This window comes from Corynebacterium macclintockiae (assembly GCF_027570165.1).
Classification (GTDB): Bacteria; Actinomycetota; Actinomycetes; order Mycobacteriales; family Mycobacteriaceae; genus Corynebacterium; species Corynebacterium macclintockiae.
Genome location: NZ_JAKMUV010000001.1, coordinates 57,672 through 115,342 on the forward strand (window position 1 = coordinate 57,672; position 57,671 = coordinate 115,342).

The following is a 57,671-nucleotide window of genomic DNA, read 5'->3' on the forward strand; positions in this document are numbered from 1 at the left end:
CAAGCAGGAAAAATGGCTGATCGACGGGGTGAAGAAATCCACCGCTACGTGGAAGATCATCGCCAACGACCTGCCACTGGGGATCGTGGTTCCGGACGGGGACGATCAGGAAGGTGTATCCAACGGCACGGGCGGAAAGGCCGTCGGCCGCGAGGCGGAGATCGGGCGCGTGCTCAGTGGCATCAAGGACGTGCGGAATGTGGTGTGGCTGACCGCCGATGTGCACTACACCGCCGCCCACCACTACTCGCCGGATCGTGCGGACTTCCAGGACTTCGCGCCGTTCTGGGAGTTCGTCTCTGGCCCGCTGAACGCCGGCGGCTTTGGCCCGAACAAGATGGACGGCACCTTCGGCCCGGAGGTTGTGTACGTTCACGCGCCGCCGAAGGATAAGCAAAACTCCTCGCCGTTGGATGATTTCCAACACTTCGGAGAGGTGGACATCGACGGCGGGTCGAAGGACCTGACCGTCCGGCTGTTCACCACCCGCGGCAAGGAGCTGTGGTCGAAGACGCTGCGCGCCCAGTAGCCACTAAAGGCTACTGTCGCCGGAGCGCGCAGCAGCCGGGGGCACGGCTAGTGCTGCGCAGCGGGCAGCGCGCCGTTGCGCGCTAGTTGAGGTTCGCGACCACGCGGTCGCCAACCTCCGCGGTCTTCACGGGGCCGCCATCGCGCGAGCCCGCCTCCGCCAGCACGGCGGCCTCGATCCGCTCGGCATTCGCGTCGTCGCCCAGGTGGCGCAACATCAGCGCCACCGACAGGATCGCCGCGCACGGGTCGGCGATCCCCTGGCCCGCAATATCCGGCGCGGAGCCGTGCACCGGCTCGAACATAGAGGGGTTCTTCCGCGAAGGATCAATATTGCCCGAGGCAGCCAGGCCGATGCCGCCGGTCACGGCGCCCGCCAGGTCGGTCAGGATGTCGCCGAACAGGTTGTCCGTGACGATCACGTCGTATTCGTGTGGCTTAGTGACCATGTAGATCGTCGCCGCGTCGATGTGGTTGTAATCGACCTGCACCTCGGGGTACTCCTGCCCCACCGTTTCGATGGCGCGCTGCCACAAACCACCGGCGTTGACCAGCACGTTCGTCTTGTGTACCCAGGTCAGCTTCTTACGCCTGCTCTGCGCGCGCTCGAACGCGTCTCGCACCACGCGCTCCACGCCGTAGTAGGTGTTCTGGGAAACTTCGGACGCCACCTCGTGGTCAGTTCCTTCGCGCAGTGTGCCGCCGTTGCCGCAGTAGAGGCCCTCGGTCCCCTCTCGCACGACGACGAAGTCAATGTCGCCCGGGTTGGCCAGCGGGCTGGAAGATCCGGGGTACAGCTTCGACGGACGCAGGTTCACAGCGTGGTCCAACTTGAAGCGCAGCGGCAGCAGCAAACCTCGCTCCAGCACTCCAGCGGGTACGGTGCGGGGATCCCCGATGGCCCCCAGCAGGATCGCGTCGTGTTCGCGCAGGGATTCCAGGTCTGCGTCGGTCAGGAGTTCACCATTGCGCAGGTAGCGGCGAGCACCGAGGTCGTAGTCGGTGGTCTCTACATCGTCGCGCAGGGCGTGCAGAACTTTCAGTGCTTCTGCCGTTACTTCAGTACCGATTCCATCACCGGCAATCACTGCGAGTTTCATTATATGAACTCCTTTGTCTCACTAGTTGGTCAATTATGACCATAGCACGACACCCGGACAGCACTTGCCTAACAACCTAAAAATGGATTACTTCCAAGGCGCTCACACCTCCGCGGCGACAGAAACACTTCTTTGACACCTCTAAACAGACGCCGCTGTTAGTGTGAAGAACATGACTTACGAGCCATATCCCTCACATACAACTACAAATCCGGAGGTCAGCGACGCAGCGCTGGTCATCCGCAATCTATATAAGAACTTCCCTGGCAAGGTGGCGGTAAATAATCTCAGCCTCACCGTGCCAAAGGGCAGCTTTTACGGAATTGTCGGCCCTAACGGCGCCGGTAAAACCACCGCCATCCTCGCAGCTACGGGCATAATTCGCCCCGATGGCGGTAACTCCTGGATCGCCGGCCACCCATTGTGGAGCGACCTTGAGAACACCCAACCCGAAGAAGAAGTACTGGCAGCAAAGCGTAGTTACGGTCTGCTGGTGGACGGCCTTCCCGTGTTCGAGCGCCTCAGCGGCAAGGAATACCTTGAGTATCTGGGCTACCTCCGCGACATCCCCGGCGACGAACTGCAGCAGCGCATTGCAGACCTGCTGCAGGCACTCGATCTAGAGGATGCCGGCAAGAAGTACATCGCCGACTACTCCGCGGGTATGAAGAAGAAAATCCTGCTGGCCGGTGCCCTTTTGCACAGCCCGGAGGTGCTCATCCTCGACGAGCCTTTTGAGGCCGTGGATCCCGTTTCCGGCGAAGTCATCCGCACTATCCTGCGACGCTATGTCGGCGCGGGCGGCACGGTCATCATGAGCTCGCACGTCATGGAACTGGTCGAGGGACTCTGCGACCATGTGGCAATCATCAACCAGGGCACCGTCGTTGCTGCCGGTACCACCGAGCAGGTGCGCGCGGGCAAGTCCCTCTCCGAACGCTTCGTTGAGGCCGTGGGCGGCAAGCAGCTGGATACGCAATCCTTCGGCTGGCTGCGCGGTGGACAAGCCGAACACAGCGGACGTGACCTGCCCACCCACCACCACGAAGGGTAGGACCAGTGTCGAAAACCAAGACCCTTCTCAAACTCCACTGCACACTCTGGGCACACGCCTTTACAGGCAATATCCAGATGATCATTTCGTCCGTAGCCATCACCATCTTCGCAGTGATGGGCTGCGTTGGCCTGGCCTTTACCAGCTACGGAGCCCTCCTGTCCGACGGCAACCCGGCCATGTTCGTGCTGACGATGGGGCTCGGCAGCGTGCTCTACCTCGCGCTATCAGCCATCTTTCCCAGCGAGGAACGCATGCTAGATCCACGCATGTTTAGCTCGTTGCCACTATCCGACCGTGACCTCCTGCCAGGCATGGTCACGGCAATGTTCCTCAACTCCCGCGCCGCGATCTCGCTGGTCAACACGATCATCATGTCTGTGCTCGGTTACCTTGCCTTTGCGAAGATGGCTTCCCCCGGCGCCGGTGCGCTGTGGATCCTCGGGTGCGTACTCCAACTAGTATTCACCCTCCTGGCGGGAGAAGCTCTCGCGGCTGCGCTCAGCAGCATTGCCACCAAGTTCAGCGAACTCTGGGGCAATGTCGCCGGTTTCGTCGTCACTTTCGGCTTTTTGGCGCTGTATCTCTCTCCACAGTTGCTTTCCGATGGCTCGGATCCCACCGCCGCCGTGGAGACCAGCTCCACGATCATGTCCTGGACTCCCTTCGCCGCCGCCGCTGGCGCTGCCGCTGACTTGACCGACATCGGAAATGGTGGCGTCAATACGGGCATCGCCAAGGGTGTGATCTGCCTCGTTTCAATCCTTGCAGTCACTGTTGTGCTGCGCGTGGCCGTCAAGCACGACCTGAACAATCCCCTCCCTCCTCAGCATGCCACCCGGGCAGCGAAGGGAGACAGCCTACTACTGCCGCGAGTCCCCGCATCCCCCGTTGGCGCACTGTACTCCCGCGAGATTCGCTATTGGCGCCGCGATAACCGCTTCGTGATGAGCCTGACGTTCGTGGTCGTCTTCTGCGCTTTTTACATGCTGATGGGAATGACCAATAGCGACAGTGGCTGGATGCTGTGGTTCGCGATGTTCTTTGTATCCCTTGGCCCCCAACAGGTGGCGGGCAACTCCCTGGGCATGGACGGGCCGTCCAACTGGGTGCACATGGTCGCCGGTGTGCGCGGCAAGCAGATCGTCACCAGCCGCACCCTTTCCACCGTGACGGTATTGCTCCCAATATGGCTGATTATTTGCATCGCCGCGGGAGCTTTCAAGAGCTTCAGCGCCGCCTGGCTTCTAGCCAGCGCCTTGACGCTGGGGACCGTCTTTATCGCCTCCGCCATGGCGAACTTCAGCGCCGCCTACTTCCCCTCCCAGACCACTGCACCGGGAACCAACGCCTTTAAGCAGCGTAACGGTGGTTCCAGCGCTATCATCTCCGCATTCGTGATCATGCTGACCTTGAGCCTATCCATCCTGCCGGGTGCGCTTCTAACGCTCATCCCACTGGAGACCTCCGCTGGCAACAGCGACAGCATTGCCGACATCCCACTTCTGAGCTGGGCAGGCGTACTGCTCCACGGGGTCATCATCATCGGCGTCGCCTGGATCTTAAACCGCCGCGCCTCCCGTCAGCTCGATCTACACTGGCCGGACATCGCGCAGAAGGTACAGCACTACCTGTAGCTGCGCGGCGTGGGGCGTCAATAGAAAAGGCCGGGCAGATCCTGCCCGGCCTGACACGATAACAACTATCGCTTAAACCATTAAAAATTCAGCACGAACGCGTTGGAGGCGCTCAGCTCTGCCTTGACCTCGTCGACCAGCTCTTGATCCAGATCCTGGGCGACACGCAGAACCAGCGTAGCCTGCGACTCATCGTTGGTCGGGGACAGTGCGGCGGCGTCGATGTTGATGCCCTTGCCGCCTAGCAGCGTACCGACCTTGCCCAGCGCTCCCGGCTGGTCCGGGTAAACCAGGAACAGGTTGGTGCCTGTGGCGCGCAGATCCAGGCCGCGGTCGTTGATGCGAACGATCTTCTCCACGTGCTGCAGGCCGGTCAGCGCACCTGCGACGGAGGCGGTAGCGCCATCGGTGCCGACAACCTTAACCTCCAGGACGGAGCGGTGGCTGACGGACTCGTCGTGGGTCTGTACATCCAGCTCCACGCCGCGCTCTTCGGCGATCTGCGGAGCGTTAACAAAGGTGACCTGCTCGTCGATCACGCCGGAGAACACGCCACGCAGGCCAGCCAGGCCCAGTGCGTCAACGGACTCGGTGGACAGCTCACCACGGGCAGTGACAGTCACGGTGCTCGGAGCGCCGTTCAGCAGCTCGCCGGCCACGCGACCCAGGTTGGTGGCCAGGTTCAGCCACAGGGCAACCTCTTCAGAGACCTTGCCACCGGAAACGTTCACAGCGTCAGGCACGAAGTCGCCGGACAGAGCCTTCAAGACGGATGCGGCAACGTCGGTACCAGCGCGGTCCTGAGCCTCTACAGTGGAAGCGCCCAGGTGCGGCGTAACAACGACCTCTTCCAGCTCGAACAGCGGAGAGTCCGTGCACGGCTCGGAGGCGTACACGTCGAAGCCGGCGCCGCGGATGTGGCCGGACTTGATGGCCTCCGCCAGGGCGGCCTCGTCCACCAGACCACCGCGAGCGGCGTTGATGATGATCTGCCCCTTCTTGGCCTTTGCCAGCAGGTCCGCGTTGAACATGCCCGCGGTTTCCTTGGTCTTCGGCAGGTGGATGGTCACAAAGTCGGAGCGCCCCATCAGTTCTTCCAGTTCCACCAGCTCCACGCCCAGCTGTGCGGCGCGGGCGGGGTTGGCGTACGGGTCGTAGGCGATGATGTCGGTCTCGAAGGCGGCCAGGCGCTGGGCGAACAGCTGGCCAATGTGGCCGAAGCCGACGATGCCGATGGTCTTGCCCAGGATCTCCACACCCTTGAAGGAGGAACGCTTCCACTCGCCGTCGCGCAGCGTCTTGTCGGCGGCGGGGATCTGGCGGGCGGTGGACAGCAGCAGGCTGATGGCGTGCTCGCAGGCGGAGTGGATGTTGGAGGTCGGGGCGTTGGCGACCATCACGCCGCGGGAGGTGGCGGTGTCGATGTCAACGTTGTCCAGACCCACGCCAGCGCGGCCAACGATCTGCAGCTTCGGTGCTGCCTCGAGCACCTCGGCGTCAACGGTGGTTGCAGAGCGGACCAGCAGTGCGTCTGCGTCTGCGACTGCCTTCAGCAGTTCGGGGCGGTTCGGGCCGTCGACCCAGCGAACCTCGACGGAATCGCCGAGGGCATCGACGGTGGACTGGGACAGCTTGTCGGCGATGAGGACTACCGGACGGGTGTTACTCACGAATGTTTCTCCCTAAAGTGCGACATTGCCTCGCCCACGCCGAAACGACCGCGCCGACGCGGGAAGGGACCACGCCATCCAAATGTGACGTGCGACCCTTACAGCATAACTCTTACCTCTGCGTCACTCAGCATTGCCTTAAGGAATTGTTGTACCGCTCTGTCTGCATCGAAATTGACGCCAATCAGTACCACCTCACTGGAGGGGGTTAGCCCCACCTGGCGCCACCCGCCCGCTGGCTGTATCCGCAGGTCGGGACCAGCTTGGTGCCAGACGTGGGCAAGCTCTGGACGATCGGCAATCCAGCAGTATCCCTTGGAGCGCACCAGCCCGGTCGTGGAGCGCAGAGCCTTGATCAGGCGCTCCCTGTCGAAGGGGCGGTCCCCGCGGAAGACAACGGAGCTGATGCCGTACTCTTCCGTCTCTGGGGTGTGCGGGTTTTCCAGCTCGTCGAGGTAGCCCTCGTAGGCGCGGGCCGTCGCCTCGTCGTAGAGGTGTACGCCGAGAATGTCGTCAACCGCCGACCGCCCCTCGCCGTCGGTCGCCGCACTCGGAGTCTCAGCCGCGCCAGGGCCGCCCGCGTCGGCGCCTGCGCCTGTTGGGGCATCGGACTGGTCGGCGACGATGCGGCCGTGGAGGAGTTTCTCGATGCGCGCCCGCGGGTTCATTCGGCGCAGCAGCGCAACCGTCGCGCGGTAGCGTTCCTCGCTGACGAGGTCCGCCTTGGTGACGTAGATGACGTCCGCGAACTCGACCTGGTCGACCAGCAGATCTGCGATGGTGCGTTCATCCTCTTCAGTTGCCTGCAGGTCCGCTTCTGTGAGCAGCTTCTTCTGCCCTATTTGCTGCAGGAACTGGGCGGCGTCCACAAGAGTGACCATTGTGTCGATCGGCGCAACGTCCGCGAGGCGAGTGCCGTCCTCCCAACGCCATTCGAAGGTTGCGGCGACGGGCATGGGCTCGGAGATCCCGGTGGATTCGATGACGATGTGATCAAAGTTGCCGCTGCGCGCGAGCGTGCCGACGGATTCCACCAGATCCTCGCGCAATGTGCAGCAGATGCAGCCGTTGGTGAGCTCGACGAAGCGGTCTTCGCCGCGCGTGAGGTGGCCTTCGCCGGCGATGAGGGCGGCGTCGATGTTGATTTCCGAGAAATCGTTGACGATCACCGCGATGCGGCGGCCTCCTCGGTTGGCGAGCAGGTCGTTCAGCAGTGTTGTCTTGCCCGATCCAAGGAATCCGGACAACACCGTGACAGGCGTGGCGCTCGCAGTGGTCGAGGCGGGCGCGGGCGCGGCACTGGCAGACGCAGGCGCGGCGCTGGCGACGGGCGCGGGTGCGACGCTCGGGGCGGTGGCAGACGCGGGCGCGGCATCCACAGGCACCGCGTTCGCGGACGCAGCCCCAACGCTCGCGGCGGTGGCAGTAGCGGTCCCGCTCCCCTGGCTTGGAGCATCGGCAGTGGGCGCAGTTTCAGAGGCCGTGCGGGCGGATGAATGACTATGTGCGTGTCTCATAGACCGTAACCCTACACACTATTGCAACCTGTTTTCATTACCGCTCTGTTTCCAGAAGTCTAGAGAAGTAAACCCGCAGCCCACGGCCACTTAGAATTGCACGTGCCGAACGCTGGAACCATTCAAAGCTGGCATTGCTTAGTTCTGGAACTGACGAAAGCTGAAACTACGCAAACTGGAACTACCCAAAGCTGGCGCTGTACGTAACGCCGAAACTGTGTAAAGCCGGAATTAGCAAACGTTCTGCGGACCCTCGTGGTCGGCGTGGCTAGCGCGCTCCACCTGAATGGTGGCGTGCGCGATCCCCCGCTCCTGCAGCGCGGCCTGCGCCGCGCACAGCACCGCGGCCGGGTCGCGCCCTTCCGGAACCACCAAATGCACCGATGCCAACGCGCTCGTGCCATCCAGCGACCACAGGTGGAGATCATGCACGTCCAGCACGCCGTCGACCTGCCGCAGCAAAGCATCAACCTCAGCGGGCCGGTAGCCCGGAGGCGCCTGCTCGAGCAGAATGCGCAAGGCCTGCATCATCAGCTGCCAGGCGCGCGGCAACACCAGTGCGGCAATCACCAGCGAGGCGATAACATCCGCATACTGCCAGCCGGTCAGAATGATCACGCCACCCGCCACTAGCACCGCGACGGAACCCAACATATCCGCCAGCACGTGCAGGAATGCACCCTGGACATTGACGGAATGCTCCCGCTGGCGGTTCAAGATCCACGCGGAAATGATGTTGGCTAGCAGGCCGATCACCGCGACGATCATCATCGGGCCGGCCATAATCTCCACCGGCTCGCTGAGGCGCTGGAACGCCTCGACCACGATCCAAGCGGAGATTCCCAACACGGTGACCGCATTGACGAGCGCAGCGAGCACCTCCACCCGCCGATAGCCGAAGGTCGCCTGCGCAGTTGCGGCCCTGCGACCGATGAAAATGGCGACGACCGCAATGATTAGGCCGGCGGCGTCCGAAAGCATGTGCATCGCATCGGCGAGCAACGCGACGGAGCCGGTGATCAGACCGCCGATCAGCTCTGCAAAGAAAACTGTGCCAGTGACGCCCAGCACGATGAGCAGCGCGCGCAGCGGAGCATCCGTCGGCGCGTGGGAGTGCGAATGCCCGTGCGAATGCCCGTGGCCAGAGTCGTGGGACTGTGCATGGCCGGATTCGTGCGAATGTGCATGGCCCCCCTCAGATACGCCGGCGGGCGCGGGCGCGCTGCCAGCGGTCGACGCGGGCGCGCCGCCAGCCGCAGGCGCGGACTCGCTGGAACGCGCAGAACCGTGGCGGCGCACGTCGGCACCACCACGGTCCTGTGGTTGTTGCTGAGCTGCGCTTGCGGGGTCGTTCATACCCTCACTTTAGGCAGCCACATCCCTTATTGACAACTTACTGAAAACAAAGACGGGGAGCCAGAACGGCTCGCCATTGGCGGCCGGAACATGGGCTCCCCGCTAAACAGATTCCAAATTCAGAATCCATAAACTTGGAAATCTAAAGCATTCAGTTATTCAGCCAGACCGCTTTAAGCAGGCCGCTTCAGCCGAGCAGTTTCGGCCGAGCAGTTTCGGCCGAGCAGTTTCGGCCGAGCAGTTTCGGTCGGGCAGTTTCGGCCAGGCCGTTGTGACCAGGCCGCTTTAGGCGGTCTCGGCGCGAGCGTCGACCTTGACCCAGCTCATCAGGTCGCGCAGCTTAGCGCCGGTTTTCTCGATCTGGTGATCGTTGTAGGAAGCACGCAGCTCCTCCAGCTCCTTGTTGCCACCCTCAACGTTGGCAACCAGACGCTTGGTGAAGGTGCCGTCCTGAATGTCGGTCAGAATGTCCTTCATGCGCTTCTTGGTGTCCGCGTCAATGACGCGCGGGCCGGACAGGTAGCCACCGAACTCAGCCGTGTCGGACACGGAGTAGTTCATGTTGCCAATGCCGCCCTCGAACATCAGGTCCACGATCAGCTTCAGCTCGTGCAGGCACTCGAAGTACGCCATCTCCGGCTCGTAGCCAGCTTCGACCAGCACCTCGAAGCCGGTCTTCACCAGCTCCTCGGTACCGCCACACAGAACAGCCTGCTCGCCGAACAGGTCGGTCACGGTCTCGGCCTCGAAGGTCGTCGGGATCACGCCGGCGCGCGCACCGCCGATAGCGGCTGCGTAGGACAGAGCCAGGTCACGGCCGTTGTTCTTCGGATCCTGATCCACCGCGATCAGACACGGAACGCCCTTGCCGTCGACGAACTGACGGCGAACCAGGTGGCCTGGCCCCTTCGGCGCAACCATGCCGATGATGATGTTGTCAGCCGGCTCGATCAGCTTGAAGTGGATGTTCAGGCCGTGGCCAAAGAACAGTGCGTCGCCGTCGTTCAGGTTCGGTTCGATGTCCTCGGTGAAGATCTTCGCCTGGGAGGTATCGGGAGCCAGCAGCATGATGACGTCCGCCCACTTCGCAGCCTCGGCGTTGGTCTTCACGGTAAAGCCAGCTTCTTCAGCCTTGGCGCGGGACTTGGAGCCCTCGCGCAGGCCGATAACAACCTCTACGCCGGACTCGCGCAGGTTCTGCGCGTGAGCGTGACCCTGGGAGCCGTAGCCGATGATGGCTACCTTGCGTCCCTGGATGATCGACAGATCAGCGTCGTTGTCGTACAGAACTTCAATTGCCATGGGGAGCATCCTTTCGTTGACTGTCTACATTTATAGCAGAGTTTATTTCATTTGGTGAGATTTTTGTGTCCACATAGTGAACTTTAGGGGGTGCCTGCCCTCTTTCGTAGGTAGTGACGCCCTCACGGCCGCACGCTGGGGGCGTCACCAAAAGAGCTACAGATTCGCCGGGTACATGGCGCGCGGACCGCGGCTGATCGCAGTCGGCGACGCCTCGACGAGCTCTCGGATACCGAACGGCTCCAGGACGTCCAACAGAGCCTGCAGCTTCGACGGCGTGCCGGTGCACTCGATGATCACCGACTCCGGGCCGACGTCAACAACGTGGGCGCGGAACAGCTTCGCGGACTCCACCACCTGCGTGCGATTGGAGTTATCCGCCGAGACCTTCACCATCATCAGTCCGCGGGAGACGATAGCCTCCGGGTCGTGGCGCGTGACCTTGATGACGGGGATCAGCTTGTTCAGCTGCTTTGTGATCTGCTCGACCACATGATCCTCACCTTCGACAATGATGGTGATGCGGTTGATGCCCTCGACCTCCGTGCGACCGGAGCTGATCGAGATGATGCTGAACGCGCGGCGAGTGAACATGCCGGAGATGCGCGAAATGATGCCGTCGACGTCTTCACACAGGACGGACAGGGTGTGGACCTGCGACTTATTCGTGTTCATTACTCTTGCTCACCTTCCAGGGTGACCTCGTGGATCTCCGCGGGATCTTCCGCCGCCGAGGATTCCTCGTCGAACAGCGGCCGCAGGTTGCGTGCGTACTGGATTTCTTCGTTGGACGTGCCGGCGGCGACCATCGGCCAGACCTGCGCATCCTCGCCGACGATGAAGTCGATCACGACGGGTCTGTCGTTGATCGCTTCGGCCTTGCGGATCGTCGGCTCTACATCTTCTGGCTTTGTGACGCGGAACGCCGCGCAGCCCATGGACTCAGCCAACATGAGGAAGTCCGGCAGGTAGGTCTCCCCCGGCTTCAGGTTGGTGTGGGAGTAGTGCTGGTCGTAGAACAGCGTCTGCCACTGGCGGACCATTCCCAAGTTTCCGTTGTTGATGAGGGCGACCTTGATGGGCAGCTTCTCCACCGCGCAGGTGACGAGCTCCTGGTTGGTCATCTGGAAGCAGCCGTCGCCGTCGATAGCCCAGACGGAAGTGCCCGGCTTGCCAGCCTTCGCGCCCATGGCCGCGGGCACGGAGTATCCCATCGTGCCGAGGCCACCGGAGTTCAGCCAGGTGCGGGGGTTTTCGTAGTCCACGAACTGGGCTGCCCACATCTGGTGCTGGCCCACGCCTGCAACGTAAATTGCGTCCGGGCCGATGGTCTTGGACAGTGTCTCGATCACGAACTGCGGGGCGAGCTTGCCATTCGGCTGCTCGTCGTAGCCGCGAGGGAAGTCCTGCTTCAGCTTGTTCAGGTAGTTCAGCCAGCCGGCGGTGGTGGGCTTCTTCAGGTCTAGATTCTGCATCGCCTTTTGGAGTGCTGCCAGAACCTCACGCGCGTCACCAACGATCGGCACGTTGGCTTCACGGATCTTGCCGATCTCCGCCGGGTCGATATCCGCGTGGATGACCTTCGCGTCCGGGGCGAAGCTTTCCACATGTCCGGTCACGCGGTCGTCGAAGCGGGTGCCGATGGCGATCAGCAGGTCAGAGCGCTGCAGAGCCGCCACCGCCGGAACACTTCCGTGCATGCCGGGCATGCCCATGTACAGCGGGTGCGAGGCCGGGAACCCGCCCAGCGCCATCAACGTCGTGACGACCGGGATGTCGTTGGATTCCGCGAACGCCAGCAGCTCGGCGTGCGCCTCCGCCTTGATCGCGCCGCCGCCGACGTACAGCGTCGGGCGCTTCGCCGCACTGATCATCCGCACAGCTTCCTCGATCTGGCGCGGGTGCGGGTTGGTGACCGGACGGTAGCCGGGCAGCTCGTAGCTCGGCGGCCAGTTGAATTCCAACTCCGCGTTCTGAACGTCCTTCGGGATGTCCACCAGCACCGCGCCGGGGCGGCCGGTGCTGGCCACGTGGAAAGCCTCCGCGATGGCGCCGGGGATGTCCTCCGGGCGGGTAACCATGAAGTTGTGCTTGGTGATCGGCATGGTTACGCCGCGAATGTCCGCCTCCTGGAAGGCGTCAGTACCCAAAAGACCTTTACCGACCTGCCCGGTGATAGCGACCAGAGGCACCGAGTCCATGTTCGCATCAGCGATGGGGGTCACCAGGTTCGTCGCACCCGGACCGGACGTTGCGATGCACACGCCCACGCGGCCGGTCGCCTGCGCGTAGCCGGTGGCGGCGTGGCCTGCGCCCTGCTCGTGGCGGACGAGGATGTGGTTCAGCTTCTCGGAGTCGTACAGCGCCTCGTAGAGCGGCAGCACAGCGCCTCCGGGCAGGCCGAATACTACGTCGGTGCCTAGCTCTTCTAGGGAGCGGACCACGGCCTGGGCGCCGTTAATTCGCTCTGGCCGCTTGCCGCGGGAGTTCTTCGCCAAGCTGGCGGGGCTGGGTTGCGAGCGTGATGTGTGTGTCACGTTGTCCTTCGCTCCTTGAATCCGTCCTGCCTTCAATTCTTCGCCCCGCTCCCCGGCCGCCAGCCGCGCTACGCGCTGCGTCGCAGCGTTCGCCGTGCCGCGGCGTGCGCCGTGCCGCAGCGTTCGCGCCGTGCCGCAGCGTTCGCGCCGTGCCGCAGCGTGCGCCGTGACTCAGCGTTCGCGCCGTATCGAAGCGCACACACTTCCGCGCATTGGCGACACCGGGAAGCGAAAGGCCGAAAATCTTCGGTATGGAATCGCTTTTTCGGTTTGGGTGCATGTCCTCCACACAACAAAAGCCCCCAAGCACCCGACGTTGCCGTCGGTTGTTGGGGGCGCCGTATCGAGCTCGACGAGGTGGCTAGTGGCGCCCCTCGGTAATGAGTACTCGTACTAGTTCCGTGGATTTCATAGCTCTAAATGTAGCTACTTTCCCTCGATACGTCAAGCGTTTGACCAGATGTTTCCCAAACTGTGGCGGGGGATTCTCACCTAATGGACACCCAAAACTCCCCGCGACCTGTACTTCCCCTTGCCCTCCACCCCGTGCCACGCCCCACGCTTTCCACCCCGCGCCCGCGCCTGCGCTCTGTGCTCGCGCCCGCGTCTCGCGCCCGCGCCCGCGTCTCGCGCCCGCGCCTGCGCTCTGCGCTCGCGTCCGCGCCCGCGCCCGCAAACCTGAACACAGCATTCGAACTCCAACAGAATCCAGACAGAGCGCCGCTAAACCCCGGCGAACTTTCGCCGAATCCGGCTGAACTCGGCTGAATTCGGCTGAATTCTATCCGCAGCTTCCGAACTGGCAGCTAACAAACAGCTTCCGTGACTACGGTGGGAAAGCATGTTGAAGTTCTATGCATTTCAACTCTGGGAATGGCTGGTCGCCCACGGCATTCCCTTGAGTGCACTGATCATTATCGCAATTCTGATCCCCCGTGTCGGGCGTTTGGCGATTCGCATCGTCAGTGGTCGATTCGATCGTGGAGAAGAGGCAACAAAGTCCCGCCTCGCACTGGTCGGCGCGTTGGTGTACGTGGTGCAGGCGATTGCCTACTTCGCGATCATCATGCTGGGGCTGACGAACCTGGGCGTGCCCGCGATGGGGGCGGCGTTGCCGGCGACGGTTGTCTCGGCGGCTATTGGTTTCGGCGCGCAGAACGTGATTGGGGATTTCCTGGCGGGGTTCTTCATCATTTCGGAGCGCCAGTTCGGCGTGGGAGATTTCGTCGCTTTCGACGGCACGTCGAGCAACATTTCCGGCACCGTCGTCGCACTGACGTTGCGCGCAACGAAGATTCGTACTGCGTCGGGAGAGGTCGTGATGATCCCGAATGGTTCCGCGGGCGTGATTACAAACTATTCGCAGGATTGGTCTCGTGCGGTGGTGGATTTGGCTGTGCCGTTGCAGCCGGGCGAGTCGATGGCTCAGTTGACCGACCGCGTGGAGGCTACGGCTGCGGAAGCGCTCCGGGATCCGACGATCGCGGACGACGTGACTGGCGAGCTGGAAGTTCTGCCTGCAACGGACATTGTCGCTCCTACGGCGGCGGGTCAGTCGTGGCAGGTGAATTTCCGAGTGATGGTCGTGGTGAACCCGGCGCGCCAGTGGGCGGTGGAGCGCGTATTGCGCTCGGCTCTGGTGAATGTTTTCTGGGATCGTTACGACATGCCGCGGGTCTTTCGCGCTGGTACGGACGCCTCCGCCCACGCCTCCTCTTCACGCAGTCCCATCAAGGCGATGGCCGCGGAGTCCGCGCTGGCGCCTACGGAGGTCATGCCCGCCCAGCACCCCCGCCCGACGTCTGGGCACGCGCCACATGGCGGGCACACCGCCGCGGCCAACGCCGAGCCAGCGGCCGCGGCCAGTGACGCAGCCCCTGCACCCGCGACTGGCTCCGCGCCAGCGGCCGCGGCCAGTGACGCGGCGGCCGCCGCCGCGGGGAAAACCGCTGCCGGCGGAGAGAACGCGAACTCCCAGAGCGACTCCACTGCCAGCTCTGCGGAAGCGTACAGTCCGACCCACCCGGCGTCGAAAGACGATGGTCCGGGAACGGCTCCGTTGGACAGCGACGGAACCATCCGCCGCCGATCCGCCGCCGCCCCCACCAGCGCCAACGCCACCGCCACCGCAGTCGCCACCGCTCCGGACGCGGATGCGAACGCTACTGACAGCGTCGACTCTGCTTCTGCTGCCACCGGCGCCGCCAATGCCACTGGCACTGGCACGGACACTGGCACAGGCACAGGCGCAGGCACAGGCACAGGCACAGGCACAGGCGCGGACACTGACACAGAAAAGAACGCAGACGATTCAGAGCAAAACCACAGCCGGGGATTCTGGCGCGACGAAGAGCACTCCTCCCGGTTCAAGAGGATCATGAGCGTCGGCGGACGCACCCGCCCGTCGACGACCGGCCTGATCATTGCACTGATGGTGGTCGGTGGCCTGGCGTTGGCGTCATCGAACCCGGATGGACGCGACGCCGGCTGGCTCTCCCCTGACTACTGGCGCGACCGCCCGGCCAACAGTGCAACCACCAACAAGAAGGAATCCGACGAGAATCAGCCGACGGGAACCAACGGGACATCAGAGCAGCAATCCTCCGACAAGCAGCAGCCGACCGACGGCGAACAGTCTCCTTCCAACGGGGAACAGTCCCCCACTGGCAGCGAGCAGTCCCCCGCTCAGGGCAGCGATTCTTCTCTGAACGACCAGGGCGGCCAAAGCAATCAGAACCCGTCCGGCGGAGACAGCAACTCCCCTAGCAACAACCCCAGCGACGGATCCGGCAACGGTGGCGCCGGCGGCAATGGTAGCTCCGGCGGGAACGGTGGCGTCAGTGGCAACGGAGGCGCAAATTCCAACGGCGCTGCGGGTGGCGCTGCAAACGGCGGCGCGGGCGGAAATGCAGGCGCTGCAGGCGGGAACAGTGGCGCGGGCGGCGGCGCTCAGAATAATGTTTCGAACGAGCCGAAGGATTCCGAATTCGACGCTTTTGACTCCCCCGCGTCTATTACCCATCTACACGCCCTGGGCGCGCCCAATGCAACCAATGCAACGCGCGACTGATTAAATGACAGACATGAGCTCGAAGGTTTTCCACCCCAGCCGCGAACACATCCTCGGCGGGATCATCATGTTCCTGATCTGCCTGCTTTTCACCGGCTATAAGGTCGCCTGGTTTTTCTGGGTTCCGCTGCTGCCGCTAGTGTTTATTTTGTGGACTTTGCGAGTACGCACCACCGTGACGACCAAAGCCATCACCACGCGCTACCTCTTCCGCGCAGGCAAAACCATGCAGTGGGAAGACTTCCGCGCACTCCGCTTCAACCGAGCCGGACGCGCCTACGCAGTGGATAACCAGGAAAACAGCTTCTGGCTGCCGGGCGTGACCTTCAATTCCCTGGCGAGCTTGAGCTCCGCAAGTGGCGGTCGTATCCCCGATCCGGTGACCCCGGCACGCACAGCCACCGATGACAAGGTGCAGGTCGTGAACAAGGACGGCTACGCCGTACTCATGGACAAGGACGAGTACAAGGACTACGAAAAGCAGCGCCGCCGCGAAGCGGGAGTCGACGCTGGTGCCGAAAGTAGCCACGCGGAGCCAGGAGCAGCCAACGGGAAAGACAGCGCCCCCGACGCACAGAACTAACCGGGCGACGCAGCCAACCGAGCGGCACGCGCCAACCGGGCAGCGCAGCCAACCGGGCGACGCAGCCAACCGGGCGGCACGCGCCAACCGGGCGGCGCAGCAAATGCACGGCCACGAAAGCTAGATAGCAACCTCCACGAACAAAGACTCCACACAAAAACCCCACACTCAGAGATCCCACACTCCGAGACCCCACATTCAAAGACGACGAGAAGAGAACCGAGAACAGCATGAACGCCATCCCCTTGCGATCCAGTGTCACCACCCAAGGCCGCAACGCCGCCGGCGCCCGCGCCCTGTGGCGTGCGACAGGCATGACGGACAAGGACTTCGAAAAGCCCATCATCGCTATCGCGAACTCCTACACGCAGTTTGTACCGGGCCACGTGCACCTCAAGGACGTCGGAGACATCGTCGCCGACGCCGTCCGCGAAGCCGGCGGCGTTCCCCGCGAGTTCAACACCATTGCCGTTGACGATGGCATTGCTATGGGGCACGCGGGCATGCTCTACTCGCTGCCCAGCCGCGAAGTTATTTCTGACGCCGTCGAGTACATGGTCAACGGCCACGCAGCCGATGCGCTGGTGTGTATCTCCAACTGTGACAAGATCACGCCCGGCATGCTGAATGCCGCCATGCGTCTGAACATTCCGGTGGTGTTCGTATCCGGCGGGCCGATGGAAGCTGGCAAGTCGGTGGCAGTCGACGGTGTCGTGCAGGCTCCGACGGACCTCATTACCGCTATCTCCGCCTCCGCGTCGGACAAGGTCGACGCACAGTCGCTGTTGGAAGTTGAGTCCGCCGCCTGCCCGACATGCGGCTCCTGCTCCGGCATGTTCACCGCCAACTCGATGAACTGCCTGACCGAGGCGCTGGGCCTGTCGCTGCCGGGCAATGGTTCCACCTTGGCGACTCACGCCAAACGACGCGACCTGTTCACCAAGGCTGGCACCACCATCGTCGAACTGTGCCGCCGCTACTACGGCGAGGGGGATGCCTCCGTCCTGCCGCGCAACATCGCCACCCGCGAGGCCTTTGAAAACGCCATGGCGCTGGACATGGCAATGGGTGGATCCTCCAACACCGTGCTGCACATCCTCGCAGCTGCCCAGGAGGGCGAAGTCGACTTCGACCTCCACTCCATCGACCAGCTGTCACGGGAAGTTCCGTGCCTGTCGAAGGTCTCCCCGAACTCCGACTACCACATGGAAGACGTCCACCGCGGAGGCGGCATTCCCGCCATCCTCGGCGAGCTCTACCGCGCAGGCAAGCTGAACGAAGGCGTACACTCCGTTCACTCCGCCACGCTGAAGGAATGGCTGCTGGCCTGGGATATCCGCTCCGGCGCTGCCACGGAGGAGGCCATCGAGTTGTTCCACGCTGCCCCCGGTGGAGTCCGCACGACCGAGCCGTTCAGCACTGAGAACCGCTGGTCCAGCCTTGATACCGACGCGGAAGGTGGCGTCATCCGCGATGTAGAGCACGCGTACACCGCCGACGGCGGCCTGGTTATCCTCCGCGGCAACCTCGCTGAGGACGGTGCCGTGATCAAGTCCGCTGGCGTTGATCCGTCGATCTGGCACTTCGAAGGCACTGCACTGGTCGTCGAATCCCAAGAGGAAGCCGTGCGCGTGATCCTGGACAAGAAGGTCAAGCCGGGTCACGTTGTAGTCGTACGCTACGAAGGCCCCGCGGGCGGGCCGGGAATGCAGGAAATGCTGCACCCGACCGCGTTCCTCAAGGGCGCCGGGCTGGGCAAGGAGTGTGCTCTGATCACCGACGGGCGATTCTCCGGCGGTACGTCCGGCCTGTCCGTCGGCCACATCTCCCCCGAAGCCGCGCACGGCGGCCTGATCGGCCTGGTTCGCGACGGTGACCCGATCACTATCGACGTGCACGAGCGGCTCCTCCAGCTGAACGTCTCCGACGAGGAGATCGCGCGCCGCCGCACCGAGATGGAGGCCTCCGACAACCCTTGGACTCCCACCACCCGCCAGCGCAAGGTCACCAAGGCGCTGCGTGCATATGCCGCGATGGCAACCTCCGCCGACCGCGGAGCCGTCCGCGAAGTGAAGTAGCTCAGCCTCCTCGATCCTTTCCGCCTCGCCCCTTCCGCCTCGACCGCATCGAGTCGCGGCATCGTGGACAAACTGGCGTCTCGGTATTCCTTTTCCGAGGCGCCAGTTTCGCCTGTATGCAAGGGGTAGCTGGCCTTTCTTCCAATAAGGTTTTTGGCAATTGCGGGACGCGTCGATGAAGTGCTCAGTGATGACCATGCGGATGGCTTCGCCGGTGTATTTTCGCCCGATGCCGAGTTGGTAGAGCCTGCTTGCGCAGCGGACGGTTGCCTCTTGCCGTTTGGGGTAACGGAATCATTGCGGACACGCCATTGCTCTTCCGGTTGGCCGTTAGGGTCGGTGGTTTAGACCTCATGCGGTGTCCGTATTCCGTGGGCTAGGTGGGCGGTGAATACGAGTCCGTTGTCGGTGACGAGTTCGCCTTATTCGCGGACAACCCCCGCCGCGCCAACGCTGAAGTGTCGAACTCGGCGCCCGCCGCGCCGTCCGTAGGGTGGAGGACATGCGCGATTCAAATTCTCAGGCCCAGGTGACCCGTCAGTCGGTATCCGCGGCGGGTGGCGTCCATAGCAATAACCGCGACCGCGAAAGGGCTGATACGCATGGCGCTGACGTGCGTGGCGCTGGCGCTGGGATGATCCGCGTTCGCGACGCCCACCTTCGCAACCTCAAACACCAGGACGTCGAACTCCCCCGCAACGCGCTAGTAGCAGTGACAGGTGTGTCGGGATCAGGGAAATCGTCGCTGGCGTTCGGCACTTTGCACGGAGAGGCTCAGCGGCGGTACCTGGAATCCGTCGCGCCTTTTGCCCGCCGCCTGATCGGCGGAGCAGTGGACCCGCGCGTGGGATCCGTCGACGGGTTGCCGCCGACGGTAGCTCTGGAACAAGGCGCGCGGGCGGGCGGAGCTCGGTCGACGGTGGGGACGGTGTCGAACCTGTCGAACACCGTCCGCCTGTTGTTTTCCCGCTGCGGCGAATACCCGGCGGAGGTTCGAAAACGACACGGAGGCCGCTTGGCCTCGGACTGCTTCTCCCCTAATACGACCGCGGGAATGTGCCCAGAGTGCCAAGGCACGGGAGTCGTCCATGAGCCGACGGAAGAGACCATGGTTCCGGATCCGTCGCTATCCATCGACGAGGGTGCCATTGCCGCGTGGCCCGGTGCGTGGCTGGGGAAGAATTTCCACGACATTGTCGCGGAGCTCGGTTTCCCTATGGATGTTGCGTGGAAGGATATCCCCCAGGCCGACCGGGAGTGGATCCTCTTTACAGACGAGCGTCCGGTGGTGACTATTCACCCTCACCGGGGTGCGGATCAGATCCAGCGGACATATGAGGGCACCTGGCGTTCGGTGGCCTCTTATTTGCGGAAGACTCTGGCGGAGACCGGATCCGATTCCACGCGGAAGCGTGTGTTGTCGTTTATGAGGTCGTCCCGCTGTGGGGTGTGCGCCGGCCGTCGACTGATTGTCGACGCCCTCTCCGTGGAATACCTCGGCCTTCCCATCGATAGCCTTGGGGCGCTTCCCCTGGAGGACGTTCTCAAGCGTTTCGCTGCCCGCCGCGCCTCAACAGCACTGACCGCCGCTGAAACTTCCGCCACCGCGGAGGCGGAGCGGGCCAGCGCCGCGGCGGAGGCGGAGCGGATTCTGCTGGACCAGGCGATTCCGACTCTGGAATCGGTGGTGGATCTGGGCCTGGGGCATCTGAGCCTGGACCGCGCAGCCGCTACCCTGTCGGCGGGTGAGATGCAGCGGCTGCGGTTGGCGTCTCAGCTGCGGTCGGGGCTTTTCGGCGTGGCATACGTTTTGGACGAGCCGTCCGCGGGTCTGCATCCCGAGGAGCGCCGCGCGGTGATGAAGCTGATCCGGGGGTTCCTGGACGCGGGCAATAGCGTCCTGCTGGTCGAGCACGACATGCACCTGGTGGCGGAGGCCGACTGGATTGTCGACGTCGGCCCGGGAGCAGGCGAACTCGGCGGCGAGATCCTCTACTCCGGCCCGGCTGAAGAGTCCCGCGGCGCCGGCGGAAGCGCCGGGCTAGCGGAGCTGGATTCCCCGACCGGGCGGGCACTCGCCGCCGGGCCGCTGAAACTGGTCAGCGACGCGGACGCCCGCATCCCCTCCGGCAAACTCCGCCTCACTGACATCAACGAACGCACCCTGAACAGCCTCAACGTAGACTTCGGCCTCGGCGCATTCACCGCTATTACGGGCGTCTCCGGCTCCGGCAAGTCCACCCTTCTGCACGTGCTGGCCGACACACTAAGCGAACAGGTGAAGACGGCGGTTAACGATGGAGACGTGGCGTCCAAAGGTAAGAATCCGGTGACGAACCCTGCACAAACCGAAATCGCAAGCCCAAACCCCAGCGCCACACTCAGCGCCACACTCAGCGCAGACAAAACCATCGACCGGCTGGTGCAGATCTCGCAGAAGCCCATCGGACGGACTCCTAGGTCCTGCCTGGCGACGTACACCGGGCTGTTCGACAAGGTGCGCAAAATCTTCGCCCAAACCGACGCCGCCAAGCAGCGCGGGTGGACCGTGTCGCGATTCTCGTACAACGTCACCCAAGGACGCTGCCCAACCTGCAGCGGCGAAGGACAAATCGAAGTCGAGCTGGTATTCCTGCCCGGCAGCTACACTCCCTGCCCAGACTGTCACGGAGCACGCTACAACGCTGAAACGCTGGCCGTGACGTGGAACGGCCGGACGATCGCGGACGTGCTGGGATTAACCGTTGCCGAAGCGCGGGAAGTCTTCGCCGACGAAGCAGCCATCGCACGGGCGCTGCAGGCACTGTCGGCCGTGGGGTTGGATTATTTGCGACTCGGCCAGCCGGCGACGGAACTGTCCGGCGGAGAAGCTCAACGCATCAAGCTGGCCACTGAGCTGCAGCGCGCGCAGCGTGGTCACACTGTGTACCTCATGGACGAGCCAACCACCGGGCTGCACCCCGCGGACGTTGATCTGTTGGTCACAGAGCTCCAGCGGCTGGTCGACAGTGGAAACACGGTGGTGGTTGTCGAGCACGACATGCGAGTGGTCGCGCAGGCCGACCGGGTCATTGAGATGGGCCCAGGCGCTGGTGCGCGCGGTGGCCGGGTCGTAGCAGACGGAAGCCCCGCCGCAGTGGCCGAAACGGACACCGCAACAGGGCGGGTTCTAGCGGAGCGCAGCTAGCTAACTTCAGCTAGTTGAACGGGTTGCCTCCGCCGACGCCGAGCCACAGGCCGGCTGTCGCCGCTGCTGCGACGACGAAGAAGATCCACGCCGAGGCCAACGGGCGGGTTGCCCAGCCTCTGCTGCGATCGAGGCTGATCCGGCCGGGGCCGACGAAAATGATACTTATCGACGCCACCGTCAGCGCCGCCCACAATTGGACGTAAGGGTTCAGGCCGTATGGCCAGAGGGATCCTTGGAATCCATTGAGGTTATGGAACGTCATAAAGCCAGCGACGACCGTAGCGACTGCCGCGCCGAATGGCGTGAGCAGGCCGAGTAGCAGCAAGCCACCGGCGACGATTTCCGCCACCGGAATGCCGATCGCGAGGATGTCGGTGAAGTTGTAGCTTTCCAGCTGGCCTTGGAATACCTCCAGGCCGGGGTCTCCGCCGAAGGCGAACAGAGTCTGCAGTCCGCGTACCAGGAGGTACGCGCCCAGCACGACGCGCAGCAGGAAGAGTCCGAAGCTTGTGGTTCCACGCTTCGCAACGGATTGGGAGTCCTCCGCGCCCGCGCCGCCTGCCCCGCCTGCCGCGTTGGCGGGGATCTCCCGCTCGCCGACGTTCGCGCCCGCGCCGGTCGTCTCATCGCCGCCTGGGTTCCTCGTAACATCCGCACCTTGAGCGTCACCAGGCACACCCGCCCCAGTAACGCCAGCGCCCGCCGCGCTAGCCGCGCCCGCGCCGCCTACCGCGCCGCCTGCCGCGTTGGCGGGGATCTCCCGCTCGCCAACGTCCGCGCCCGCGCCCCTAAACTCCGAGGTTTCAGCGTCGTCGACCTTGCCCCAGCGGTCTTCGTCTCCCTTGGCCGAGGAGCTTCCGCCCGCAGTGGTCGCGCCCAGGCCAGCCCCAGCTGCGGCGCCGGCGGCAGCTGCCGTGCCGGAGCCGGACGAGGCCTCGGAGCCGTCCAGCTTGGTCAGATCGACATCCGAAGCGCTGTCGGTTTCCGGGTGATCCGTGTTGGCGTCATCAGTTCGAGTCGGCGCAGCATCGGGCGAACGGCTCTCGATGCGCTGAGGGCGAGCCCTCCCCAACATCGCATATACATCTCGCTTAGCCGGCTTCTCCGTGGCTTCGTCAGAATTTCCCACGTTGGCGTTCGCCTCCGGAGCGGACGCGTCCGCGGGCGCAGTCGCCTCAGCCTCGGCGGAATTCTCAGCGGAATTCTCGGCGGGCTTAGGGGCGTCCACGTCGGCGGGCTTAGCGATCTTCGTCGCCCCCGTCGAGGCCTCCTTGGGCTGGGGCTTTTCGTCGGCGTCGGCGCGCGCGTCGCGGCGGTAGACCGGTACGTCGATGTCATTGTTCATGTCATCGGCCAGCTCGTCCGCCGAGTTGTCGAACAAAGCGTCGTCTGGGCTAGGTCTACGGATTCGATCGGGCCTAGGGCTGTTGGGCTTTGCGTTGTTACTCACGCAACCCAGACTATTCTGACCAGCACGATTTGCGCGGGAGGTCGCTCGGCATGTCACAGATGGCGTACTCCATCGACTATGCCCCGGCCAGAGCGGCCTCCGACGGCACCCTGGCCGCCGACGCGCCGCTAGCTGAGCTTCTTAGCGATCAGCTGGTTAACCTGCGCGGGGTCTGCTTTGCCCTTCGTGGCCTTCATGACGGCGCCGACAATTGCGCCGGTTACCTTCTTGTTTCCTGCACGGTACTTTTCGACGATGTCCGGGTTTGCAGCCAGGGCTTCGTCGACGGCTGCTTCGATGGCACTGTCATCGCGTACAACTTCCAGGCCTCGGGCGGCGACGACATCGTCGACGTCGCCTTCCCCGGCCAGCACTCCGTCGACGGCCTGACGCGCAAGCTTGGTGGTTAGCTTGCCGTCGTTTACTAGTGACGCCACCCGCGCCACCTGAGCCGGCGTGATGTCGAGCCCGGTAAGTTCCACGCCTTGTTCGTTTGCCTTGCCAGCGAGGTAGGAAACCCACCAGGAGCGAGCCTCATCGGGCTTGGCGCCTGCTTCGACGGTGTCGATGACGAGGTCGAGGGCACCGGCGTTGACGAGATCGCGCATTTCCTCGTCCTTCAGTCCCCACTCCTTCTGGATGCGGGCGCGGCGGATCCATGGCATTTCCGGCAGGGTGGCGCGGATTTCTTCGACCCACTCGGCGGGTGCCAGCACGGGTGGCAGATCCGGGTCGTTGAAGTAGCGGTAGTCCGCCATGGTTTCCTTGGGTCGCCCCTTGGAGGTGGTGCCGTCGGTTTCCTGGTAGTGGCGGGTTTCCTGAACGATCTCCACGTCGTTGACGAGGCACGCTGCCTGGCGCTGCATTTCAAAGCGCACGGCTTGCTCGACGGACTTCAGGGAGTTGATGTTCTTCGTTTCGGTGCGCGTGCCGTATTCGGTGGTGCCGACGGGGCGCAGCGACAGGTTGGAGTCCACGCGCATGGAGCCTTGGTCCATGCGCGCGTCGGATACGCCAAGCGCCTTGACGAGGTCGCGCAGTGCGGAGACGTATGCCTTCGCAACTTCCGGAGCGCGTTCGCCGGCGCCTTCGATCGGTTTGGTCACGATTTCGATCAGTGGCACGCCTGCGCGGTTGCAGTCCACGAGGGATGCGGTGGCGCCGTGGATGCGGCCGTCTGCGCCGCCGAGGTGGGTCAGCTTGCCGGTGTCTTCTTCCATGTGCGCGCGCTCAATTTCCACGCGCCATTCGGTGCCGTCTTCCAGGACGACGTCCAGGTATCCGTCGTAGGCGATGGGCTCGTCGTACTGGGAGATCTGGTAGTTCTTCGGCTGGTCCGGGTAGAAGTAGTTCTTGCGCGCGAAGCGGGACTTCGGAGCAATCTCGCAGTTCAGCGCCAGGCCGATCTTGATGGCCCATTCCACGCCCAGCTTGTTTACGACGGGCAGCGCGCCCGGCAGGCCAAGGCTGCATGGGTCGACGTTGCTGTTTGGTGCGTCGCCGAATTCCGCGGAGGACGTGGAGAACATCTTCGTCTTCGTGGCGAGTTCGACGTGAACTTCCATGCCCATCACTGGGTCGAAGCGCTCCAGCACTTCGTCGAAGTCCATCACATCATCGGAGTAATCGTAGACAGGCGCAGTCATGCCAGCCATCTTAATACGTCCCCGCCACCTTGTGTCGTTAGGGTCACCCCGGTGGCAGCCACGTGACGCGCCCGCTGACGCGCGCCATCCGCCCGCGTCCGTGTTGCCCGTTTACTCCGTTGTGGTACGCGCATAGTAGTGCCATGTTTTCGGGGTTCGTTTCCCCTCCTTTGGCAAATTCCTGCAGGTGGTGGACTTGGCATTCATTCGCCGGACGCCCGCACCCTGGCCAGCTGCAGCGCGTCGTCTCGGCTTCGAGCATGCGGCGTTGTTTTCTGGACGCCAACCGCCTCACCCTGTACAAGTTCACCGGCCCTTGCTCTGGAGATATCAGGGTGATGTAGTCTCCATCTTTCAGCCCTGTGCCGCCCACGCCCGCGGCTACCACATCTGCCCCGGAAACCTCAGACCCCGCGACAGTTTCTGAAGCCGCACCGTCGGCGCGGGCGCCGGCTACGCCCGTGCCGGTCGGACCTGCAGTGCTGGCTGCACCAGAAGGAGGCTGAGCGGCGCGGGCACGGTCGGCGCTGGCACGGTCGGCGCGGGCACTGTCGGCGCAGGCACTGTCAGCGCGGGCAACTTGGATGCCAGCTTCCTCGAGCCGGCGGGCGACATACTCCGCACCCGTGAGGACGGCGCCGTTGGTAGCTTGCAGTTCAATCTCGTCCCCGTGGCCACCGAGCACCCGCATGTAGTCATCCAAACTGACGACAACGTTGGTGGTCAGCGTGCTGCGTTGGATAGTGCGATTCTCTGTCAGCCATGCAAGTGGATCGGTGCGCGCGGATTCCCAAATTTCCGACATGCGGTGCGACGGGCCGGTGAACTGAATGGTCGCTTTCTTCCCGTGCATGATCCGACGTCCCCCGTCGGCGGGAATCCGGGGGCCTTGCATTTCACGCCGCAGTTGCGTTGCCCGGCGGGAGATCGCCGCGTAGTCACCCGCTGTGTTGCAGAGCGCTTCGGTGAATACGTAGCGCTGTTTGATCCCCAGCATCCGCGCCCGCTCAGCGATGAGTATCAGCACGTCCAGCCCGTGTCCGTTTCGCCGCGCGGCCTCCAGGGCTCGCTTCTTGTACCTCGAGTACGCCGCCCCGGAAAAGTGTTCGGCAGCCCGCGCCACGCTCCGGGCAAGTTCCCGGTCCAGTGGCAGCTGCTCGGCGGGGGTTCCGAATGCTTCGGTCAGCAGCTCCACGCCGTGGCGCTGCGCGTCGGCCACTTGGCGCTGAAGCTCCGCGAGCTGCTGTAGTTTTTCCATGCCTCGGACGCTAGACCATCGGCAAGAATCCCGCCTCGCCCCGTACGACTGCCTGTGGATAACTCGCCCTCCCCGAGGGCGTTTTCCACAGGCAAATCATTTCCCCCTTGACAGCCTCTCCCCAGTGTGCAGTTCCAGCGCGCCGTCATACCGCACACGGCTCGATATACCGCGCACGGCTCGACATACGCAACTGCATCTGAGCCACATCGGGGCTACATCCGAACCGCCGGCTCGACTCGCGACTGCGCGCCGACGCCGCGCCATCGCGCCGCACCTGGCCGGTCGCGCACCCCACCACTGCGGCGTCTGCCGGCGTCCGCTAGCCGAAGAGCGAGCGCGCGGTGGCGTAGCGCTTCTCTGGTACTTCCTTCAGAGTACCGACGGCCTCTTCAAAGTCGATCAGTTCGATGCTGCCACCCTTGAGCGCAACGACCTTGCCGAATTCTCCCCTGATCGCGGCTTTGGTGGCGTTCACGGCAAACCGGGTGGCCAGCACTCGGTCGAACGCCGTGGGGGTTCCGCCGCGCTGGATGTGTCCCAGAACGGTCGACCGAACGTCGGTATCCAGTCGGTTTTCAATCTCCTTGGCGATCAGCGCGGACATGTTCTGGAACTTCTCGTGGCCGAACTGGTCCACTTCGCGTTCGGCGACGTCGAGGGTGCCTTCCTTTGGCAACGCCCCCTCGGCCACGACAATGATGCCGTACTTCTCCCCCAGCTGGAATCGACGAGCCATGCGGCGGCAGACGTCATCGATGTCGAAGGGGAATTCCGGAATCAGGATCTCGTGCGCACCTCCGGCCATGCCCGCGTGCAGCGCAATCCAGCCGACGTGGCGGCCCATGACTTCCACGATCATCACGCGGTCGTGTGATTCGGCGGTGGTGTGCAGGCGGTCGATGGCGTCGGTGGCTACGGCGACGGCGGTGTCAAAGCCGAAGGTGTAGTCGGTGCCGTTGACGTCGTTGTCAATGGTTTTCGGCACGCCGATGACCGGCACGCCGTTGTCGTGCAGGAAGCGTGCGCCTTTCAGGGTGCCTTCGCCGCCGATGGGGATCAGGGCGTCGATGCCCGCGTCCGCGAGGTTGGCTTTCACGCGATCGATGCCGGCCATGAAGTCGTTGGGGTGTAGGCGTCCGGTACCGAGGATCGTGCCGCCGCGTCGCAGGATCCGGTCGATGAAGTCGTCATCGTACAGTTGCACGCGACGGTCTTCCAGTAGTCCCTGCCAGCCGTCTTCAAATCCGACGACGGTATGGCCTTGTTCGGCCGCTGTCCGCACGATGCCTCGGATGACGGCGTTCAATCCTGGGCAGTCTCCACCACTGGTCAAGGTCGCAATACGCATGCTTTAAAGTGTAGCGACACGCTGCCGGATCTGCCGGGCGGAACTGGAGGCCTTTTTTATTGACGCCTACTCGCCTCCCCGACTGACTCCTGACCGAGCCATGCCGGAGGCCACCGCGCCGAGAATCAGCATGACTACCGCGGGCAGCAGGGAGTCCCCGAAGGCCTGGGGGCCGACCACGCCGACGCGGGCTTGCACGACGGCGGCGATGACGGCGGCTCCGGTGACGGCGCCGAGTTGCCGGGTGGCGTTGTACATTCCAGAGCCCGCACCGGCGAACTGGGGCGGCAGGTCCCGAAGGGTGGTGGTGGAGTTCGGAGCCCAGACGAAGGAGTTTCCGAACCCGAGGATCACGAACGCGCCGATCATCATCCATAGAGGCCGTTCGGGTCGCATGGAGAACACCAACGCGGCCACGCCCGTGGCCATCAGGCAGAACCCCAGTACTGCGAAGCGTCGGGGCTCATATCGGTCGACCAGCCTGCCGACGAAGGGCGCCATGAGGCCAGCGATGATGGCCATGGGCGTCACGACGAAAGAGGCTTTCATTGGACTGAAGCGGTGAACTTCCTGCAGGAACATCATCACTGGCACCATCATGCCGGCGATGGTGAAGCCCATGGTGAAGATGGATGCGTTGCCGAAGGCGAAATGGCGGCGTGCGAACAGGGCGATCGGAACTAGCGCACTGCCTGCGGACAGGCGCGACTGCAGCCAGACGAATGCCACCATCAGCGCCGCGCCTCCGAGCAGCAGCGCCCAGATCCACGGCGCCCAGCCGGCGGGGTCGCCTTCCTGGATGCCGTAGATGACCATGGTCATCGCCACCATGGACAGGACGATCGACGGCAGGTTGATGCGTTCTTCCGTCGGCTGGAACCGCGGTACCCAGCGGGCGACCATCACGACGGACAGCACGCCGATGGGCACGTTGATGAAGAACACCCACTGCCAGGTTGCGTATTGGGTGATGAAGCCTCCGAGCAGTGGTCCGGCGAGCGTGGAGATTCCCGCCGTGGCTCCCCAGATGCCCAGTGCTGCCCCGCGCTTGTCGCGCGGGAAGATGCGGTTGATCACGCTCATGGTCTGGGGCGTCAATAAAGATCCGCCAATACCCTGCACGGCACGGGCGGCGATCAGCGTTTCGATGCTGCCGGCCAGTCCGCAGGCCAGCGACGAGAGCGTGAAGATCGTCATGCCCGCGATGTACAGGTTTTTCGGCCCGAAGCGGTCGCCCAGTCGGCCGGTGACCATCAGAGGTACCGCGAATGCCAGCAGGTACGCACTGGTGACCCACAGCACCTGCCCGTAGTCGGCCTGCAGGTCGGCCTGGAACGCGGGCGTGGCGACGGCCACGATCGTCTGATCCAGCAGGATCATGAAGAAGCCGATGCACAGCGCCACCAGGGCGCGCCATGCTTGTGGGAGCGGAAGCGGCAGGGCGGGGTATTTCACTAGAGGGAGTCTACTGCCGCCCGCAGGGTCGGCAAACTGGCTTTGAACTCCGGCATCAGTGGCAGTTCTTCCAGCCGCTCGATGGGCTGCCACAGTAGTTCCAGCGATTCGGCGGTGGGGTGTAGTTCCAGGTGTTCGGTACAGGTGGCCAGGACGGTGGTGTACGTCCACTCGGTGATCTCCGGGTTTTCGTATTCCCACCAGAACGTTCCGCCGAGCCCGAAGATTCCGTGCGCATCCAGCGAGGCATCCAGGTTGGGGTGCCGGACGGGGAATTCTCGCAGGGCTTGGCGGGGATCCCCGTTGCGCTCGACGATCTTTTCAATGCCGGCAAACAGGTGCCGTTCGTCGTCACGGACGGGCAGGCGGCAGTAGGCGGTCTTGACGGGCACGGTGGAGGTCACGATTTCTCTGTGTACCTTTACTGAGGACGCCCCCACGCCCGTCTCCTCCCACGTCTCCCGCAGGGCACCGTCGGTGGGTGATTCGCCGACGTCGATCGCTCCCCCGGGCAGAGCCCAGGTGCCGCCGCGGTTGGTCCACTTGGCGCGGTGCTGCATCAGGACGTGCTGGTCGTCGGTGACGAGGAACAGCCCCGCCGCGCCGAGCACCCCCCAGCGCCGGGACCCGTCGGGGTCTTCGACTAAGCCGTCGCCTGTGTAAAGTTCGGGAATCCTACCCATGTCCCCCACCATACGCGGATCCGCGAACCGCAACCTCCCCCCGCAGATCTTGGGGCCGCCAGACCAGCCACGGGTGTGCTCGCCAAGGTCTCCGTCTCGGGCTGGCTAGACCCGGGCGGTTAGGCGCGGCCGGCCTCGAAGGCAGCGCCGACGCGGTACAGGCGGTCGTCGCCGTGCGCCGGGCCCATGATCTGCAGGCCGGTCGGCAGGCCGGTGTCGCTGGCGAAGCCGCCGGGCACGGACATGCCACATACGCCCGCCAGGTTCAGCGGCAGGGTGAACAGGTCGAACATGTACATTGCCAACGGGTCGTCGGTCTTCTCGCCCAGCTTGAAGGCGGTGGACGGCGTCACGGGAGCGACGATCGCGTCGACCTGCTCGTAGGCCTTGGCGAAGTCCTGGGAGATCAGGTTGCGGACGCGCTGGGCCTGCAAGTAGTACGCGTCGTAGTAGCCGACGGACAGAGCGTAGGTGCCCAGCATGATGCGGCGCTTGACCTCCGAGCCGAAGCCTTCGGCGCGGGTCAGGCTCATCACCTGGTCGGCGGAGCGGCTGCCGTCGTCGCCGCGGCGCTGGCCGTAGCGCATGCCGTCAAAGCGGGCCAGGTTGGAGCTGACCTCACACGGCAGGATCAGGTAGTACGCGTTCAGTGCGTGGTCGAGGTTCGGGCAATCGACCTCCACCAGTTCTGCGCCCTGGGACTTCAGCTGCTCCAGGTTCGCGTTGTACGCCTCCAGCACGCCGGGCTGGAAGGCCTCAGCGCGCTGGAACTGCTTGACCACACCCAACTTCACGCCGCTCAGGTCCCCGGAAGCTCCCTGCTTCGCGGCCTCGACGACCGGCGCGACTGCGTGGGAGGAGGAGGTCGAATCGTTGGCGTCATGCCCCGCAATAACCTCGTGCAGCAGCGCGGTATCCAGAACCGTGCGCGCCGTCGGCCCGCCCTGATCCAGGGAGGAAGCACAAGCCACCAGGCCGTAGCGGGAAACGGTGCCGTAGGTCGGCTTCACGCCGACGGTGTTGGTCAGCGCGGCGGGCTGGCGGATGGAGCCACCCGTGTCCGTGCCGATGGCCAGCGGAGCCATGCCCGCGGCCAGGGCTGCCGACGAGCCGCCGCCAGAGCCACCCGGGGTGCGCTCTAGGTCGTAGGGGTTCTTCGTCGGGCCGTAGGCGGAGTTCTCCGTAGAGGAGCCCATGGCGAACTCGTCCATGTTCGTCTTACCCAGGATCGGGATGCCGGCGGCGCGCAGTCGCATGGTGACGGTCGCGTCGTAGGGGCTCATGTAGCCTTCCAGCATCTTGGAGGCACACGTGGTCGGCGCGTCGGTGGTGGTGAACACGTCCTTCAGCGCCAGCGGCACGCCGGCCAGCTTGCTGGTCGGCTGGTCACCGGCGGCCAGCGCGTCGTCAACGTTGGAGGCCGCCGCCAGCGCCTCGTCGGCGCCAACGTGGAGGAATGCGTGGATGTCGCCGTCGATCTCGCCGATGCGATCCAGGTGGGCCTGGGTTACTTCCTGGGAGCTGATCTCGCGCGCGTGGATCTTCTCCGCCAATTCCGCGGCGGTCCAGGTGGTGAAGTCCGAGTCGTCCCGGGAACCGACGATGTACTTATTCTCAGCCATGAGTGTTCCTGAAGTTCCTTCTTCTAACGATTGATTGTTTGGCGTGCGTGTTTTGTTCGGCGCTGTTGCCTTTTATGACGCCAGCCGCCCCAGCCGGTCTAGTCCGCCAGGATCTGTGGCACTTCGAAGCGCTGCTCGCTTTGCTTCGGCGCCTGGTCCAGTGCCTGCTCCGCCGTCAGGCTCGGCACGACTACGTCTTCCCGCATGACGGCGACGTCTCCGTCAACGTTTTGGGTGGGGTGGCTCAGCGGCTCAATACCTTCGGTGTCGACCTTCCTGATCGCGGCCACGTGATCGACAATCCCGTCGATCTGAGCTGCGTATTCATCCAACTCCTGCTCCCCCAGGTCCAGGCGGGCCAGGCGGGCCAGGTGGGCAACATCTTCGCGCGAAATCTCAGACATGGGTTCCACTCTAGTCAAGCCAACCAGCCCCCGTGGACTTCAGGTGGCGCTAATATCGGTTCTATGTCTTTCCTCATGCGTGTCCGTATGCCCGATACCCCTGGCTCCCTCGGCCTGCTGGCCATGGCGCTGGGAACCGTCGGCGGGGACATCCGGGGCGTCGATATCGTTGGTCAGGCTGAACTCGAAGAGCCAAACACAGTGGTCGACGACATTGTCGTGTCCCTCCCCACCGGGCATTTGCCCGACAGTCTGATCACGGCCACGCAGGAACTCGATGGTTTCTTTGTCGATTCGATCCGCCCCTTTTCAGGCACAGTCGACCGACGCGGCCAGATTCAGATGCTGTCCGGGGTGGCGGAGCAGCGGCGTCATATAGAAAAAGCGCTAGAGATCCTCATGCAGGATCTGCCCCGCACCATGACGGCAGGCTGGGCGGTCGTGCTGGAAACGTCTCCGCGGACACACCGGGTGGCGGCTTCGTCTGCCGCGCCGGAGGACAATGGCCAGGAGCTCGACCAGCCCCCGCTGACCGAAGCGCGCGTGCTGAACCCCGAACGCGAGGACTGGATCCCCGAGAACTGGGCCGTTATGGATTCCGCACTGGCGGGCACTCCGATCGCCGGGACGGATCTGCTTTTGATCGTCGGCAGGCCGGGTGGGCCGGACTTCCTGGTCAGCGAGGTGGAGCATTTGCGCCAGCTCGGCTCGATTTTCGGCGCGCTGTTCAGCTAGCGCCAGCGGGCGGCGCGCTCTACTCGGCGCTGATGAAGAAGTCGTACGCAGGACTGTCCGTCACGTCCGTGGCGTGGTAGCCCAGCTGCTGCAGGTGGGCCTGGAATTCCGGGTCGCCGGAAACGTCTTCGAACGCCGCCAGCACGCGACCGTGGTCCATGCCGAAGCTGCGGTAGTGGAAGCCGGTGATGTTCCAGCGGGTGCCCAGCACTTCCAGGAAGTGCTGCAACGCGCCCGGGTTTTCGGGGAATTCAAAGCTGTAGGCGGTCTCGTCGACGTGCTGGCCGGGCGTTCCGCCGATCATGTAGCGGACGTGTTCCTTCGCAACGTCGTCGTCTGACAGGTCGACCACGCCGTAGCCTGCTTCGCGGAGGTCTGCGGCGATGGCTTTGCGCTCGTCCTCGCCGTTTTTTAGCTTGACGCCCACAAAGATGCGGGCGGGCTTTTCACCGTCGCGTTGGCCGACTCGGTAGCTGAATTCTGTGACGGCACGGTGGCCAAGCAGTTTGCAGAACTCGAGGAAGGCTCCCTCGCGTTCGGGGATGGTCACGCCGAAGATGCCTTCACCGCCCTCGCCGATTTCCGCGCGCTCGGAGACGTAGCGCAGGGAGTGGAAGTTGACGTTCGCGCCGGAGAGGACGTGCGCCAGAGTTTCCCCTTCGAGTTGGTGGGTGGCAGCGTAGCGCTTCAGGCCTGCGAGGGCGACGGCGCCGGCGGGCTCGGCGATGGCTCGCGTGTCGTCGAAGATGTCCTTGATGGCGGCGCTGATCTCGTCGGAGCTGACGGTGATGACGTCGTCGAGGTATTCGCGGCAGAGCCGGAATGTTTCGGCGCCAATCTGCTTGACGGCCACGCCTTCGGCAAAGAGGCTCACGTGGTCGAGGGCTACGGGCTTTCCGGCGGCGAGCGCGTGCGTGAGGCAGGCGGATTCCACCGGCTCCACGCCAATGACCTTGATGTTCGGATCCAGTTCCTTGAGCAGCACGGAGATTCCAGCGGCCAGTCCACCGCCGCCGACCTGGACGAAGACGCGGTCGACGTCCGGGCGGGCTTGGAAGATTTCCAGCCCGGCGGTGCCTTGGCCGGCGATTACCGCTTCGTCGTCGAAGGGGGCTACCCAGACCATGCCCTCAACCTCGGAAAGCTCCATGGCCTTAGCCTTGGCCTCGTCGAAGTTGGCGCCGTGCAGCAACACTTCCCCGCCGAAGCTACAAACCGCATCGATTTTGATGCTGGGGGTGACTTCCGGCATCACGATCACGGTGCGGATGCCTAGCTCAGTGCCGGACAGCGCTACGCCCTGGGCGTGGTTTCCAGCGGATGCGGCGACGACTCCGCGGGCGCGCTCTTCTTCCGTGAGCTGGGCCATGCGGTTGAATGCGCCGCGGATTTTGAAGCTGTGGACGGGCTGCAGGTCTTCGCGCTTGACCAGAATCTCGTTGCCGATGCGCTTCGACAGCGTTTCCATGTACTCGAGTGGCGTGTTCGTTGCGACTCGGTAGACGGGCGCGGAAACGATCTTCTTTAGGTATTCCGCGCCGTTTCCCGCGCTGACAGGATGCGAAGCTTCATGTGACATGCGCTTCAGTATAGCCCCGCCGGTGATCCCCCTTACCCGGCGGTCCCCGCACCCCCACAGTCGCGAGCCCCGGCGTTACTGCCCCGCCCCAGCCGCCACTGCGACTGCTAAGGCTGCGGCCGCGCTACCAGCTCTGCGCCAACGCCCCTGCGCCAACTTCCCTGAGGTAACACCTCTGCGCGGTTTAACACCAATGGCGCTGGCGCTTACTGCTGGCGGTAGTCGTCCAGGTTGACCTGCGGGGTGGGCTGCAGGTGCTCCGTGGCGGGGTTCTTCACCGACGGGTATTTGAGGTCGACATCATGGTCATCTGCGGTTCCAACGTACGGATCCTGGCCATTGAGCACCCGCTTGACCTGTTCCTTGTCCACTGTGTTCGTCCACTTGCCAACCAGCAGAGTGGCCACTGCGTTACCGGAGAAGTTGGTCAGGGCGCGGGCCTCAGACATGAAGCGGTCGATGCCAGCGATGATGTCCACGCCGTCCAGCAGCTCCGGACGGTGCGATTGCAGACCGACAGCCAGGGTTGCGATACCCGCGCCGGACACACCCGCGGCACCCTTGGAGGCGATAATCATGAAGATCAGCAAGCTGATCTGATCCCCCATGCTCAGGTGCACGTTCATGGCGTCCGAAATAAAGATGGCTGACATGGTCAGGTAAATCGCGGTGCCGTCCAGGTTGAAGGAATAGCCCGTCGGCACGACGATTCCGACCGTGGACTTGTCCACGCCGACGTGTTCCATCTTGCGCATCAGGTTCGGCAGCGCGGACTCAGAGGAGCTGGTAGCGAAGATAAGCAGGTACTCGCGCCCCAGGTACTTCACCAGCTTGAAAATATTGAAGCCAGTGAAGACTCGCAAGATGGTTCCCAGAATCACGAAGATGAAGATGATGCAGGTGATGTAGAAGCCTAGGATCAAGATGCCGAGCTGCAGCACTGCCTTAATACCAGTGCCGCCGACTACGCCAGCCATCGCACCAAACGCGCCGATCGGGGCCAGCCACAGGATCCAGGACAGGATCTTGAAGACCAGCTTCTGCAGAGCGGCCACGAAGCCCAGGATCGGCTCGCCGGCCTTGCCCATGGATTGCGTTGCGAAGCCGACCAACAGGGCGATTAGCAGTACCTGCAGAATCTTGCCTGAGGTGAAGGCGCTGAAGAAGGTTTCAGGAATGATGCTTTGTACGAACCCGGTCTCTTGCCCTTTATTGGCGTCGAAGCCGCCGGTTTTTCCAATGTTCAGCCCATCGCCTGGCTGCAGCAGGTTTCCCACGACTAGGCCTACTGCGAGGGCGAAGGTGGACATCGTGATGAAGTAGGCCAGTGCCATGCTTCCTGCTTTGCCTACTGACGCCGCAGACCTCACCGAGCCAATTCCCAGCACGATCGTGCAGAAAATCACCGGTGGGATGATCATTTTGATCAGCGTGACGTAGGTGGTTCCGAGCTCTTTGAACCCCTTTGCGACATCGGGTGCCACGAGGCCGAAAATGATGCCGGCGATCACTGCGACGATCACGCCGATGTATAGCCAGTGGGTGTTGTCCTTCTTCTCCCGCTTCGACTCAGCGATCTGCGGAGAGGTGGCAACCGCGGCTCCGGCGGCGACGGGCTGGGTGCCGTCGAGCCCGGAACCATTGAGCTCTGCGCCATAAGCGCCATTGGGTTCTGCGCCATTGGGTTCTGCGCCCTGGGGATTGTTCTTGTCATCCATGGATCCCTGGTGCTCCATTTCACTATCTTTAATAGGTTCACTTGAAAGCGCCGGCCTTCTCCCCCGTGCGCGACCACGCCGTCCATTGGCTCTGGCGGGAGCGGTTGGGGGCGTCACAAAGATCGCGAAGGAATAGACCTCAACACTTTCATTGTGCTACTTCGAGAAGATAAGTAACAAATGACCAGTGCCATAGGATCGGGCTGGGTCGTCGCGTAGCAGCCCAAGCGCCGTTGACCTGCGAGACCATGCGGAGTCCGTGCCAGTTACACCGTGGCCAAAAAACGCCCTTTTCATGCGGAAACCCGCTTCTTTTCCTAGACTCTCTATCCGCAACGGAAAATATTTTCGTATCGGGAACATTGCGCCGATGTAACGCATCCCACACTTGAAAACTCGTATATACCTATGTCTAAAGGAAGGCGTTGATTCCCTTTGTTGTCCGCTGAATCGGCTCAGCACATCAGCCAGAGACAAAAGCCGCAGGCCATACAGCCACAAAATCCACCCGCCACCACCTGGCGCCTGGCCACCGCCCTGCTGGCATTCCTCACCATCCTGGCACTACTGCCCATCCTGGCTGTCAACGCCAACGCAGAGGACAACAACACCGGCGGCGACGGCACCGGTGGCGCCGCAGGTGCCGGAGGCGACGGCAAAGTCGCCATCGTCCTCGACGCCTCAGACTCCATGGCCGAAAAGGACACCAACGACGGCGGCACCCGCATGGACGCAGCCAAAAAAGCCGCCACCGACACCATCAACACCCTCGCCGACAAAACCCAAACCGCCATCATCGCCTACGGATCCAAAGAATCCAACGCCCCCGACAACCGCGCCAAAGGCTGCCAAGACATCACCACCCTCGCACCCCTAGGCAACAACAAGGCCGAAGACCTCAACAACAGAATCAACGGCCTCCAGCCCAAGGGCTACACCCCCATCGGCAACGCCATCAAGAAAGCCGCCGAAGAACTCGGCGACTCCGGCAAACGCAACATCATCCTCGTCTCCGACGGCATCGATACCTGCGCCCCACCACCAGTCTGCGACGTAGCCAAAGACATCGCCGGCGACGGCATCGACCTCGCCATCCACACCGTCGGATTCAAAGTCGACAACAAAGCCCAAAAAGAACTCCAATGCATCTCCGAAGTCTCCGGCGGCACTTACTCCTCCGCCGATGACACCGACGCACTTTCCAAAGCCCTCGCCGACGCCGCCCAACGCGTCGCCGGCGACTACGAATCCGCAGGCACACCCGTCCAACTAGCGGACAACGCCACCGACGGGTTCTACCTCGGCGAAGGCCTCTACCAAAGCTCCCTACCCGGTCCGCGCGATAACTCCAATGGAGGAGAAGGCGACGAGAAGTGGTTCAGCATCAGCATCCCAGAAGGCAAGAAAGCTCAGGTCTCGGCGAACCTGGTGCCGGTTGGCTTCGAGGGCGGCGACCACATCTACTACAACGTTGACGTCGAGTATAAGAACGATACCTGTGACCACAGTGGATCCGGTTACTACAGCGGTTCCAATTGGCCCGGGCCGCCGGAGGCGGAAACTGTAACGATCGATCCAGAAGAGGACTGTGATCCGACGAAGTACCGCGTGAAGTTGAACCACTCCGGCACCGAAATTGACCACGACCTGCCGGTGGAGATCGTCATCGGTTTCGAGCCCCAGGTCGACGGCTCCGAAACCGGACCGAAGAACGATCGTGAAGTCCCGGAAGGCGAAGACAGGGATAAGGTCAAGGTTCCCAGCTCTAAGCCGACGCCAACCCCTGGCGGCACGTCGTACAACAAGGCAACCGAAATCACCCCGGGCACGGTGTCCGACACCCTAGTTCCCGGGGAGACGAAGTTCTACCGTATGAACGTCGACTGGGGCCAGCGCCCCCTCGCGGAAGTGGAATTCGACAAGAAGCACTCGAACGATTCCCGAAATGGGGATATTTACGTCGCATCTCCCCGTCGCACAATTACTTCTAAGGAGACTGTTAAGTCCCTCGATAAGGATGTTCCCGTCACTGCACGAGCTGTGAGTACGCCGTACGTCTTCTACCGCAACAAGGAAGGAAACGTATCCCAAGACAAAGCTTCGGATGCCGGTCAGTGGTACATCATGGTCACTCTCGAGGGCTACAGCGACAACGGAAAGCAGGATAAAGACATCGAGTTCCGCCTGTCGACCGCCTTGGAGGGCAATAAGGTCGATGGACCGGAGTGGCGTCAAACCCTAGAGCCCGGACCGGCACCATCCCAAGACCCGCCCGGCAGCAGCAACGACGACGGCAGTGGCAACAGTGATGGCGCAGAAAGCGGCGACGGCAACAACGGCGACGAGGCCGCCGCGCAGGCCAAGGACATCGACAACGCGTCCCAGAGCAACACCATCCTCTACATCGGCCTGGGAATCCTAGCCGTGATCCTGGCTGCAGCCGTGGCGGTGTACTTCACCGCCGTGCGCCGCAAGTAGCGGCCGCGCGGCGCGGGCTCAGCTCGCCGTCGCCTCCCCTTCTCGCGGCCTAGTGTTCCCACCGGCTAGGGGTTCCCGCGGGCTGAGGGTTCCCGCGGGCTGGGGTCACTCCGCTAGTGGCCACGCGGTGTTGACCGGCACGTCCTTGCCTTTCTTCTGGAACCATTCCTGCAGAGATTTCTGCGATTCGTAGAACCACGTGGCCTGGGCAAGCATCAATTCATCCGTCGACATTTGCACAATTTCGGGGTACTTGCGCGCCAGCATCCATGCCACACGAGCGGCAGCCACCGCATCTGCCGTCGCCTCGTGGGCATTGTCCAGAACCACACCGTAGTGCTCGCACACACTTTCCAACGTGCGCTTGCCTTTGCGGTACTGATCTTTCGCCCGATCTACGACAAAGGGATCGAACACCGGGCCGTCGACGGTGAAGCTCGGCTCCAACGCTCGCAGCACGCTGAGGTCGTAAGCAGCGTTATACACGATCAGCGTGGCACCAGCGCGCCATGCCTCGCGTATGCCTTCGATGGTTTTGGCCAGCACTTCGTCGTGATCCTGGCCGTGTTCGCGGGCGTACTCGGTGGTGATGCCGTGGACGTCAGAGGCCTGCTGCGGAATCTCCACGCCAGGGTCGGCGAGCATTTCAATGTCGTTTCTTTCCCGTCCCTTGATCGTCACCAGTGCGCTGGTGACGATGTGGGCGGTCTTTGGGTCTACGCCGGTGGTTTCCAGGTCGAAGCTCAGCATGTGTGCCGGGTCAAAATGCGGTGCAGTCATGCTGACCACTCTATAACTGTCCCCGGACACCCCCTCGCGGTGTTCGACAAGAAAATGGTTTTTCTTCACCACACTTTCATCTCTCCGGGAACTTTTCCTTCGCCAGGAACATTGTGCGGTTGCTCTGCGTCTCACTTCTGAAGTTGTCCGTTGGCTCCGTGAATCGCACCTCAGGCAAATTGAACAAGACTCGCGATCCAGCGGACTGAACAAGGCCAGCAATCCCAGCACAGCAAACTAGCTAAACGTACCGAAACAGAAACCAGAAAGGCGCTGATTCTCTTGTCTTCTGTTAGTTCGGATCCCACGTCAGACAGGACAGGGCTACAAAGCGCTGGGCCACAAAGCGCTGGGCCGCACAGGGCAAGTGCACCTCGCACCTGGCGGCTGGCCACCGCGCTGCTGGTTTTTCTCACCATCATGACGCTCCTGCCGATCCTGGCAATCAACGCCAACGCCGAAATCAACGCCAGCGCCGATATCCCCGACAACTCTCAGGCCCTCATCCCCGCAAACCTCGTTGCCCCGCACCTCAGGAATGATGAATCACGTACTTACAGCGCCAGACTGAATTACAGAAACGACGATTGCAACGATAGCGGGCAGGGGTTCTTGGACAACCAAACTTGGCCGTCACCGGTCTCGGCCGGCACCCTCATTATCAAGCCCAAAGAAGGCTGCGATCCGTCGCAGTACCGAGTGCGAGTCAGCAACCTCCGAAATCCATCCACCGACACCTTGCCGGTCGAGATTGTCGTTGGGTTTGAACCTCTAGACGCCAGTAACGAAAATATTCCAACGAGCGGTCAAAGGCACCCGGATTATGATGATCTGAAAAAGGTCAAGGTGCCTCACACAACTCCGACGCCGACTCCCGGTGGTCCGTCCTACAGCCAAGCGCCGGAAATCACCGCAGGAACAGTCTCCGATATTCTTGTACCTGGTGAAACGAAGTACTACCGCGTGAACGTCGACTGGGGTCAACGTCCGATCGCGGAGGTGGAGTTCGATAAGAACAACACAGGTTCTTACCGTTCTGGACAGATCTCCATCGCCTCTCCACGACGCGAGCGTACATCCGCAACCGCCTTTGCACTCCTAGAGCAGGATCGTCCCCACACTGCACAACACTTGGATACTCCCCGCGTTTTCTACGACAACCGGAATAAGAACCTGGGACTAAGCCAAGCCTCCAATGCCGGCCAGTGGCACGCCATGGTTACCCTCGATGCTGGCTATGAACACCGCAAGCCAAACGATGGCACCAAGTTCCGCCTGTCAACTGCCGTGGACGGCGACAAGGTCGATGGACCCAAGTGGCGTCAAACCTTAGAGCCCGGACCAGCACCATCCGCGGCGACACCCAGCGACAACAACGGCGACGGAGGTTCCAGCATCAAGGCCTCCCCGAACCACAGGTTCCTATTCATCGGCCTGGGGCTCCTGGCTACCGCCCTGATTACTACCGGGGCGTTCTACCTCACCACCGTGCGTCGCAAGTAGCAGGCCTAATAACAGTGCAGGACCTCGCCAGCCACAAGAAAGCGTTTTCCTGCGGATAGGCGCCTTGTTCCCTAGTATTTCCTTCACCACAGATTCTTATGACCGGGAACCTTTATTGCGTTGGGAACATTGTGTGATCGCTTTGCGTCCAACATCTATAAACGCGCGTGGGTTCCGTAGGGCGCAGCCCGAACGAAGTGAACGCACCAAGGCAGAAACAAAGACAAAGTAGAGATAGAAAAAGGAAGGCGTTGATTCCCTTTGTTGTCCGCTGAATCGGCTCAGCACATCAGCCAGAGACAAAAGCCACAGGCCATACAGCCACAAAGCCCACCCGCCACTACCTGGCGCCTGACCACCGCCCTGCTGGCATTCCTCACCATCCTGGCACTACTGCCCACCCTGGCCGTCAACGCCAACGCAGAGGACAACAAAGACAACAACGACAGCGCCGACCAACGCGTCGCCGGCGACTACGATTCCGCAGGCACCCCCGTCCAACTAGCCGACAACGCCGCCGACGGGTTCTACCTCGGCGAAGGCCTCTACCAAAGCTTCCTGCCCAGCCCGCGCGACAGCGTAAAAGACGGCGATGACAAATGGTTCAACATCAGCATTCCGGAAGGCAAGAAAGCTCGAATCTCCGTGAATGCGGCTCCGCGTGGATTCGAGGATGAAGACACGCACTACTACGGCACCCGGGTGGAGTACACGAACGACTCTTGCAGTGACGAGGGCGGTGGCTCTTCCTCCACTACAAGTTGGCCAGATCCGCCCGAAGGAGAGTCTGTGACCATCGACCCCGAAGATGGCTGCGACCCGACGAAGTACCGCGTAAAGATCAACGGCGCTGGCACCCAATTTGATAGCGAACTGCCGGTGGAGATCGTCATCGGTTTCGAGCCCCAGGTCGACGGTTCCGAAGCTGGCCCGAAGAACGATCGTGAAGTCCCAGAGGGCGAAGACAGGGACAAGGTCAAGGTTCCCAGCTCCGAGCCGAAGCCGACCCCTGGCGGCACGTCGTACAACAAGGCAACCGAAATCACCCCGGGCACGGTGTCCGACACTCTGGTGCCCGGCGAAACGAAGTTCTACCGCATGAACGTCGACTGGGGCCAGCGCCCCCTCGCGGAAGTAGAATTCGACAAGAAGCAGACTGATTCCTACCGCTCCGGCCAAGTATTCGTCGCCTCGCCACGACGCACCCACACGTCTTATTCGAATGCGGAATCCTTGGACGATGATATTCCCGTCACTGCACGCGCTGTGAGTACACCGTACGTCTTCTACCGCAACCGCGAAGGATCCACGTCGCAGGATGAAGCCACAGATGCCGGTCAGTGGTACGTCATGGTCACCCTTGATGGAGGTGATGAGAACGGAAAGCAGGATAAGGACATCGAGTTCCGCCTGTCGACTGCCTTGGACGGCGACAAGGTCGATGGACCGGAGTGGCGTCAAACCCTCGAACCCGGACTGGCACCCTCTGCCGAGCCATCCAGCGACAACGACGGGGGCGCCGGCAATTCCAACGCCAACCCCGACGTGCGCGCCGAGAACATCGACAACGCACCCCAGAACAACACGATCCTGTTAATCGGCCTGGGACTCCTGGCTATCGTCCTAATCATCGTCGTGGCGGTCTTCGTCGCCGCGCGCCGCAATTAACTAGCACGTCAGTAGACTGGCGGGGGTGAGTACTCATTCCCGCTGGCAAGAACTCGCTGACCAGGTGCGTCACCACCGGCAGCTCTACTACTACGGCGACCCGGAGATCTCGGACGCGGACTTCGACGCACTATTGCAGGAGCTCAAAGACCTGGAGCAAGCCCACCCCGAAGTTGTCACCGGCCCATCCCCCACCACAGAAGTCGCCCCGGCCCCGCCCACCAGCAGCCCGTTCCGCAACGTCGACCACCGCGAACAAATGCTCAGTCTGGATAACGTCTTCGATACAGAGCAACTCGCCGGCTGGCTGGACCGCACCCCCGCGAAGACATATCTGACGGAGCTGAAGATCGACGGGGCGTCCATAAACCTCCTTTACATCGACGGAAAGCTGGAACTCGCGCTGACACGCGGCGACGGTACAACGGGCGAGGACATCACGCACAACGCGCGCACGCTCGACGACATCCCGGATACCCTCCACGGCACCGACGAGTTCCCCGTACCCGCCCTGGTGGAAATCCGCGGCGAGGTGTTCATCGACGTCGAGGACTTCGCCACCATGAATGCCCAGCGCCAGGCCGAGGGGCTGAAGATGTTCGCCAACCCTCGTAACGCTGCGGCTGGCGCGATGCGGCAGAAGAACTCCGCGGATACGGCGAAGCGTCCGCTGAAGTTGATTTGCCACGGTATCGGCGCGCGCGAGGGCTTCTCCCCCGCTTCCCAGCACGATGCGTATCGCGCGATTGCCGCGTGGGGGCTGCCGGTCAGCCCGTACACAAAGCAGGTGCACTCCGCCAAGGAGGTTCAGCAGCAGGTCGAGTACTGGGGCAACCACCGCCACGACGCGGCGCATGAGATGGACGGCCTGGTCGTTAAGGTCGATTCCCTGGAAGAGCAGCTGGAGCTCGGCCACACCAGCCGCGCCCCGCGCTGGGCGATCGCGTACAAGTACCCGCCGGAAGAGGCGATGACCACGCTGCACAACATCCGCGTCGGCATTGGCCGCACGGGCCGTGCTACGCCGTATGCCGTCATGGCGCCGAAGTACGTCGCGGGCTCCACGGTTTCGATGGCCACGCTGCACAATCCCACGGAGGCGCACCGCAAGGGCGTGATGCTGGGCGATACGATCACTATCCGCAAGGCAGGCGAGGTTATCCCGGAGGTACTGGGCCCGGTCGAGGACAAGCGCACGGGTGCGGAGCGGCCTTTCCTGTTCTCGACGTTCTGCCCCGAGTGCGGCACCCGGTTGGCTCCTTCGAAGGTTGGGGACGCCGACTGGCGCTGCCCCAACACTCAATACTGTCCTGGCCAGTTGCATACCCGCTTGACGTACCTGGCTTCCCGCAAGGCGTTTGATATCGACGCGTTAGGGGAAAAGGGTGCTTATGATCTGATCCATTCCGGGGTGCTGGCCGACGAGTCGGAGCTGTTCGACCTCAGCGCGGAGGACCTGGAAAAGACCAGTTCGTATGCGACGAAAGCCGGGAAGTTGAATAAGTCCGGCGAGACGTTGCTGGAGAAGTTGCAGTCCGCGAAGGAGGCGGACCTGTGGCGGGTGCTGGTTGCGCTGTCGATCCGGCACGTTGGGCCGACTGCAGCGAAGGCGCTGGCGAAGCACTTCGAGTCGGTAGAGGACATCGCTTCTGCCACGGTGGAGGACATGGCCGGCATCGACGGTGTGGGTGAGACGATCGCGGAGTCGATCTCCGCGTGGTTCGCGGTGGATTGGCATCGCCGGATCGTAGACCGCTGGACGGCTGCTGGCGTGCGGATGCGCCAGGAGGCCGGAGACGCTTCCGGCGCAGAGGACGGTGTGGATTCCACACTGTTGGAGGGCCTGACGATCGTGGTCACCGGCTCGTTGGAGGATTTCGATCGGACGGCGGCGAAGGAAGCCATCGAGGCTCGCGGCGGCAAGGCTGCGGGCAGCGTGTCGAAGAAGACGGACTTCCTGGTGGCGGGCGAAAAGGCTGGCTCCAAGCTGAAGAAGGCCGAGGACCTGGGCGTGCCGGTGCTGGACGAGGCAAGCTTTAAGGAACTGCTAGAAAACGGCGCAAACCAAACGCCGCAAAACCGAACTGAGTAGAGAGGCAGGATCGAATGACTCAGACCACAGCACTTTCCCTCCCGGAGATCGGGCTCGGCACGTACAAGATGCAAGGCCAGGCGGGCGCAAACTCCGTGGCCGCGGGCATCCGCGCGGGCTACCGACTGATTGACACGGCCTACAACTACGAAAATGAGGGCGCGGTGGGCGCGGGCGTCCGCGCGGCGACCGGTGCCGCGGCGACCGGTGCCGCCGGCGCGCCTGACATGGCGGACCCTGCCGGCGCGATCCGCCGCGACGAGGTGATCGTCACCTCCAAACTGCCCGGCCGCTACCAGCGCCACGATGACGCTGTCGCCGCAGTCGAAGAATCCCTTTTCCGCCTGGGCCTGGACCGCATCGACCTGCACCTCATCCACTGGCCGAATCCCCAGCAGGGCCTCTACGTGGAGGCCTTTGAAACGCTGCTGGAGCTGCGAGAACGCGGGCTGATCCGCCACGTGGGCGTGTGCAATTTTCTCCCCGAGCACCTGGAGGCCGTCCACACCGCCACCGGCGAGTACCCGGTCGTCAACCAGATTGAGCTGCACCCGCACTTCCCGCAGGCCGAGGCCGTCGCGGCCCACCGCGAACTGGGCATCGTGACGCAAGCCTGGTCGCCCCTGTTGCGTGGCGCGGTTCTGGAAGAGCCGGTCATTCCTGAAATTGCGGACGCCCACTCCGCAACTCCTGGCCAGGTCGTTCTAGCGTGGCACCGCGGCCGCGGGGTGTTGGCGATCCCGAAGGCTTCCTCGGCGGACCGGCAGCGCGAGAACCTGGAGTCGTTGGATATCACCCTGAGTGACGCGGAGATCGAGGCGATCACCGCGCTGGGCCGCCCGGACGGGCGCCGGAAGAACCAGGACCCGGCGGTCTACGAGGAGTTCTAGCGGGATTGGCCTGCGCCGCGCTCAGCCGCGCTTAGTCGCTGCCGGCGTGCGCTCGCAAAGTATCAATTGCTCCACAGTAAGGCCGCCGCGTGGCGGGCACGAGCTGCAGCCACGGAGGACTGCGCCGCGGTGCGCTTGCCCTCGGGCACCACGACGTCCACCATTCCCGGCAGCTCGTCGGCGGGCAGGGTCCACTGCGTCCACTGGCGCAGAACGGCGCGGGCGATCTCGCCCGCGGCGGACTCCACGTTGGCATTCCCCTGGTCAGTATTCACCGCCCAGCCGATTCCCTGTCCGCGTCCGATCATCCCGCCGACCAGGTCTTTTCCGCTGACTGTCCGCAACTGATCCGCGGGCACCACGATGCGGTGGAAGCCGGGCGCGTGCGAGAGGGCGTCATCGATAGAAGACCCCGTGTCCAGCACCACCGGGCGCGCGACCTGCTGCTGGAAGCGCTGCCACACCCCGTAGATGTACTCGCGGTCGACGGCGGGGACCGTGTCGAAGCGGGTGGCGCCGGGCAGGCCGCCCATGACCTCGCGGACGCGCGGCTCGTGGAGTGCAATGATGACCTCGCAGCCGAGAGCCGCCGACAACGCGCCGGCGATCTGCTCCACGCCAAAGCCCAGGTGCAGCGCGCAGTCCTTGAACGCCGGGCGGTCGCGCAGCACGGGGTGGCCGCGGAACTCCACCTCCGCGCCAAAGGTCCAGGGTCCGGTGACGTGCAACATCAGGCGCTCGACTTTGCCCGCCAGCAGCTCCTCGGCGGCATCCGTGGCCTCGCGAACCCAACCATCCATGCGGCGGGATTCCAGGCTCGGGTGGGCCGTCAGCTCCCACCCTCGCGGATTAGCGCGGATCGGCAGTTGCGCGAAGCTGGCCGTCAGCGCCGTGAGATCCCCCGCCCGTCCGCAACGCGGGAATGATAATACCGGCGGCGCGCCCGTGTCCTCGTCCACGTCGCACGTGCGGGTCAGTGCCGACTGGATCGCGGCGCGCACCTCCGTGTGGTCCGTGACGGTGTTCTCCCACCAGCCCAGGCGCCCGATCGGCTGCGGCTGTGCGGTGTCTCTTACCATCCCCGTGCTACGCCTCTGCCGGCGCTGCGCTTGCTCCGACTGCGCCTGAGCCGTTCCACGGCGCGGTAGCGCGGATGGTTCCGCTGCCCAGCAGGATGTCACCGTCGGCGTCCGGCTGGTACACCACAGCGGCCTGCCCGCGCGCCACGCCTTGCAGCGGCTCGTGCAGGTCTAGCTCTAGGCGCCACGGGCTCTCGCCCTCCTTCTTGACGCGCCCCGCCGGCGTAGTCCCCTCCGGGTCGTCCACCAGTCGCGCGGTGGCGGGCACTACCCCACCGTGGGCGCGCACCTGGACCTCGCACTCAAATTCGCGGCCGTGTACGGCAGGGTCCAGGCGCTTCAGCCGGTCGGCCGTGATCCCGCCGACGCGTAGATCGGTGCGCTGACCGATAGTCACGGTGCCCGTGGCGGCGTCAATATCCGTCACATAGCGCGGCTTGCCGTCCAGGCCTTCACGCGGCAACCCCAACCCCTTGCGCTGGCCGATGGTGAAACCGTATACCCCGTCGTGCTCCGCGACGGTCGACCCGTCCTGGTCCTTCATCAGCCCCGGCCGCAGGCCGATCTTTTTGCCCAGGAACGCCTGCGTCTGCCCGTCGGGGATGAAGCAGATGTCGTGGGAATCCGGCTTGGAGGCCACGCCGAATCCGCGATCCTTCGCCTCTTCGCGGATCTCCGGCTTGATTGTGTCTCCAACCGGGAACATGCAATGCGCTAATTGCTCGTCGGTCAGCACGCCCAGCACATACGACTGGTCCTTGTTCGCATCCACACCGCGGCGCATCACTCCATCGTGCAGGCGAGCGTAGTGCCCGGTCACCACTGCGTCGAATCCCAGCGCGATGGAACGGTCCAGCAGCGCCTCGAACTTGATCTTCTCGTTGCACCGCAGGCACGGGTTCGGAGTCTCACCGATGGCGTAGGAATCCACGAAATCGTCGATCACGTCGGCCTTGAAGCGGTCAGAAAAATCCCACACGTAGAAAGGAATCCCCAGCTTGTCGGCCACGCGGCGTGCGTCCGCGGAGTCCTCCAGGGAGCAGCACCCGCGCGAACCCGCCCGCACGGCCTCGGGAGACTGGGATAGCGCCAGGTGTACGCCGATCACTTCGTGCCCGGCCTCGAGCGCTCGAGAGGCCGCCACGGCGGAATCCACACCGCCACTCATTGCTGCTACTACTCGCATGTTTGGCACCCTACTCGGGTACCCGCCAGTTAGGCCATTCCGGCGGCGCGGGCCTGTTCGACCACGCGCGGGAGGATGCCCGCCAGATACCCGACTTCTTCGTCGGTGATGTCCGCGCCCAGGGTTATCCGCAGCGCACCGCGGGCAACATCCACTGGTACGCCCATGGCAGTGAGCACGTGGCTGGCGCGGTTCACCCCGGCGCTGCAGGCAGAGCCCGTCGATGCGTCCACCCCGGCGGCGTCCAAAAGCATGATCAGCGAATCTCCCTCGGCGCCGGGGAAGCTCATGTGTAGGTGCCCGGGCAGCGCGCCAACCTCGGGAGTCCAGATCCGCACACCGTCGATGCCTTGCGCCGCCGTCCGTAGCGTCTCGCGCGCCACGCGCATTCTGGCGGTTGCTTGTTCTAGTTCTTTTATTGATGACGCCAACGCCGCCGCACATCCCACCGCGCCCTGCACGTTAACGGTGCCGGAGCGGAGCTTTCGCTCCTGGCCGCCTCCGCGCACGGGGCTTAAGATGTCCGCGTCTCGGCGGGCGAGCAGCAGGCCCGTGTTCTTCGGGCCGCCGAACTTGTGGGCGCTGGCGGCCAGTGTGGTGGCGCCAAGGGCGTGGAAGTCGACGGGGATGTGGCCGACGGCTTGCACTGCGTCGGTGTGGAAGGGCACGCCATTGTCGCGGGCGAAGCTGGCGAGAGTCTCCACCGGCTGTATCGCGCCGGTTTCGTTGTTGGCCCACATGCAGGTCATTAGCGCCAGGTCGCTGGGCGAGCCCGCGCCGCTTTCTAGACCGGCAATCCAGTCTTCGGCACGGATGCGACCGGCGGCGTCCACAGGAAGGACCGCGCGTTCAAACCCCAGGTGGAGCGGCCCCGCGGTGAGCCAATCGACGGACTCGACCACGGCGGGGTGCTCAATGTCGGAGCTGGCGATCATGTGCGCGCCCCGGTGGGCCTTCGATCCAAACGCGAGCCCCTGGATGGCGATGTTGTCGGCTTCCGTGCCGGAGCCGGTGAAGATCACCTCAGCTGCATCCGCGCCGAGGAGTTCGGCGATCTGCTCGCGGGCGTCCTCGAGGCTGCGACGGGCATCGCGGCCGGTCTTGTACTGGCCTGCGGGGTTCAGCAGCCCCACAGCGCGATCCATCGCTTCCTGTGCTTCGGGCCGCAACGCCTGGGACGCCGCGTTGTCCACGTACAGGCGCCCCTGCGAGCCCACGGCGCCGATAGTTTCCGCACCGCCAGTTGTCGCGCTGCCATTAACCCCGCCGATAGTTTCCGCACCGTCCGTTACGTCATCCGGCGTGCCGGGCGTCGGCCCCTTCGCTGCGTGGTTTTCCATGTTCACGCCCCCTACCCTACTTCCCTCGACGCAAAGACAAGGGGACATCCGGATCGAGCAATCCCGGATCTAACACTTCTAACAACCCTACCGAGATCTAACGGATCTAACAAAATCTACCAGGACGCCACTATGCTGGAGGTATGTCCGAGTCCCCACACCAGACCGCCGCACCCAGCCAGCGCAACCCTTTCCGCCCCAGCTTCGGCACGTCCCCCTATTACCTGGCGGGCAGAGCGGAGCTGCTGCAGGATTTCGAGCTCAGCCTCGCCGAGGGCCCCGGCTCCCCGCACCGCACGATCTTGGCCAGTGGTCTACGTGGTGTGGGTAAAACGGTACTGCTCAACGAGATCGAGGACAAGGCCCGCACCCAGGGCTGGATCGTCCTGCGCGCCTACCCGAATAGCGACATGATCTCCGAGCTGGTCGAAACGACTATCCCCACCGCCATTATAAGTATCGAGCAGCCCCCGGAGCGCAAACTCTCCGGGGCCTCCATCACCGGCGTGGGCAGCTTCCGCACGGAAGCACACTCGCGGGCCGAGGAACTCCGCAGTGTGCCGACGCTCATCACCCGTCTGCGCGAACTGTCTGATGCAATCACGGGCGCCGGCATCCTCATCACCCTCGACGAGCTGCAATCCGCTGACCTCGACCAGCTCCACCGCCTGGCCACCGCGGTCCAGGACCTCATGCGCGACGAGCGCGACATTGCCCTGGTCTGCGCGGGCCTGCCTCACGGCGTGGACACGCTACTGCAGCACGAGGGCACCACGTTCCTCCGCCGCGCTTTCCGCGTAGACCTCCACGCGGTGCCCACCGAGGAAGTCTCGAAGACCCTCGCCATCACCGCCGCGGATTCTGGTCGCCCTTTTACTGATGACGCCCTAGCCCGCGCCACCGACATGTGCCGCGGATACCCTTACCTCATCCAAGTGGTTGGCGCACTGTCCTGGGCGGCTGCCGGGATCGACAGTTCGGGCACCATCGAGGCCGCACACGTGGAGACTGCCTCCCAGCGGGCTATCGACCGCATGACTAGCCACGTTCACCGGCCCGCACTCAGCCGCCTGCCGGAGGGGGAAATGAACTTCCTCCGTGCGATGGCTGCGATTATTGCCGACGAGGGGGCGCGCGAACCAGAATCGGTAACGACCACGAACCCTGAGACAAGATCTGCCAAAACCGGAGACATCGCCGCTCACCTGGGCGTGGAGCCGAGGGGCCTGTCCACCTGGCGTAGCCGCCTGATCACGCGCGACCTGATCGAGCCGGCGGGATTCGGCAGGGTGCGTTTCACGCTGCCGTACATGGACGACTACATCCGGCAGCAGGACGCGTAGCGCCGAACGGGGCGAAAGAAAAACCGGCGCCCTCCCGCCTGCGTAAAGCTAAGCGAAAGGGCGCCGGTTGAAGCCTAGGGCGAAGAACTACTTGCGGTTCTTCAGCTCCTCGGTAGCCTGCGGTGCAACGTTGAACAGGTCGCCAACAACACCGAAGTCTGCGATCTCGAAGATGGAAGCCTCTTCGTCCTTGTTCACAGCGACGATGGTCTTGGAGGTCTGCATACCAGCCTTGTGCTGGATAGCGCCGGAGATGCCCAGTGCGATGTACAGGTTCGGGGAGACCGTAACACCGGTCTGACCGACCTGGAACTTGCCCGGGTAGTAGTCGGCGTCCACAGCCGCACGGGAAGCACCAACAGCAGCGCCCATGACGTCGGCCAGCGGCTCGACAACGTCGGTGAAGCCCTCCGGGCCGCCCACGCCACGACCACCGGAGACCACAATGCTGGCCTCGGTCAGGTCCGGACGGTCGCCGGCCTCAGCCGGTGCAAAGGAGGTGATGGTAACGGCGGTCGGACCAGCGGCCGGCAGCTCAACCTGCTGGACGTTGCCAGCAGCAGCCTGCGGCTCCGGATCCAGGGAGCCCGGTGCCAGGGTGAAGACCGGAGAAGCGCCAGCGGCGGAAGCGGTAACGGTGTAAGCGCCACCGAAGATGCTGATCTCAGCGGTCTTCTCAGCGGTGATGTTGTTGGTGTTGTACAGAACACCGGAAGCAACGCGGGCGCCAACACGGCCGGCAACCTCGTTGCCCGTTGCGGTAGCGGAGACGACAACCGGAACCTGCAGCTGTGCTGCCAGGCCGGACAGTGCGTCGACCTCCGGGGTGATCAGCAGGGACTCTGCCTGATCGGACTCTGCGGCGTAGATGGTCTCTGCGCCAGCCTCGGCCAGGGCGCCCTGCAGCTTCTCGGTGGTGCCGGGAGCGCCAACAACAACGGCGCCGACGGTGCCGAACACGCGTGCAGCGGTGATCAGCTCGACGGTGGAGTTCTTCAGCTGACCCTCACCGTGCTCAACCAGTACTAGTACGTTGGTCATGTCCTTAAATCCCTACTTCCCTTAAACCAGCTTTTCCTTGACCAGGAACTCGACCAGCTTCTTGCCGCCCTCGCCCTCGTCGTTGATGATCTCACCAGCCGACTTCGGCGGCTTCGGGGTGGAAGCGGAAACGGAGGTGGTGGCGTTTGCCAGGCCAACGTTTGCAGCGTCCACGCCGATCTCGCCCAGAGACAGCTCTTCGATGGTCTTCTTCTTGGCAGCCATGATGCCCTTGAAGGCAGCGAAGCGCGGGGTGTTGGACTTCTCAGTCACAGAGACGATGGCCGGGGTCGGAGCCTCCAGGCCGAACACGCCCTCTTCGGTGACGCGCTTACCGGTGACCTTGCCACCTTCAACGTTCAGCTCTTCCATGTGGGTCAGAGCCGGGATCTGGCGGTACTCAGCCAGCAGACCCGGAACGGAGCCAGCGCCACCGTCGGTGGAGGCGTTACCGGCGATAATCAGCTCGATGTCCTCGATCTGGTTCAGAGCGTTGGACAGGGTCCATGCCGTGCCCAGTGCGTCGGAGCCAGCCAGATTCTCGTCGACAACCAGCTTGGCCTCGTCGCAGCCCAGGGACAGTGCCTTGCGAAGCGCCTCGGTTGCGCGCTCCGGGCCGACGGACAGGACGATGACGTTACGGGAGCTGTCAGCTTCCTTCAGCTGCAGTGCAGCCTCCACAGCGTTTTCGTTGATTTCGTCCAGGACAGCGTCTGCGCTGTCGCGGTCGAGGGTGAAGTCATCGTCGGTGAGCTTGCGCTCGGAGTAGGTGTCCGGCACCTGCTTAACCAGAACAACGATGTTCGACATTCGTTGACCTTCCTGCTTGGGTATTGTGATTTGGCACCATAGTACCTACCACCGGGTGATCATCGCCACAACTTTCCTATATTGTTTTAGAACTACCCCCGCGAGCTGCGGCGCGCTCGGCAAATGTAGGCCACAGCCTTCGCCGCGCCGCCCTCACCGACGCGAGTAACCACCACAGAGAACCCGGAATCCGCCGCGCTGGCGCCACTGTGAGTAGCGCCCGCACTGCCCGCGCCCTTCTTCAACTTCCACTTCTTCCGCAGCTCGTCCGGATCCACGTCCACGCCCCGCACGAGGATCTCCACGCTCTTCGCGCCCAGCCCCACCAACGCGGGTCGCGCCTTCTTCAGCGGCACCGCTTCTAGAACCTCAAACCCACGCACGCCCGCGGGCAGCTCGTCGCCGGTCAGATATGCGATGTGCGGGTCCAGCTGCCACAGCCCATGCCGCGCCGCGTATTGGCGCACCAGCCCGGCGCGAACGATGGCACCGTCGGGGTCCACGATGTAACGCCCTACCCCGCCCACACGGTCGGTCTCGGGTTCGTCGCTGCTCACTGTTTCTTTAACTGATGACGCCCCCATCACCACCGCCTGGCGCCCCCGCCCAAGGATGCCGGGTGAGTACAGGCAGGTCTCCTTAACTCCCCCATCGACGGACACGACCTCCACATGTCCGTCGAACTCTGAGTAATCGATCCCCGGGGCACACTTGACCACCAAGTTGTCGTAGCAGTCCATGAGCTCCGGTAGTGGCGGCTGCAGATCCTCCAGTTTGGCGATGCGCCCCGAGGAGTTTCGCCGTGCCGGATCCGCCACGACCACACCGGATTTCTGGGCACCCGCGAACGCGAACGCCGGACGCAGCGCATCCATGCGCACCACCGGAACCTCCGGCACATTGAAACGCGCCATGCGCAGGCGCTGCTGGTCCAGGTCCCCGCCCAGCACGCGCAGCCCCGCTTCAGCCAGCGCATGCAACTCGGTGCCGATGCTGCAAGTGACGTCCACGGCCACTTCCACCCCGGCACCCTTCAGCGCTTCAGCGCGCCAGGCCGCCACGACCGGCGGGGTGGCCTGTTGAGTGGATTCGCTATCCATCAGCCAGTCCTCTGGCAGCTTTCCCGCCCGGCGGGCCTGTACTAGCTCCACCAGGGCGCGGGCGTGATCGCCGTGAGCTTTGCGCAGTTGGGAAAGATCCTGCACCAGTGACTTCTTGGTCAGCTGGTACGTGGTGGCGTCATTAATAAGGGGCGAGCCAGCGGCGCAATCGGCGAGCAGAAAAGACAGCTCGGCAGAAGAAAAGGCCATGTCCTATGCGCACCTACTGCTCGTAGGAATGGGGGCGGCTGGCGAAGGGGTTAGCGGGAAGGTCAGCTGGGTCGACCGCGAACTTCATGCCCGGCGCGAACTGGCGGGCGGGCGCGCCGTACATCTGCTGTTCCATCAGGTAGTACTCGGCCATGTACGGCTCGTCGACGGGTTCGGCCAACACCGGGTCGACGGAGAGGTTGGAAGAAAAATCCAGGACCTCCTCGACCGTGCGGAAGGTATCCAACAGCTTCAGCTGCGCCCACGTCGGCGGCATCAGGGAGATCTTGCGGGAGCGCCAACCATCCAACAGTGTGGAGGGGCGGAACCAACCCGTCGACGTCGCCTCGGGGGTGCCGGCGCTCGTCTGCTGGCCTTCCGGCATGGCGGCGACGAAGAAGGCCGTATCGTAGCGAATCGGCTGTTCCACCGGGGTGACCCAGTTGGCCCAGGGGCGCAGCAGATCGGAGCGCAGGACCAGGTCGTTGTTGCTCATGAAGTCGGAGAAGCTCAGCTGGTGGTTTTCCAGCAACTTGCGCTCTTCCTGGTAGGGGGTCGTGTCCTCCACCGGCGAGCCATCGCGGTGGGTGGCCAGCAACGTGCCGCTTTCCTCGAAGGTCTCACGCACCGCCGCACAAACCAGGGCGCGGGTCATGGATTCCGGCTTCTGCAGGCGCTTGGCCCACCACTTGACCTCCGCGCCCTGCCAGTTGATGGCCGGGGACATGTGGCCATCGCCGTCCACGTCACCCGGCATATCGCGGGAATCCACCCCGCCGCCTGGGAAAACCGTCATTTCTGCGCAGAACTTCATGGTCGAGGCGCGCTCCTGGACGTACACCTCGATCCCCGACAACGTATCGCGCAACAGAATCACCGTTGACGCGTGGCGTGGCTGCACTGGGCCCAAACGGTTTTCCTTCATGGGGCAGAGTCTACCGATCTTCCCGCTATTGATCTCCGCGCAAACGGTGGCTGCCCCGGCGGGTTCGGCTGCGGCGGGCGAACCAGCGGCCGTCCTCGTGCTTAACTTCGATTGGCTGGTGGAAGGTACGGGTCAGGTTCTCGCTGGTCATTACGTCTTCCAGGATTCCCTGGGCGACGACTTCCCCTTCGTCCAGCAGCAGCGCGTGGGTGAATCCCGGTGGGATTTCCTCTACGTGGTGGGTGATCATCACGATCGTCGGGGAGTCCGCGTCCGCCGCTAGATCGGACAGCAGCGCCACCAAGTCCTCGCGACTGCCGAGGTCCAGCCCCGCACCTGGCTCGTCCAGCAGCAGCAGTTCGGGGTCGTTCATCAAGGCGCGGGCGATCAGCACCCGCTTGCGTTCGCCCTCGCTGAGGGTCCGCCAGGTCTGTTCGGCCAGGTGGTAGGCGCCGACGCTTTCCAGGATTTCGATGGCGCGCTCGTAGTCCATCTCGTCGTAGTCTTCGCGCCAGCGGCCCATCACGTCGTAGCCGGCAGAGATGACGATGTCCGCGACCTTCTCCTCCCCCGGCACGCGCTGCGCCAGCGCGGAGGAACTCATGCCAATCGCGGTGCGCAACTCACGCAGATCCACCTTGCCCACTTGTTCGCCCACCAGCTTCACCGTGCCAGTGGTCGGGAACATCTGTGCCGAGGCCAGGCGCATGAGGGTGGTTTTGCCTGCACCGTTCGGGCCGACGATGATCCAGCGCTCGTCCAGCTCTACCTGCCAGTCCATCGGCGCCAGGATCGCCCGCCCGTCGCGTACGACGGATACGCCGCGCATGTTGATGATCAGGTCGTCTTCGTCGACCTGGGCGGTTGCCGGGGTGGAAATCAGGTTCGTCACATTGTCGCTCACTCCCCCATGGTGCCTCATAATCCGCGCGAAGTGTGCCAACAACATAGGCTTGCTGTGTAAGCACCAACACCAACTGCCTACGGATTCACCAACTGCCATTTGAAGGAGCTTCCCCCATGACCGGCCGCCTCGGCATCGACCACATCTCCCCCGTTATCTCCCACGGAGCTACCCCCGCCAAGGCCATCGTCGGCCAGGTCTTTCCGGTCAGCGCCAGCGTCTGGCGCGAGGGGCACGATGCTATATCTGCCACCCTTGTCGTCCGCCGCCCCGCCGGCGCCGAGGGCGGTCGCGCGAAGATCACCATGTCGCCCGACCCTGATGACGTCGACCGTCGCCATGCCGTGTTCGTTCCTGATGTGCCGGGTATGTGGACCTTTCGTGTTGACGCCTGGTCGGATCCAGCCGCCACATGGTTCAACGCAATCACCAAGAAGGTAGCCGCGGGCCAGGATGCACAAGCCCTGGCGAACGATTTTGAGGTCGGCGCGCGGCTGTTCGAGCGGGCGTCGGAAAAAGCTTCCCGTAAGCACCGCGAGCTGGTGGCCTCCGTTCCGGGACAGCTGCGTGATGAGTCCTTGAGTGTCGACGAACGCCTTGCTACCGCCCTGTCCGCGGAGGTGCGCGAAGCATTGGAGAAGCGCCCGCTACGCGACCTGCTGACCCGTGGCCTGGAGTTCCACGTGCTGGTGGAGGAAAAGACCGCTGGTGTGGGCGCGTGGTATGAGATGTTCCCCCGTTCCACCGGCGGTTGGGATGCCGAGGGCAACCCGGTGCACGGCACTTTCGCCACCGCAGCTGCCGACCTGCCGCGCATCGCGGGCATGGGCTTCGACGTGGTGTACCTGCCGCCGATCCACCCGATCGGCGAGATCAACCGTAAGGGCAAGAACAACACTCTGACCCCCACCCCGGAAGACGTCGGCTCTCCGTGGGCTATCGGCTCCAAGGATGGCGGACACGAGGCCGTCCACCCGCGCCTGGGCACTGTCGCGGACTTCGAGGACTTCGTCGCGGCGGCCAACGACCAGGGGCTGAAGGTGGCCCTGGATCTAGCGCTGCAGTGCGCCCCCGACCACCCGTGGGCGCAGCAGCACCCGGAGTGGTTCACCGTACTGCCGGACGGCACCATCGCCTACGCGGAGAACCCGCCGAAGAAGTACCAGGACATCTACCCGCTGAACTTCGACAACGACCCCGAGGGGCTGTACCACGCAGTGCTGAAGGTCGTGCGCCTGTGGATCGGCCGCGGCGTGCGAATTTTCCGCGTGGATAATCCGCACACCAAGCCCGCGAATTTCTGGCAGTGGCTGATCGCCGAGATCCACGCCACCGACCCGGACGTGGTCTTCCTCTCCGAGGCCTTCACTCGCCCGGCGCGCCTGTACGGCCTGGCCAAGGCCGGTTTCACGCAGTCCTACAGCTACTTCACGTGGAAGACCACCAAGGCAGAACTGGAAGAGTTCGCCGGGGACATCGCCAACTACGCCGACGTATTCCGCCCGAACTTGTTCGTCAACACCCCGGACATTCTGCACGAATCCCTGCAGACCGGTGGCCGGGCGATGTTCGCCATCCGTGCTGCCCTGGCCTCCACCATGTCCCCACTGTGGGGCGTGTACTCCGGCTTTGAGATCTACGAATCCACGCCGGTCCACGCAGGTTCGGAAGAGTACCTGGACTCCGAGAAGTACGAGCTGCGCCCGCGCGACTACTCCGTCGACAACTGCGCTGAATGGATCAGGGATCTGAACCTATGGCGTCAAGAAAACCCGGCACTACAGCAACAGCGCACCCTGCGCTTGCACGAAACGACGAGCGACGACCTCATCGCGTATTCGAAGGTCGACGGTGTGACCGGCAATGCGGTCCTGGTTGTGGTGAACCTGAACCCGAACGCGATCGTCGAGGGATCCGTGAACCTGGATACCGAGGCTCTTGGCCTGGGCAAGCCGGAAGACGCGCACTTCGAGGTCACCGACCTACCGACCAACCAAACCTACACCTGGGGCGCCAACAACTACGTGCGACTGGACCCGGATTTCCAGGTGGCGCACATCTTCCGCCTGCCCACCCTTGGTGAGGGTGAGCGCGAGCGCGTTTGCATGCGAGCCCAGGAAGAATACGATCCCCGCAGGTAGAATCGTCGAGTATGAACCACGATTACCACCGGCTCGCAGAACGTAGGCACCACGCTCCACACGATGTACTAGGAGCACACGACGACGGCGACGGAACCACCACCATCCGTACCGTGCAGTGCGGGGCGGAATCCGTGGCCGTACGCATCAACGGTGGCGAGCCTCTGCCGATGGCGCCGGCGGAGGAATACCCGGCGCTGTTCAGCGTGAACGTGGACTACTTCGTGGACACCTACACCTTCGAAGTCACCTGGGCCGGTGGCAACACCTCCACCCTGGAGGATCCCTACCGCCACCTGCCTACGGTTGGCGACCTGGATCGTTACCTCATCGGTGAGGGTCGCCACGAAGAGCTGTGGAAGGTCCTCGGCGCGCACCCCGTGGACGGCGGCGTGGCGTTTTCCGTATGGGCACCGCACGCCGCGGGCGTGTCCGTGATCGGCGACTTCAACGGGTGGAACGCCAACCAACACCCCATGCGTGCGTTGGGCAGCAGCGGCATCTGGGAGCTGTGGCTTCCGGGGGTAGGCGCCGGCGCCCGCTACAAGTTCTCCATCACCACCGGTGACGGCGTGCGCCTAGATAAGGCCGATCCGATGGCGCGCCTGGCCGAGCCCGCCCCCGCTACCGCCTCCATCGTGGTGGCTGACAGCGAGTT

At 63.6% G+C, this 57,671-nt stretch carries 42 protein-coding genes and 1 pseudogene (2 of these 43 cut by a window edge); 16 read left to right on the forward strand and 27 right to left on the reverse strand.

All coding sequences use genetic code 11. From position 1 onward, the window contains the following. Window positions 1-529 carry the 3' end of an alkaline phosphatase D family protein gene (locus L8U58_RS00250; RefSeq protein WP_269954422.1) on the forward strand. 1,202 nt of this gene lie to the left of the window's left edge, so the window shows 529 of its 1,731 coding nt (coding positions 1,203-1,731); the start codon falls outside the window, past its left edge; its stop codon occupies window positions 527-529. Window positions 530-611: 82 nt separating this feature from the next. Here L8U58_RS00250 and L8U58_RS00255 read toward each other — a convergent pair whose 3' ends face one another. Beyond that, window positions 612-1,628 (reverse strand): 3-isopropylmalate dehydrogenase, encoded by a 1,017-nt coding sequence (locus L8U58_RS00255; RefSeq protein ID WP_269954423.1) that lies wholly within the window; start codon window positions 1,626-1,628, stop codon window positions 612-614. A gap of 172 nt (window positions 1,629-1,800) precedes the next feature. On the opposite strand from L8U58_RS00255, the gene L8U58_RS00260 reads away from it, so the two are divergent. Both L8U58_RS00260 and L8U58_RS00265 read left to right on the forward strand, forming a co-directional pair. Further along, entirely contained in the window at window positions 1,801-2,682 is an 882-nt protein-coding gene (locus L8U58_RS00260) for an ABC transporter ATP-binding protein (protein ID WP_274706393.1), read from the forward strand. Window positions 2,683-2,759: 77 nt separating this feature from the next. Further along, the gene (locus L8U58_RS00265; RefSeq protein ID WP_269954425.1) at window positions 2,760-4,319 is read left to right on the forward strand and encodes an ABC transporter permease; all 1,560 of its coding nucleotides are present in this window, start codon (window positions 2,760-2,762) and stop codon (window positions 4,317-4,319) included. Window positions 4,320-4,399: 80 nt separating this feature from the next. Here L8U58_RS00265 and serA read toward each other — a convergent pair whose 3' ends face one another. The 6 genes from serA to L8U58_RS00295 form a co-directional block, all read right to left on the reverse strand. Continuing rightward, window positions 4,400-5,989: a phosphoglycerate dehydrogenase gene (gene serA / locus L8U58_RS00270; RefSeq protein ID WP_269954426.1), complete on the reverse strand. Its 1,590-nt coding sequence runs from the start codon at window positions 5,987-5,989 to the stop codon at window positions 4,400-4,402. 98 nt (window positions 5,990-6,087) lie between these two features. Next, window positions 6,088-7,506: a GTP-binding protein gene (locus L8U58_RS00275; protein WP_274706394.1), complete on the reverse strand. Its 1,419-nt coding sequence runs from the start codon at window positions 7,504-7,506 to the stop codon at window positions 6,088-6,090. A gap of 231 nt (window positions 7,507-7,737) precedes the next feature. Continuing rightward, window positions 7,738-8,862 (reverse strand): cation diffusion facilitator family transporter, encoded by a 1,125-nt coding sequence (locus L8U58_RS00280; protein WP_034975190.1) that lies wholly within the window; start codon window positions 8,860-8,862, stop codon window positions 7,738-7,740. A gap of 285 nt (window positions 8,863-9,147) precedes the next feature. Next, a complete protein-coding gene (gene ilvC / locus L8U58_RS00285) occupies window positions 9,148-10,164 on the reverse strand; it encodes a ketol-acid reductoisomerase (RefSeq protein WP_269954427.1) in 1,017 nt (338 codons plus the stop codon). A gap of 156 nt (window positions 10,165-10,320) precedes the next feature. Further along, a complete protein-coding gene (gene ilvN / locus L8U58_RS00290; protein WP_034991476.1) occupies window positions 10,321-10,839 on the reverse strand; it encodes an acetolactate synthase small subunit in 519 nt (172 codons plus the stop codon). Then, entirely contained in the window at window positions 10,839-12,701 is a 1,863-nt protein-coding gene (locus tag L8U58_RS00295) for an acetolactate synthase large subunit (protein ID WP_269954428.1), read from the reverse strand. The genes ilvN and L8U58_RS00295 overlap by 1 nt, the downstream gene beginning before the upstream one ends. A gap of 841 nt (window positions 12,702-13,542) precedes the next feature. Between L8U58_RS00295 and L8U58_RS00300 the strand changes: the two genes are divergently transcribed. From L8U58_RS00300 to ilvD, 3 genes are all read left to right on the forward strand, one after another. Then, entirely contained in the window at window positions 13,543-15,771 is a 2,229-nt protein-coding gene (locus L8U58_RS00300; RefSeq protein ID WP_269954429.1) for a mechanosensitive ion channel family protein, read from the forward strand. Window positions 15,772-15,784: 13 nt separating this feature from the next. Further along, window positions 15,785-16,354 (forward strand): PH domain-containing protein, encoded by a 570-nt coding sequence (locus L8U58_RS00305; RefSeq protein ID WP_237744254.1) that lies wholly within the window; start codon window positions 15,785-15,787, stop codon window positions 16,352-16,354. 230 nt (window positions 16,355-16,584) lie between these two features. After that, window positions 16,585-18,432 (forward strand): dihydroxy-acid dehydratase, encoded by a 1,848-nt coding sequence (ilvD, locus tag L8U58_RS00310; RefSeq protein WP_269954430.1) that lies wholly within the window; start codon window positions 16,585-16,587, stop codon window positions 18,430-18,432. Window positions 18,433-18,552: 120 nt separating this feature from the next. Here ilvD and L8U58_RS00315 read toward each other — a convergent pair. Next, window positions 18,553-18,815 (reverse strand): annotated as a pseudogene (locus L8U58_RS00315) (IS481 family transposase); the annotation flags it as partial. A 251-nt stretch (window positions 18,816-19,066) separates the two neighbouring features. Here L8U58_RS00315 and L8U58_RS00320 point away from each other — a divergent pair. Further along, the gene (locus tag L8U58_RS00320) at window positions 19,067-21,619 is read left to right on the forward strand and encodes an excinuclease ABC subunit UvrA (protein WP_269954546.1); all 2,553 of its coding nucleotides are present in this window, start codon (window positions 19,067-19,069) and stop codon (window positions 21,617-21,619) included. Window positions 21,620-21,629: 10 nt separating this feature from the next. Here L8U58_RS00320 and L8U58_RS00325 read toward each other — a convergent pair whose 3' ends face one another. From L8U58_RS00325 to gatC, 8 genes are all read right to left on the reverse strand, one after another. Further along, window positions 21,630-23,072, reverse strand: coding sequence for a DoxX family membrane protein (locus tag L8U58_RS00325; protein ID WP_269954431.1), 1,443 nt, complete (start codon window positions 23,070-23,072; stop codon window positions 21,630-21,632). Between the two features lie 128 nt (window positions 23,073-23,200). After that, a complete protein-coding gene (gene gatB / locus L8U58_RS00330; protein ID WP_192817062.1) occupies window positions 23,201-24,718 on the reverse strand; it encodes an Asp-tRNA(Asn)/Glu-tRNA(Gln) amidotransferase subunit GatB in 1,518 nt (505 codons plus the stop codon). A gap of 43 nt (window positions 24,719-24,761) precedes the next feature. Next, window positions 24,762-25,976: an HNH endonuclease signature motif containing protein gene (locus L8U58_RS00335; RefSeq protein WP_269954432.1), complete on the reverse strand. Its 1,215-nt coding sequence runs from the start codon at window positions 25,974-25,976 to the stop codon at window positions 24,762-24,764. A gap of 322 nt (window positions 25,977-26,298) precedes the next feature. Continuing rightward, window positions 26,299-27,327 carry an ATP-dependent 6-phosphofructokinase gene (locus tag L8U58_RS00340; protein WP_034979155.1) on the reverse strand — a complete coding sequence of 343 codons (1,029 nt, stop codon included), beginning with the start codon at window positions 27,325-27,327 and terminating at the stop codon, window positions 26,299-26,301. Window positions 27,328-27,393: 66 nt separating this feature from the next. Continuing rightward, window positions 27,394-28,782: a DHA2 family efflux MFS transporter permease subunit gene (locus L8U58_RS00345; RefSeq protein ID WP_269954433.1), complete on the reverse strand. Its 1,389-nt coding sequence runs from the start codon at window positions 28,780-28,782 to the stop codon at window positions 27,394-27,396. Next, window positions 28,782-29,465 carry an NUDIX hydrolase gene (locus L8U58_RS00350; RefSeq protein ID WP_269954434.1) on the reverse strand — a complete coding sequence of 228 codons (684 nt, stop codon included), beginning with the start codon at window positions 29,463-29,465 and terminating at the stop codon, window positions 28,782-28,784. The genes L8U58_RS00345 and L8U58_RS00350 overlap by 1 nt, the downstream gene beginning before the upstream one ends. 119 nt (window positions 29,466-29,584) lie before the next feature. Next, a complete protein-coding gene (gene gatA, locus L8U58_RS00355; protein WP_269954435.1) occupies window positions 29,585-31,087 on the reverse strand; it encodes an Asp-tRNA(Asn)/Glu-tRNA(Gln) amidotransferase subunit GatA in 1,503 nt (500 codons plus the stop codon). Window positions 31,088-31,185: 98 nt separating this feature from the next. After that, window positions 31,186-31,491, reverse strand: coding sequence for an Asp-tRNA(Asn)/Glu-tRNA(Gln) amidotransferase subunit GatC (gene gatC, locus L8U58_RS00360; protein ID WP_034970841.1), 306 nt, complete (start codon window positions 31,489-31,491; stop codon window positions 31,186-31,188). Window positions 31,492-31,554: 63 nt separating this feature from the next. On the opposite strand from gatC, the gene L8U58_RS00365 reads away from it, so the two are divergent. Next, window positions 31,555-32,226 carry an ACT domain-containing protein gene (locus L8U58_RS00365; protein ID WP_034979161.1) on the forward strand — a complete coding sequence of 224 codons (672 nt, stop codon included), beginning with the start codon at window positions 31,555-31,557 and terminating at the stop codon, window positions 32,224-32,226. A gap of 19 nt (window positions 32,227-32,245) precedes the next feature. On the opposite strand, the gene ilvA is transcribed toward L8U58_RS00365, so the two are convergent. Next, window positions 32,246-33,805: a threonine ammonia-lyase, biosynthetic gene (gene ilvA, locus L8U58_RS00370; RefSeq protein WP_269954436.1), complete on the reverse strand. Its 1,560-nt coding sequence runs from the start codon at window positions 33,803-33,805 to the stop codon at window positions 32,246-32,248. A gap of 206 nt (window positions 33,806-34,011) precedes the next feature. After that, window positions 34,012-35,523: a cation:dicarboxylate symporter family transporter gene (locus L8U58_RS00375; protein ID WP_269954547.1), complete on the reverse strand. Its 1,512-nt coding sequence runs from the start codon at window positions 35,521-35,523 to the stop codon at window positions 34,012-34,014. 435 nt (window positions 35,524-35,958) lie between these two features. Between L8U58_RS00375 and L8U58_RS00380 the strand changes: the two genes are divergently transcribed. Further along, window positions 35,959-38,001 (forward strand): vWA domain-containing protein, encoded by a 2,043-nt coding sequence (locus L8U58_RS00380; protein ID WP_269954437.1) that lies wholly within the window; start codon window positions 35,959-35,961, stop codon window positions 37,999-38,001. Between the two features lie 105 nt (window positions 38,002-38,106). Here L8U58_RS00380 and L8U58_RS00385 read toward each other — a convergent pair whose 3' ends face one another. Further along, window positions 38,107-38,781, reverse strand: coding sequence for a 3'-5' exonuclease (locus L8U58_RS00385; RefSeq protein WP_269954438.1), 675 nt, complete (start codon window positions 38,779-38,781; stop codon window positions 38,107-38,109). Window positions 38,782-39,627: 846 nt separating this feature from the next. Between L8U58_RS00385 and L8U58_RS00390 the strand changes: the two genes are divergently transcribed. From L8U58_RS00390 to L8U58_RS00405, 4 genes are all read left to right on the forward strand, one after another. Next, the gene (locus tag L8U58_RS00390) at window positions 39,628-40,284 is read left to right on the forward strand and encodes a hypothetical protein (protein ID WP_168163091.1); all 657 of its coding nucleotides are present in this window, start codon (window positions 39,628-39,630) and stop codon (window positions 40,282-40,284) included. A gap of 261 nt (window positions 40,285-40,545) precedes the next feature. Then, window positions 40,546-41,952, forward strand: a complete 1,407-nt coding sequence (locus tag L8U58_RS00395; protein ID WP_269954439.1) for a hypothetical protein — start codon at window positions 40,546-40,548, stop codon at window positions 41,950-41,952. A gap of 25 nt (window positions 41,953-41,977) precedes the next feature. After that, window positions 41,978-44,044, forward strand: coding sequence for an NAD-dependent DNA ligase LigA (ligA, locus tag L8U58_RS00400; protein WP_269954440.1), 2,067 nt, complete (start codon window positions 41,978-41,980; stop codon window positions 44,042-44,044). Window positions 44,045-44,058: 14 nt separating this feature from the next. Then, entirely contained in the window at window positions 44,059-44,934 is an 876-nt protein-coding gene (locus L8U58_RS00405; RefSeq protein WP_269954441.1) for an aldo/keto reductase, read from the forward strand. A 62-nt stretch (window positions 44,935-44,996) separates the two neighbouring features. Here the strand turns inward: L8U58_RS00405 and L8U58_RS00410 are convergent, their stop codons facing one another. The 3 genes from L8U58_RS00410 to L8U58_RS00420 are packed head-to-tail and all read right to left on the reverse strand — an operon-like array spanning window position 44,997 to window position 48,545. Beyond that, the gene (locus L8U58_RS00410) at window positions 44,997-46,013 is read right to left on the reverse strand and encodes a uroporphyrinogen decarboxylase/cobalamine-independent methonine synthase family protein (RefSeq protein WP_269954442.1); all 1,017 of its coding nucleotides are present in this window, start codon (window positions 46,011-46,013) and stop codon (window positions 44,997-44,999) included. Between the two features lie 7 nt (window positions 46,014-46,020). Continuing rightward, window positions 46,021-47,199 carry a tRNA 2-thiouridine(34) synthase MnmA gene (gene mnmA / locus L8U58_RS00415; protein ID WP_269954443.1) on the reverse strand — a complete coding sequence of 393 codons (1,179 nt, stop codon included), beginning with the start codon at window positions 47,197-47,199 and terminating at the stop codon, window positions 46,021-46,023. A gap of 29 nt (window positions 47,200-47,228) precedes the next feature. Then, on the reverse strand, window positions 47,229-48,545 hold the full coding sequence (locus tag L8U58_RS00420; RefSeq protein WP_269954444.1) for a cysteine desulfurase family protein: 1,317 nt from the start codon (window positions 48,543-48,545) through the stop codon (window positions 47,229-47,231). 137 nt (window positions 48,546-48,682) lie between these two features. Here L8U58_RS00420 and L8U58_RS00425 point away from each other — a divergent pair, with 137 nt between their 5' ends. Beyond that, the gene (locus L8U58_RS00425) at window positions 48,683-49,882 is read left to right on the forward strand and encodes an ATP-binding protein (protein ID WP_269954445.1); all 1,200 of its coding nucleotides are present in this window, start codon (window positions 48,683-48,685) and stop codon (window positions 49,880-49,882) included. Window positions 49,883-49,969: 87 nt separating this feature from the next. Here the strand turns inward: L8U58_RS00425 and L8U58_RS00430 are convergent, their stop codons facing one another. The 5 genes from L8U58_RS00430 to L8U58_RS00450 all read right to left on the reverse strand — a co-directional run bounded on the left by L8U58_RS00430 (window position 49,970) and on the right by L8U58_RS00450 (window position 54,917). Next, window positions 49,970-50,923, reverse strand: coding sequence for an electron transfer flavoprotein subunit alpha/FixB family protein (locus tag L8U58_RS00430; protein WP_269954446.1), 954 nt, complete (start codon window positions 50,921-50,923; stop codon window positions 49,970-49,972). Between the two features lie 21 nt (window positions 50,924-50,944). Next, window positions 50,945-51,733, reverse strand: coding sequence for an electron transfer flavoprotein subunit beta/FixA family protein (locus L8U58_RS00435; protein WP_034970850.1), 789 nt, complete (start codon window positions 51,731-51,733; stop codon window positions 50,945-50,947). A gap of 92 nt (window positions 51,734-51,825) precedes the next feature. Next, the gene (locus L8U58_RS00440) at window positions 51,826-53,043 is read right to left on the reverse strand and encodes a class I SAM-dependent methyltransferase (RefSeq protein WP_269954447.1); all 1,218 of its coding nucleotides are present in this window, start codon (window positions 53,041-53,043) and stop codon (window positions 51,826-51,828) included. Window positions 53,044-53,056: 13 nt separating this feature from the next. Beyond that, complete coding sequence (locus L8U58_RS00445) at window positions 53,057-53,968, reverse strand: NUDIX hydrolase (protein WP_034992167.1); 912 nt, start codon at window positions 53,966-53,968, stop codon at window positions 53,057-53,059. A gap of 25 nt (window positions 53,969-53,993) precedes the next feature. Next, window positions 53,994-54,917 carry an ABC transporter ATP-binding protein gene (locus tag L8U58_RS00450; protein ID WP_141747069.1) on the reverse strand — a complete coding sequence of 308 codons (924 nt, stop codon included), beginning with the start codon at window positions 54,915-54,917 and terminating at the stop codon, window positions 53,994-53,996. Window positions 54,918-54,988: 71 nt separating this feature from the next. On the opposite strand from L8U58_RS00450, the gene L8U58_RS00455 reads away from it, so the two are divergent. Both L8U58_RS00455 and glgB read left to right on the forward strand, forming a co-directional pair. Then, a complete protein-coding gene (locus tag L8U58_RS00455) occupies window positions 54,989-57,013 on the forward strand; it encodes an alpha-1,4-glucan--maltose-1-phosphate maltosyltransferase (protein WP_269954448.1) in 2,025 nt (674 codons plus the stop codon). Window positions 57,014-57,024: 11 nt separating this feature from the next. Then, window positions 57,025-57,671, forward strand: the beginning of a protein-coding gene (gene glgB, locus L8U58_RS00460) for a 1,4-alpha-glucan branching protein GlgB (protein WP_080716593.1). Its footprint extends 1,489 nt past the window's final position; only the first 647 of its 2,136 coding nucleotides appear in the window; it begins with the start codon at window positions 57,025-57,027; its stop codon lies beyond the right edge, outside the window.

Excerpts from the sequence above, each read along its gene's own strand:
- L8U58_RS00430 (WP_269954446.1), bottom strand. The coding sequence starts at position 50,923 with ATGACCAACGTACTAGTACTGGTTGAGCACGGTGAGGGTCAGCTGAAG.
- L8U58_RS00385 (WP_269954438.1), bottom strand. The coding sequence starts at position 38,781 with ATGACTGCACCGCATTTTGACCCGGCACACATGCTGAGCTTCGACCTG.
- L8U58_RS00440 (WP_269954447.1), bottom strand. The coding sequence starts at position 53,043 with ATGGCCTTTTCTTCTGCCGAGCTGTCTTTTCTGCTCGCCGATTGCGCC.
- L8U58_RS00340 (WP_034979155.1), bottom strand. The coding sequence starts at position 27,327 with ATGCGTATTGCGACCTTGACCAGTGGTGGAGACTGCCCAGGATTGAAC.
- L8U58_RS00320 (WP_269954546.1), top strand. The coding sequence starts at position 19,067 with ATGATCCGCGTTCGCGACGCCCACCTTCGCAACCTCAAACACCAGGAC.
- L8U58_RS00435 (WP_034970850.1), bottom strand. The coding sequence starts at position 51,733 with ATGTCGAACATCGTTGTTCTGGTTAAGCAGGTGCCGGACACCTACTCC.
- L8U58_RS00410 (WP_269954442.1), bottom strand. The coding sequence starts at position 46,013 with ATGGTAAGAGACACCGCACAGCCGCAGCCGATCGGGCGCCTGGGCTGG.
- ilvD (WP_269954430.1), top strand. The coding sequence starts at position 16,585 with ATGAACGCCATCCCCTTGCGATCCAGTGTCACCACCCAAGGCCGCAAC.
- L8U58_RS00265 (WP_269954425.1), top strand. The coding sequence starts at position 2,760 with ATGATCATTTCGTCCGTAGCCATCACCATCTTCGCAGTGATGGGCTGC.
- L8U58_RS00350 (WP_269954434.1), bottom strand. The coding sequence starts at position 29,465 with ATGGGTAGGATTCCCGAACTTTACACAGGCGACGGCTTAGTCGAAGAC.
- L8U58_RS00280 (WP_034975190.1), bottom strand. The coding sequence starts at position 8,862 with ATGAACGACCCCGCAAGCGCAGCTCAGCAACAACCACAGGACCGTGGT.
- L8U58_RS00445 (WP_034992167.1), bottom strand. The coding sequence starts at position 53,968 with ATGAAGGAAAACCGTTTGGGCCCAGTGCAGCCACGCCACGCGTCAACG.
- L8U58_RS00450 (WP_141747069.1), bottom strand. The coding sequence starts at position 54,917 with ATGTTGTTGGCACACTTCGCGCGGATTATGAGGCACCATGGGGGAGTG.
- mnmA (WP_269954443.1), bottom strand. The coding sequence starts at position 47,199 with ATGCGAGTAGTAGCAGCAATGAGTGGCGGTGTGGATTCCGCCGTGGCG.
- L8U58_RS00335 (WP_269954432.1), bottom strand. The coding sequence starts at position 25,976 with ATGGAAAAACTACAGCAGCTCGCGGAGCTTCAGCGCCAAGTGGCCGAC.
- L8U58_RS00300 (WP_269954429.1), top strand. The coding sequence starts at position 13,543 with ATGTTGAAGTTCTATGCATTTCAACTCTGGGAATGGCTGGTCGCCCAC.
- L8U58_RS00425 (WP_269954445.1), top strand. The coding sequence starts at position 48,683 with ATGTCCGAGTCCCCACACCAGACCGCCGCACCCAGCCAGCGCAACCCT.
- ilvN (WP_034991476.1), bottom strand. The coding sequence starts at position 10,839 with ATGAACACGAATAAGTCGCAGGTCCACACCCTGTCCGTCCTGTGTGAA.
- L8U58_RS00365 (WP_034979161.1), top strand. The coding sequence starts at position 31,555 with ATGTCTTTCCTCATGCGTGTCCGTATGCCCGATACCCCTGGCTCCCTC.
- L8U58_RS00260 (WP_274706393.1), top strand. The coding sequence starts at position 1,801 with ATGACTTACGAGCCATATCCCTCACATACAACTACAAATCCGGAGGTC.
- L8U58_RS00305 (WP_237744254.1), top strand. The coding sequence starts at position 15,785 with ATGAGCTCGAAGGTTTTCCACCCCAGCCGCGAACACATCCTCGGCGGG.
- gatA (WP_269954435.1), bottom strand. The coding sequence starts at position 31,087 with ATGGCTGAGAATAAGTACATCGTCGGTTCCCGGGACGACTCGGACTTC.
- L8U58_RS00375 (WP_269954547.1), bottom strand. The coding sequence starts at position 35,523 with ATGGATGACAAGAACAATCCCCAGGGCGCAGAACCCAATGGCGCAGAA.
- L8U58_RS00275 (WP_274706394.1), bottom strand. The coding sequence starts at position 7,506 with ATGAGACACGCACATAGTCATTCATCCGCCCGCACGGCCTCTGAAACT.
- L8U58_RS00405 (WP_269954441.1), top strand. The coding sequence starts at position 44,059 with ATGACTCAGACCACAGCACTTTCCCTCCCGGAGATCGGGCTCGGCACG.
- L8U58_RS00255 (WP_269954423.1), bottom strand. The coding sequence starts at position 1,628 with ATGAAACTCGCAGTGATTGCCGGTGATGGAATCGGTACTGAAGTAACG.
- ilvA (WP_269954436.1), bottom strand. The coding sequence starts at position 33,805 with ATGTCACATGAAGCTTCGCATCCTGTCAGCGCGGGAAACGGCGCGGAA.
- ilvC (WP_269954427.1), bottom strand. The coding sequence starts at position 10,164 with ATGGCAATTGAAGTTCTGTACGACAACGACGCTGATCTGTCGATCATC.
- gatC (WP_034970841.1), bottom strand. The coding sequence starts at position 31,491 with ATGTCTGAGATTTCGCGCGAAGATGTTGCCCACCTGGCCCGCCTGGCC.
- gatB (WP_192817062.1), bottom strand. The coding sequence starts at position 24,718 with ATGACTGCGCCTGTCTACGATTACTCCGATGATGTGATGGACTTCGAC.
- L8U58_RS00455 (WP_269954448.1), top strand. The coding sequence starts at position 54,989 with ATGACCGGCCGCCTCGGCATCGACCACATCTCCCCCGTTATCTCCCAC.